Below are 57671 nucleotides of genomic sequence, written 5' to 3' on the forward strand. Positions count from 1 at the left end.
CGGCAACAAACGCATGAGTAATACAGGAGCCAGGCTTCGTCGGAATGGCATCATTATCCCTGCCGCTGATTCTCGCCATCAACAACTGCATCTGGCTGACATCACTCGTGACATAGTTTCTGGCTGGACGCCCCCTTCGTTGCTCATTATAAATAGAACTCGAATCATTAATGGTCTGCTTCTGAAATTTAATAACCACGCCATTAGTATATAAATACCCTTCCAGGATACGCATTGCGTCCGCAACACTTTCGTTTTCATTCCTTTCAAAAATCACACCATCCATACCCGCGGGTAACGGCCAGACTTTTTTCAAAAAGGGCATATCCTGTGCGTCAATAGTTTCGCTTTCTCGTAAAGCCTTTTCACGTAATGCGATTAACTGCACAAAACCAGGATGATACATCTTCTTTGTTGCAAGATAGGTTTTATAGGTATCCTCAGGCCGGGAAATCACCGCTGCCCAGATATTATTATCCAGCGGCGCAGAGTCATTATAAGCCGTAAAGGATGATGGCAGGTCGAGCATATAGCGACCAACACAGTAAGGTTTCATTTCGGCGTTTATTTTGTTCATGGCTACCTGCTGTGATGATGTCAGTGTTTGTGGCGATGGGTCATAAGGGCGAAAATATTCATACAATTCATATCCCGCTACGATGAAGGCGACCAGTATAATTGCTTTTTGTTTTATATTATTCATGGTAAGCAAGCCCTGTATTTTTCACCCGCTGTGCAATTTTTATAATTGAGCGAAGAGTAAACCAGCGCGCATCCATGGTGTTGTCAGATTTGTACGCCCCCTCGTGGTCTACGCCTACACCGAGTTGGGCTTTTAACTTTGGAGAAGTGATCAGTGCCGCTCTCACCGGCACAGTGCCGTCGCCGTCTTCCGCAGGAGGTGATAATTCATATTTGCGGGTAACATACCGCTGGTCGGGTGTTTCCAGCGTAGCATAGCGGACGGTCTGGTTAAATTTGTCCGCCGGGTAGAAGATTTCCCCCTGTTCGCTGACCTGCGAGCGGTAGGCTTCCGGGGTATGTATTCCACTTATGTCCTTCCAGTGCAGTTCTGCATAAGAGGGGTATTTCTTCCCGTCATTTCCAAAAAAGGCATAAGTATGTTCATGATAATGCCCATTAAGATCCTCTACAAACATCTGAACATCTGTAAAAAGAATGTTTTTGAAAGATAACCAATCCTTATCTAGTTGTCGTTTATCCATATTTTTATTATCCGGGTTAATAAAGCGTTCTTCGCATAACCCCCACCACGCAGACCTTTGTGTGTAGATTTCGGTGTAGGGATCTGTCTTAGGCAAAGGCTGCTTAAGGCCCTCAATATGAAACCATCCCATACCGTATGCCTTGCCAGGCAAGAGCTGTAAAGGACCCGGTGATTGTGCCAGTACAGGGGTCATTTCCCCCCCGCTACTGCCAATCACTAAACCAACTGCCCCTGCCTCTCCCGCTTTCATACGCTTATAGGCCATCGGCGCACCGCGGTCCGGCATCACTCCATGCACGATACCCAGAATATTTTTCTGTCCATAATCACCTTCCAACAGTTCCGAATAGTAGCGGGCAACCAGTCCTCCCATTGAGTGGGTCACCAGGATCACCTTTTCGCATTTGCGTCCGCTTGCTTTGTAATCGCCAATAATCTTTTCAATACGTTTGGCCAGCATTTTCGCTGAATCCACATTCGACTGAAGCCAGTTATAGCCCACAGCATGGACAGGAAACAGGTACTGATAGCTCAATGCCACTTCCTCAGAGGTCAGGTTAGTCTCACCGATCTCTGCCCCCAATGCTTTATCCAGTAACCTCTCACGCAAGGTCAGGCTACCATTACTGCTGGTCTTATTTTTTAACATTGCCTGGTTATCGTTTAGCGCCTCCTGGAGCCAGGGGAGGAAAGTGCCATAGCTCATCGCCCCCACTTCCCCCCAGCCTCTTTCCCGGCGAGATTTAAATAACAGGCGCTCTTCCGGGCTTTCAGTCTCGATTTTCCCGCTGGGATCAACCACGGTTTTGGTGGGATCCAGTAATTTTTTTCTTTTCGCTGGTCCCCTTCCAATCCAAGGTAACATGCTTGCAGTACCGTTGACGGTCCATACCGGTTTACCATCATCGGGGTTCATCAAATTACTCCCCATTACCCCCGGTAAAAACACAATGGGGATGACTCTGTCCGGCAATTTATAAAGTTTGGCCCATTGCTCCTTGTCTTTGGGCGTGGCAATGACCTTATAGAGGGGATGACCAAACTTGTCGTACCCCAGCAGGACGCTATTGCTTTCACTGGCTTCAATCATCTGTTAGTCCTCATCCTTAAGGTTTATCTGCATTGATGCCAGGTCCACCATGTTTTGCTTTTCCCCTCGTCCGGATGCAGAGGTCATTAACTCCTGCACGGTGCCATCGCTGTGCGTCAGGCTGATTTTTTGACCCGCAACAGGTTTATCAGAATAGGGCCACCGTACTTCAGGCCCCATTTCAAATTCGCTGCTCTCCCAGCCCTGCGCCGCCTGGCTCAGATTCTGCCCGCCGAACTTCTGCCACACCGCCGCCCGCTGGATGATTTTGTCCGGCGCCGCACACTCCACGACGCCATCAGCAATACGGATATAACCGCCTCCGCTGGTGAGTATAATTTCCTGCTTCGCGCGGATGACAAGCCTGCCTTCGCTGCTGCTGATGCGGATATCTTTCAGCGCATCCAGCGTCATCTCATCCCCCTGTGCCTGTATCTCCACCTTTCCTTTACTGGCAAAAATTTTGATACCCAGCTTCCGGGCAAACAAACTCACTCTTTCCCCGGCCGCCACGGTAAATCTTTTCAGTGCGCTGAAGTCAGTATGTTTACCGCTGGTGCTGATAACATTTTCACCCGCCGACAGCTGCACACTCTCCGGTGTACTCTGTGCAATGCCCGCCGGGGCAGAAAGCAATAACGCAGACTGTTTCAGCCCGGTAAGCGTCTGCTCCAGCAGCGCCTTCTGGGCCCGGATATCAGCCAGTTCAGCTCTGGCTGTTTCAGCTGCACTGCTCAGGGCTTCGGCCTGCTTCAGGGCCATTTGCAGCTGGCTCAGCGCAACCCCCATCTCCAGCACCTCGCCCTGCGCCTTCGCCTGGCCATCAGCGCTGATAAATATCCCTTTCTGCGCCCTTATCGCCCCCCAGCTGTCGGTCCGGAGTTCAAACCCCTCCCCGCGCTGTTGTTTTTCGCTGTCAACCAGGTGCCCCAGGTTCAGCTGGCTCTTGCCGCCGCACTCCGTGCTGACCTTGATGTGCTCCTTTCCGCGCTCATCGTCGAGGCGGATTTTGTTGTTCGCCGGAGTGCGCAGGACGTTACGCTTGTAGTTGCGGATAGTGACATGGTCGCCGTGGGCCGAGTCGTGCAGCACCCCGGCAATGTATGGCCGGTCCGGGTTGCCGTCCTCAAAGCCAATCGCCACTTCGGTGCCCGCCAGCAGCGGCAGATGCAGACCGTAAGTATCTCCCGCATACGGGCGGGACTGGCGCACCCACAGGCTCTCGAACCCGTTTTCCCAGTTGTCCCGGTCGAACAGCATGCTGACGCGGTAGCGGCCGTCTTTATCAATATGCCCGTAGGTGTCGTTCTCGGTGGTGCTCGTAACACGTGCCGGCAATGTGCCGGCCATCACCGGACGGCGGCCTGGCGCCGGGCGGAAATCAAAATCCGTGCTGTCCGGAATGCCGTCGAAGTTGACGCCAAAATCCTCATCCCGCCGGGCATGGCTGTGCATTGCCGTGATGACCACGCCCTGCGCAAATACCTCTGCCACTTCATGACCGCCGGTGACCTTCAGTACCTGACCCGGAGAGAGGGTCGGGCAGCTGGTGATGCCATGCGTCTGCGTCTGGCCATTCAGGTAGCGCTCATGCCGGATGCGGGCGTAGAACGCCCCGGACTCCGGGGCCGGATGGCGGTCATACGTATTACCCGCCGTCAGGTAGTTATCCGCCCAGTGATACGCATCCCCGTACGTGGTCGCATCCCCGCGGGTCGCGTCGACCTGCGTGTTCATGTCTTCCGTGGCCTGGCGGTAGTTGTAGTCCCGGGTGCTGACCTGCTTCTGCACCACCCGGTGACGGCTCTCCATCCCCCACACCGAGTCCACACCCTGCGCGTGCTGCCCTGACGGCGGCACCGACGGCAGCGTCAGGCCTTCCCCGTAACCCTGCCGGTCATCACAGAACTCCACCACGTCGATGTTCAGGCGAGTGTCGGTGGTGAAGCGGAACCAGATACCGACCTCGCCCAGCAGGCGGGTGATAAAGTGCAGGTCGTCCTCGCCGTACTGCATCACCTGCTCCCGGCGCGGGTATTCTTTTGAGAGCGAGAACAGGAAATCCTGGCCGCGCATGCCGTGGCGCTCGCGGAGGATTTTTTCCACAATCTGCGGGACCGACATGTCCTGGTAGATGGCGTTCTGGTGCGACCGGTCAAGCAGGGCCAGGCGCGGCTGCAGGATCAGCGCGTAACGGGTTTCATCCTCTGAGGTGCCGAGGCGTGCAAACCCCGTGACCATGCCCTGAATCACCCGCACCGGCTGCTGGATTCTGATGCCGTAACCCTGGTCCACCGGGGCCTGCAGCGTCAGGGAGGCGGCCTTCATCAGCATCATCTCCTGGCTGATGGCATGGTCAGCGCTGGTGAATTCTATCCGGTAGCGGAACGGTTTGCTCAGGGCCTCACTGCCCTCAAAGGCCAGCACGTCGGGCGCTGACTCGCAGTCTTTCACTGCCAGCAGGTGGTGGCTGTGGCTGAATCTGATGGGGGGATGGTTGCTCATGCGGGCACTCCTTGCGCCATGTCAAACTCAAGTCCGATCCCCTCTTCTTCGCTCCAGCTAAGACGTAACGATTGAGGTTTCTGTCTGGCGGCCATATGGGTCAGCAACTGCTGACTCAGCACCGGCAGAATTTGTTGATTGAGCAAGCTGTCAATATTACGCGCCCCGGTATCCGGCAGCAGGCAGGCGGCGGTCAGCGCATCATACAGGCCCTCGTCGATATAAGTGACCAGACCGTAGTGGCGGTTGAGACGCTGGTTCACCTGGCCGAGTTTCATCTCCACAATCGTGCGCATGGCAGGCTGTGAGAGCGGGCGATAAATCACCGTCTGGAAGCGTGCCAGAAGCGCAGGCTGGAAATGATCTCGCAGCAGCGGACGCAGCAGTTCCTGCAGGTCCGATTCTGTCGCCTCCGGCTGCTCATCCAGCATCTGCATGATGTAGTCACTGCCGAGATTCGAGGTCATCAGGATCACGGTATTGCGGAAGTCAATCTCACGCCCTTCGCCGTCGCGCATAAAGCCGCGGTCAAACACCTGGTAGAACAGGTTCATCACGTCCCGGTGCGCCTTTTCCACTTCATCCAGCAACACCACACTGTACGGGCGTTTGCGTACCGCTTCGGTAAGGATGCCGCCCTGGCCGTAGCCGACGTACCCCGGCGGAGAGCCTTTGAGCTGAGAGACAGTATGCGGCTCCTGGTATTCCGAGAGGTTGATAGTGATAAGCGCTTTTTCACCGCCAAAGAGTTCATCCGCCAGCGCCAGCGCGGTTTCGGTTTTGCCGGTCCCGCTGGGGCCGGTCAGAAGGAATACCCCCTGCGGCCCATTTTCTGGCGCAAGTCCGGTTTTTGAGGCGCGCAGACGTTGAGCGATGGCGTTCAGGGCTACGTCCTGTCCGACTACCCTTTTCCCAAGGTTATCCTCCAGGCTCAGCAGTTCCGTCTGCTCATCCTTCATCAATGAGGAGAGCGGCACGCCGGTCCAGTCGGCAATTACGGTGGCGACGGTGCGCGCGTCCACGTCCAGGCCCAGTAACGGGTTACTGTGCTGAACAGTACTTAACTGGTTCTGCAGGTCAGCGATCTCTGCCTGGCGGGAGATGTCAGCGCGGCAGGTAAGAAGTTCTTCTGTCAGCTTCAATTCCTGGCCATACTGCGTTTCCAGGGCGTCAAGCTCCAGAATAATGCGTATTTCTTCCTGTTCGATGGTTGCCAGACGTTCGCCATGAGTGGTTTTACCCATTGCAAGATCTTCCAGCAGCGCCTGCTTCTCCATATCCAGCGCCGTAAGCTGAGCTTTCATACGGGTCAGCTGTTCTGGCACGGTATCCAGGCTCATGCGGATCCGCGCCGAGGCGGTGTCCAGCAAATCTACCGCCTTATCCGGCAACTGACGTCCTGTGAGATAGCGTCTCGAAAGCATGACTGCGGCTTTTACGGCCTCGTCGGTGATATGCACGCCGTGATGCTGAGCGTAGCGGGATTTCAGGCCGCGCAGCATCAGACAGGCGGTATCGTCATCCGGTTCGTCCACTTTCACCATCTGGAAGCGGCGCTCCAGTGCGGCATCGCGCTCAAAATACTGCTTATACTCACTCCAGGTGGTGGCAGCGATGGTTCTGAGTTCGCCGCGGGCAAGAGCCGGTTTCAGCAGGTTAGCGGCGTCAGCCCCGCCAGCCTGGTTGCCCGCGCCGATAATGGTGTGGGCTTCGTCGATAAAAAGCAGCACCGGGGACGGGGACTGCTGAACTGCTTCAATAATATTTTTCAGCCGCTGTTCGAACTCCCCTTTAACGCCGGCACCTGCCTGCAAAAGCCCCAGATCGAGGGTTCGAATGCTGACGAGTTTCAGGCTGTCCGGGACGTTGCCTTTAGCGATACGCAGCGCCAGCCCTTCCACCAGTGCCGTTTTACCCACACCGGGTTCGCCGACCAGAATGGGGTTGTTTTTGCGGCGACGGGACAAGATATCGACCATCTGGCGGATTTCATTGTCGCGGCCAAAAACCGGATCGATTTTGCCCTCACGCGCACGGAAGGTGACGTCGAGGGTGAACTTATCCAGCGCGTTCTGCAGTGCCGGGTTCAGTTCGCCCTCTTTTATATCTGCACCTACCGCACGGCCTACAAACTCTACCTCGCCGCCCTTCGCTAGCGCCGCTTCATTTTGCACTTCCGGACGCTCATCCGATTGCGCATCCAGCAACGGGCGCAGACTTTCAAGCTGGCTTTGCGCCAGCGTCAGCAGCGGCCAAAGACCATCACAGCGTACCTGTTTCGGTTTTTCCACCAGGGCCATCAACAAATGAATACTACGCATATGTTCCTCACCCGCCAACGACGCGTGCAGCCAGGCATCCTGCATCAGCACCTGAATGCTCTCAGATAGCTGCGGACGGCTGCGTACCGAGCGGGGTAACGCGTCCATAAAAGCCAGTAAATCCTGCCAAATCGCGTCCATATCCCACTCATAACGGCGAGCCAGGACCGTAAGATCGCCCTCGCCTTGTTCCAGCAGTTTCAACAGCCAGTGTTCAGGCAGGATTTCAGCATGGGCACGGGTCTGGCACAGGGAGGCTGCGCTTTCCATCGCGCGGGCGCAGTAGGGATTAAGACGGCGTAACAGGATGGCTGGATTTTCCATGAGAGTCTCTCTTTATCAGTTCCGGACACGCTACCGCCCATCGCTTTTCCTGATAGAAGGAAACCAAAGCGCATAAGGTCAGGCAGGCACATTGTGTTTTTCTTTGCTGAAGACCCGCTTATCAGGTCTTCAGCAAAGAAACTGCGGACAGAAGAATCTGTCCGCATCGGGATTAGGCGGTAGCGCGTTCGTTCCAGGAATCGGAGTGAATGATGTTGCCGTCTTTGTAAGTCCAGGTGATTTTTTCGTAGCGCAGCTCAATCTGTTCCAGATGGTTGTGCTTCTCTTTGGAAGGGTCTTTGATGTCATGCATCAGCGGGTTAACCTTCACCACTTTCACGTTTTCAAGTTTGGTGTTGAAGTACTCCACTTCCTGACCTGCATCGCTGATTCTGTACCACTTGAATTCCGCAGACTTGAGGGTCTGACCGGTGGTTACAGCCTTGTACAGGTACGGACTGGAGGAGTCGATTTCCTTGGTGAACAGGAACGGGGTGTGGATGCGGGTACCAGTCAGTTTGCCGGTGTTGTTATCGGTCGGGATATAGAGGTTATGTTCCTGAGCGACAACCTCGATGCTGCCTTCGCGATCCTGAACGTCCACAGAACCTTTAATGTCCGCGCCGCCGTCGTCCTTCAGCCAAAGATAAACAGGAATTGCCATGTTAATTACTCCATTTGATTTATTGAAACGCCATCGTCCTCCAATGGCGCGGGTGTGTTGTCTGGGAACTGGCAGGCGTTCGCCTGGGGTACCAGACTGATTTCGACACGGCGGTTTAGCGCACGGCCTTCTGTCGTGTCGTTGTTGGCGACAGGTCGGCTTTCACCGTAGCCCTGCACCGCAAAACAGCTCTCCGGTACGTCGCCAGTATCCCGCATCCAGTCGCGAACAGACTCCGCACGTTTCAGGGAAAGCATCTGATTGGATTTGTTATTCCCGGTGCTGTCTGTGTGGCCCGCCACCACAATCAGCCAGCCTGGCTTCGCCTTAATCCCGACCAGTGAGTTCACCAGCAGCTTCGTCGAGCCGGGTTTCAGGGCCCATTTGCCGGTGTCAAACAGCGACATGCTGTCGAGCCTCACAATTTTCGGTACCGGTTTAGGGATCGGCTGCTGTTTGGGCGGTGGAGGTGGTGGCACATACGAGCGGATCGCTTCCAGCACCGGTATGCGCATACGTCCCCCCTGATAAAGACCCAGGCCCAGCCGGGCCGGTACGCCATTACGCGCCTGGTCATCCAGCAGCGCCGCATCCTCGCGAAGGACCGCAACGGCGTTGGCTTTCGGACCGTAATCATTCATGGAGATGCTGTTGTAGCGGGAGATATCGAAGCTCACGCGATGCAGCAGCTGGCGATTGTTCCAGCCACTGCTGAGCAGCGCAGCAATGGCTGCCAGGGTGAAAAGACCAAGGACACAGCGCCAGGTACGGACCCGAGGTGTGAGTCCGCCCCCTTCCGGCAGCAGCGGCAGGATAAAATCCGGGAATGGGGAAATAACCGTACTGTCCGTCCCCACCGGCTGCCAGCCAGCCACCTGCTGCATCGCGGTGTGACGGGAAAGCCACACCGTCCAGGCCGATGTGGCCAGGCTTCCGGCAAGGATCGGCCCCATTCCCCACAATACCGCGGCAGGGACGATGGCCGGCACATCGGGGTTCTCATCCATAAAGACGGTCTGGACATGTTGATAGAACCAATTCATCAGGCTGTTCATCAGCACCTGCTGCTGCATCGCTGACGTTCCGCCGGTAGTGACCCACGTGGCGATGGAGCCTGGGGCTGCATACTCACGCCAGACCCTCATCCCCTCACCCGAAATAGCCGCCTGCCAGAGCATGTCATTCGTCATCGCGCTGCCAATCTGACCATTCAGAATGAGCGGCACAGAATGTCCGGTTTCTTTACGCAACTGGTTGATTTTCCAACGCAGTGCAAGTAATCGACTGGTGAGCCACTCGCTTTCAGCATGTTTCTGTGGGCAGACACTGACCATCACCGACAGCTGACGTCCCCAGTCAGGACGTAACCACAGTATCTGACGGGCGGCGTGCGCCAGATCCTGATTCTCCTCCACGCGGATCCAGCATCCCTGTGTGACAGTGAGTACCGGTGACGAATGTGGCCAGGCCAGCGCCAGATCACCACATACCAGCACAACAGGCTGGCGATAAGTCGCTTCCGGGAGGTCATCCAAATGGCACAAAGTGATACTGTGTTCCAGACGACGGTCGGCAACGTACCAGAACGCCATGATAAGCCCCAGGATCGCCAGCAGAATGAGTACAGAAACCAGCCTGGAAACCGGCAGAAAACTCAGGCAGACCACAGCACTCAGCAGGGCGGCCCACAACGCAAGCGCGCGCTGTTGTGCAGGACTCATTTCACTGCCCCCGGCAACAGGGTCAGCAGCATCTGATCCAGCCAGCGATCCAGCCCCCACCAGAGTGCAGCGACTACCATTACACTCAGACCAATACGTACGGGCCATGACGCCAGCCAACCGCCCATTATCCCCCGCCCGGTATGGCTTTCTGCCAGTACGGGGTGGGTTTGTGGGTAGCTGAGCGGCGTAACGTGTTCACTGAGTGCGTTGACGAGTTTCTGGCGATCCGGGTCATTCAGTGAACGGTAACTGCCGAGGAATCCGAGCATCATGACCCGCTGGAAACAGGTCACGACAGCGTGGTCAGGAGCCGGTTCGCGCAGCAAATCGCGCATTCGATCGCACAGCGTGTCGCCGGCGTCCATGGTGCCAAGGAAATGCCCCTGCAGGGGAATGTCATACCACTGCACACAGGCATCATCCTCCACACCACGACCTTTCACTGCCTCATCGAGCAGGGCACACTGTGCGGTGAGAATATGCTGACAACTGGTCTCATCGAGACCGCTAGCTTTGAGTTCACATTGCACACGCCCGACATCAGCAATGCAGCGCTCCCACAATGTACGACCTTCTCCATCATGGAATGTCGGATCGTGACGCAGGCTGATCACCTGCAGCCAGGTGTCCTGCAGCAGGGCATCAATATCAATGGGCGCATCAGCGCCGCGTTTATGCTCACTCATGTTCTTAGTACCGCAAAGAGTTCAAGTTCAGGTTCGCCGAGCATTCCCGGAACGTAAAACATACAGATGCCGCCCTGGAGCATTTCGGTGGCCAGAGGATGAGAGACATCAAGGCTGAAATATTGGTTTTCCAGACGCAACGGGATAGCTGCCGGTACATGACGCAGTGGCGTGAGAGGTACGCCCACCCGCGATGAATTGACGATACTTCTGACATGATCGGGGCTGCCAACTTTGCACTGACGCGGTAACTGCTCCTGCAGTTGTGCTACTGACATCTGTGAACGCACGGAGAGATAGTAATCAGCCCCCTCGCGCAGACGCGGGTCATGCAAACGAGCCTGCCAGAAGTGAAGCCGGGCATCATGCTCAAGCTCAATCGCTACTACCCGTGACGGCAAGCTGGCTTCCAGCAGATCGCTCAGTAAATCAAACAGCGGTGGAAATACGTTATTCAGTTGCTCATGCTGCCAGACCGGAATCGCATTCACCTGATGCTCCAGCGAGAAGGTCAGCAGGCTGCCCGCCAGACGTGCCAGTTCCGGATACAGACGCTCAGGCGGAATTTGCGGGTGACGCTGAAATTGTCCCAGCACGGGCTCCGCACTGTTCAGGGCGTTGAGCAGCCAGAACAAAGACACGTCGGCCACTGCAAAATCCGCCATACGCTCGTTACTTTCCCGGCGCATTGCCATCAAGCGACTCAGACGGACACGCAGTTGCGTCATCAATTGCTCCAGTTGAGTCACCATCCAGCGGCTGCCCTGCAGGGCCAGCAGTGGCGGAAGATACGTCTCATCGGATACCCAGCACCCCTGCGAATCCTGTAGCAGGCGGGCAACCGGACAGGTCAAGTAATCGCTGTTGTTCTGATGGGCGAAACGCAACGTTAGTTCTGGCCGCATTACCGCAATCTGACGGGTATCGTCCCCAAAAGCGTTACGGACATCCCGCCAGCGCTGGCGATAGCGAACAGGCCGCTCAGCCACCTCATCGGGTTTTAGGCAATTGCCGCCATTAGCCCTCATTAGCGGAAGCGCCAGTACCACCACTACGCCCTGTAATTCACTTTCAAGCGCCAGCACCGGTGGGAGGTCATCAGCATTATCCGTGTCAATCAGTGTCCCGTCGGGGAAGCGGATGTGCAGATGACGGGCCTGCAGTCGGCCCAGTTTCAGTGCATCCTTTTCGAAGGCTGCATTAATTACTCCCCACGGACAGGAAAGACCCAGCCGGGCGATGCATTCCGCGGACCAGGCCGCATACGCAGCCTGTTGCTGGAAATGCTGGGGAGAGACCATCTGGCCCCTGCCCCATAACGGTTGTTCCGTTTTCATTGGCTTCCTGCCTTAGCTTATGATTTAGCCTTCGGCATCTGGCTAACCAGAGACAGGTTCACGTCCATCCCTTCAACCTGGAAGTGCGGCACCGCATACAGCTTCACGCGGAAGAAACCTGGGTTATCTTCGATATCTTCCACAACCACTTTCGCGTCGCGCAGCGGATGCGAGGCCTGGAGTTCGTCGCCCGGATCGGTCATTTCGGTGACCAGGCCGCGTACCCAGGTGTTAAGTTCCAGCTCCAGCAGACGACGGTCTTTAGTGGTACCGATGTTTTCGCGTTGAATCAGCTTCAGGTAATGCGCGATATGGGAGAGCAGGAAGATATACGGCAGGCGCGCGTTGATGCGGCTGTTGGCCGTTGCATCGGCGGTATCGTACAGCGCCGGTTTCTGGGCGGAGTTCGCCGAGAAGAAGCAGGCATAATCGCGGTTTTTGTAGTACGACAGGGGGATAAAGCCGAGATTCGCGAACTCAAATTCGCGGGTTTCCGGGATCATTACCTCAGACGGGATTTTCACCTGGTTGCCGGTACCGAGATCGTACAGGTGGATTGGCAGGTCTTTCACCGCACCGCCGGCCTGCGGGCCACGGATCTGCACACACCAGCCGTTATTAATGAAGCTCTTCACCATATTGGAAGCAAAAGAGAACGACGCGCTGGTCCAGAGATATTTCTCGTGATCCGGGCCTTTGACCTGCTCAACGTAGTTGAAGCTGCGCACCGGAATGGTATCCGGGCCATAGGGCAGACGCCCAAGCACGCGCGGCATCACCAGACCGATATAGCGGGAGTCGTCTGTGTCGCGGAAAGATTTCCATTTGATGTATTCGGCGCGATCAAAATAGTTGCCGATATCTTTTATCGCAGCCACCTCTTCCATGGATTCTTTCAGGAAGAATTTTGGTCCAACAGAACCAATAAACGGCATATGCGCCGCGGCAGACACTTTAGAGATATTGCGCAGCAGCGCCACGTCCTGCGGGCTTGCGTCAAACTCATAAGAAGAGATCACGGAGCCAATTGGCTCACCGCCTGGGGTGTCGTACTCGGCAGTGTAGGTGTGCCAGTATAGTCCGCTTTGAATCAGCTCCGGCGCGTCTTCAAAGTCCTGGCGCAGCGCATCTTTGGAAACATCCAGAATTTCAGTTTTCACGTTCTGGCGGTAATCGGTGTTATCGACCAGCTGCTTCAGGCCGCGCCACAATGACTCTACTTTCTGGAACTCTTCATGGTGCATCACCGCGTCCAGCTGGCGGCTGATTTGATAATCGAGCTCCGCGATATGGTGATCGATAAGCGTTTTGTCGAGCTTATCTACCTGCTGGCCGGATTTACGGATACAGTCCATAAATACCTGCATCGCGGCCGTGAGGCGCTCACCCGCTGAGGCCTCGGCCAGCGCAGCATCATCCAGAAACGCATTAATATCTCCCAGGCTGGACGCCGGGGTCAGATTAATTTTTTCAAACAGAGAGGCATAAACTCCCTCTTTTTCCAGTACGGTAGTTTGCCCTTGAACAGAGCCATTTTCAGTATTTAAAGACATCAGCATATTCCCGGTTAATCCATTAAAAGACGTGTCCACACTTTATTTCGGGGCAAGTGCACTCATTTCGTCGCGCAATTCCTGAGACAACGCTGGATCTTTAAGAATTTTCTCGAGCTCTTTTCTGAAAGTGGCGTTATCAAGGAGATTGGATTTGAGATCGCGTAATAAATTGCGCATCGCCAGCATCGCGCGCAGTTGTGGAATTTGGCGGGCAACCTGTTCAGGTTCGAAATCTTTCATGCTGGAGAACTGAAGTTGGATATTCTCTTCCGCACCCTCTCCCGTCAGCGTGTTCTGTACGGCCAGATTAATTTCCGGGTTAAACTCTGAAAGTACGCTATCAAAGTTATTTTTATTGACGTTGATTTTCTCACGTTCAGATAGAACGCGTGATTCTTTACCATTACTGAAATCGCCAACCGTAAGAATTTTAAGTGGCAATTCAACTTTCTTCTGCGCGCCTCCGGTATGAAGAGCCAGTTTTAAATTTATTCGTGCCTTAGGCACTTCATTCTGGAACGAATCAGCCATAGCGGTCCCTTTTCCTTAAGGAATAGTTGTCGAGTAAAATTACATTTGTTCACGCACAGATATTAGAACACACAATTACAGAGGATCAACTAACTATTGTTCCAAAGTTGGACATTGACCCTACAACAGCCTGTAATTAAAATTGCAAGTATTACTACCTGACCTTTTCATATTAATAACACAAGACGCACCTTCACAAATAAATAAAAAACAATCCACAAAGAGATATGTATATTATATTTATTTTGAATTGCTAATTTTATTGCAATTGATGATGATTATAATTAACCAAATATAAAGAAATAAGGGCAAAAAAAAGGCGCTGAAGCAGCGCCATTTTAAGATTTATACGCATTTTCTGATATCGATTAATGCTTCTCGATATACATCGTGCGGCTGTACGCCACATCTTCAGGGTTGTTAATCGGATACCCTTTCACCCAGGGTTTGATCAAACGCCCGTTGGTGTACTGATAGATCGGCGCAATGGGTGCTTTTTCGGCGATGATTTTTTCTGCCGTATTGTAATCAGCATTACGGGCCTTCTCCGTGGTTTCCATCGATGCCTGATTAATCACCTTGTCATACGCCGGATCGTTGAAGCGGGAGATATTGCCGGTGTGCGTTGAGGTCAGGAGTGAAAGGAACGTTGACGGCTCGTTGTAGTCCCCGACCCATGAGGCGCGGATCACATCGAAATTACCGGTATTTCGGCTGTCGATATAGGTTTTCCACTCCTGATTTTGCAGCTTCACATCGACGCCGAGGTTCTTTTTCCACATCGACGCCACCGCAATAGCGATTTTCTGATGATTCTCGGAAGTGTTGTACAGCAGCGTCAGCTTCAGTGGTTTTTGCGCATTGTAGCCCGCCGCCTGCAGCAGCGTTTTTGCCTGAGCGTTCATCTCTTCCTGGCTCATCTGCTCAAACGGCGATGGCTCCGGGGTAAAGCCTGCGGTCACGTCCGGGGTGAAGTGCCACGCCGGTTTCTCGCCAGTGCCCAGCACTTTCTCGGCCATGATGCGCCGGTCGATGGTCATGCTGAGCGCCAGACGCACCCGGGCATCCGCCGTTGGGCCTTTCTGGGTGTTAAACGCGTAGTAGTAGGTGCCCAGCTGCGGCGGCGTGTAAACCTGGCCCGGGATCTCTTTCATCAGTTTCTGGTAAAGGTTTTTCGGGAACGACTCGGTGATATCGATATCGTCCGCCAGGTAACGCTTTGTGGCTGAGGACTCCTGGTTAATCGGAACAAAGGTCACTTTTTGCAGTACGGTTTTGCCGTTATCCCAGTAATGGGTGTTGCGCTCGACCACCAGCTTCTCGTTAACCACCCGATCTTTCAGGATGTAGGCACCGTTGCCTACCAGCGCGCCTGGACGGGTCCATTCCGCGCCGCTCTCCACGTTGGCTTTCTTTACCGGGTAGAAGGCGAAGCTCGCCGTCAGGTTGGCAAACCACGGCAGCGGCTTGTCGAGCTGCACGCGCAGGGTTCGGTTATCCACCGCCGTCACGCCGAGCTTATCCGGCGGTGCTTTACCGTCAATGATGGCCTGGGCGTTAACTATCCCGGCCAGCGCTGCAAACCAGGCGAAAGGCGACGTGGTTTTTGGATCGACCAGACGCTGCCAGCTGTAGACAAAATCCTGAGCGGTAACCGGCGTTCCATCAGACCACTGCGCATTCTCGCGCAGGGTGAAGGTCCAGACGCGGTTATCATTACTCTGCCAGCGGGTCGCGACACCCGGCACCAGTTCGCCCTTTTCGTTCTGATTCACGAGGCCTTCGAAGAGGTCGCGGATCACCTGAATTTCAGGCAACCCCACCGCTTTCGCGGGATCAAGGGAAGCAGGTTCATCTTTGATATGGCGCACCAGTTCCTGTTTTGAAGCCAGCGACGTTCCGGAGGGAACGTCCGCCGCAAAGGAGTAAGAAGAGAGGCCACACAACAGTAAGGTAGAATAAATCAACGAAACCGGATGCTTCATGAGATCCCCTTTGAAATGATGGGTAACGAGCAGATGCGTAATTATTTGTTTCAGAACAGGGAAATGCAAACAACTTCCATCGGAAAGTTGAGATGTGCCGGTTTTATACCCAGGCTGAAACTATTTGAAAAACCGTGTGTTTTGCACAACACTGCCAGTAATACAACTCTGATCCAGGAACGACTATGTCACATACCCGCCCAAGAACGGAACGTGGCGCTTTCCCGCCGGGAACCGAACATTATGGCCGCTCTTTCCTCGGCGCACCTTTAATCTGGTTCCCTGCCCCGCAGGCCGATCGCAACAGCGGCCTGATCATTGCCGGTACCCACGGGGATGAAAATTCATCGATTGTGACTCTCTCCTGCGCTCTGCGCACCCTTGCCCCGGAACTTCGCCGCCACCATGTGGTGTTAACCGTTAACCCGGACGGCTGCCAGCTGGGGTTACGCGCCAATGCCCGTGGCGTGGATTTGAACCGTAACTTCCCGGCGGCCAACTGGCGGGAAGGCGAGACGGTCTATCGCTGGAACAGCTCAGCCGCAGATCGGGACGTGGTGCTGCTGACGGGTGAAAAACCCGGTTCAGAGCCGGAAACCCAGGCGCTGTGTAATCTGATCCATAAATTGCATCCGGCCTGGGTTGTTTCATTTCACGATCCGCTGGCCTGCATTGAAGATCCGGCCCACACGGCCCTTGGTCGCTGGCTGGCGGATGCCTTCTCGCTACCGCTGGTGACCAGCGTCGGCTATGAAACGCCAGGCTCGTTTGGCAGCTGGTGCGCCGATTTAAGCCTGCACTGCATCACCGCCGAATTCCCGCCAATCTCTTCTGATGAGGCCAGCGAAAAGTATCTGAAGGCGATGACCGAACTGTTGCGCTGGGAGCCTCAGAGATGAACAACGCCGGTGCTGTAATGCAGCGCTGGAGAGACATCCACCGCCAGCCAGGTCGGGCCATCGAGATCGGCAAACCTCACTTCATTGGCGAGCGGCAGCGCGGCGCCAATCGCCCGCGAGGTGCAGAGCATACAGCCGAGCATCAGTGAAAAGCCCTGCTGGCGCGCCTCGGCGGCCAGCGCCAGCGCTTCGGTGATACCGCCGGTTTTATCCAGTTTGATGTTCACCATATCGTAACGCCCTTTCAGCGTCGGCAGGCTCTGCCGCGTGTGGCAGCTCTCATCAGCACAGATAGGCAGCGGGTGGATGAAATTCGCCAGTGAGGCATCCTCTCCCGATGGCAAAGGCTGCTCAAGCATGGCGACATCCAGATCCGCCAGCAGCTGGCAGCGAGCGGCCAGCCCTTCGCTGTGCCAGGATTCGTTGGCGTCGACGATCAGCGTGGCCTGCGGTACGGCAGCGCGAATGGCCACCATCCGCTCGCTGATCAGACGATCGTCCAGCTTCACCTTCAGCAGGCGCGCCCCGGCGTCATACAGCGCTTTGGCACTGGACGCCATCTGTGCAGGTTCGCCGATCACCACCGTTTGTGCGGTGACCAGCAATTGCGGTAGCGTCACCCCCGCCAGCGCCGTCAGAGAGATCCCCTGCTGACGCGCGGCTAAATCCCACAGGGCGCAGTCAACGGCGTTACGTGCCGCACCGGGTGGCAGCAAACTTTGCAGCGCTTCCCGGGTCAGACCACGCTCAAGTTCGGGAGCCACGGCCATGATTTGCGCCATCACCGAGTCGATGCTTTCGCCGTAACGGGGATAAGGCGTGCACTCTCCCACCCCTTTGACACCCTCTTCTTCTATTTCGACCACCACCACACGGGCCTCGCTCCGGGTTCCCCGGGATATAACAAACGGCGTATGTAATGGCCAGGCTTCTTCATAAACCTTGAGGGTTCTCATCACTCACTCCTGTATAGCGGCTTCGCGTAAATAGGGTTTGCTGTGCTATCGGCTGATGACATACACTAACGGCGACGTTAACTATATGTAAACAGGAAGATAACTATGTCACAACTCGTTCATTTCCAGGGCAACCCGGTTTCTGTTGCAGGATCCATTCCTCAGAAAGGCAGCAAAGCGCAGGCGTTTACGCTCGTGGCAAAAGATCTGTCTGACGTCGTGCTGAGCCAGTTTGCCGGCAAGCGTAAAGTGCTGAATATTTTCCCAAGCATCGATACCGGCGTATGCGCCGCGTCCGTGCGTAAATTCAACCAGCTGGCGACCGAAATGGACAACACCGTTGTGCTGTGCATTTCTGCCGACCTGCCGTTCGCTCAGTCCCGTTTCTGTGGTGCTGAAGGCCTGAGCAACGTTATCACTCTGTCGACCCTGCGTAACCCGGAATTCCTGGAGCAGTACGGTGTGGGCATCGCCGAAGGCGCGCTGAAAGGCCTGGCTGCTCGCGCGGTTGTGGTCATCGACGAAAACGACACCGTCGTGTTCAGCCACCTGGTGAACGAAATCACCACCGAGCCGGACTATGCTGCCGCGCTCGAAGCGTTGAAAGCGTAACGACAAAAAGAAAGCCTCCCTGCGGAGGCTTTTTTATCTTTACTCATCACCCTTCTTCTGGCTCAGACCGTACTCGCGCAGCTTGTTGGCGATGGCGGTGTGAGACACGCCCAGCCTTTTCGCCAGCTTACGGGTGCTGGGATAGTTACGATACAGCTGAGTCAGCACCGAGCGTTCAAAGCGGCTGGTAATGTCATCCAGCGATCCTTCCATCGCCTCTTCCCCTACTGCCACCGTTCCGGCGTCATAATCCGGCAGTAAAATATCCTGCGGTCGCAGTTCATAGCCTTCAAGCTGGGTCAGGGCACGGTAGATCGCGTTTTTGAGCTGACGGATATTTCCCGGCCAGCCGTAGCGAGTCAGCACCGTGTTGAGATCCGCCGAGAACTTCGGACGAGGAATGCCCTGCTCGTCGGCAAAGCGGGCCACAAACAGCTCGGTCAACGGCATGATGTCCTGCGGGCAATCGCGCAGCGGTGGGATGTTCAGGGTCAGAACATTCAGACGGTAATAGAGGTCTTCCCGGAACACGCCCTTCTGCACCAGCTCCACCAGGTTCTTCTGGGTGGCGCAGATGACGCGCACATCCACATGCACCTCATGATCTTCCCCCACCCGACGGAAGGTGCCGTCATTAAGGAAGCGTAGCAGTTTCGCCTGCATGCGCGGCGACATTTCGCCAATCTCATCCAGCAGCACCGAGCCGCCGTTGGCCTGCTCGAAGAAGCCTTTTTTACCTTCCGGCGCGTGGCCAAACAGTTCGCTTTCAACGGCATCTTCCGGAATGGAAGCGCAGTTCAGCGCCAGGTAAGGTTTGGCCGCGCGCGGACCTGCCTGATGCACCGCATGGGCCAGCAGATCTTTGCCGGTGCCGGTATCGCCGGTAATAAGAAGCGGCGCGGTGAGGTTCGCCAGCTTACGTGCCTGATCCACCACGTGACGCATTTTCGGGCTGACGGCGATTATCTGGCTGAAGGCACCCATATCCTGGCTGGACAGATTCTGCAGCTGGCGCCCCATACGTACCGTGGAGCGCAGCATGATCACCGAGCCGGTCAGGGTTCTGTCGTCGTTTTCGCCCTGCAGATAAACCGGGGTGATCTCCATCAGGAAGTTCTGTCCGTTGATGATCACATGCTCGCTGTGGGTCGAGCGCGGGCTGCTCTCGAGCCAGCGCTGGAAATTGAAGCCAGGGATCAGCTGGGCGGCGTTGTGGTTGCTTAGTTTCTCTGGCTCCTGGGCAAACAGCTGGCAGCTCGCCAGGTTTGCCCGGTCAATTTTGCCCTTCAGATCCAGGGATAAAAACGGCTCAGGCATCGCTTCCAGCAGCGCGCTCAGCGCCAGATGTTCACGTTCGGAGGGCATCCATGGCACGGTGCGCACATCCGTAACGCCAGCGATACGGCGGATTTCAGCCATTAAGCTGCTGAATGTATCGAAGGCAATTTCAGCAAAATTCAGGTAAATCTTCCCGATTGGGTCAATCTCAATTCCGCGCAGGTCAATACTCCGCAAAACAAGGAGATCGAGTAACTCGCGAGTCAGGCCGAGACGGTCCTTACAAAACACTTCGAGACGCATGGGAAAATCACTCTATAAGCCGGTAACCCTGAAATGATAAGCCAGATATGCGTAATCGGGAAGATGGCTGTCAACAAATATTGACAGCCTGTGAGCGTGGTGACGGAATTTTGTTCGAGGAAGGGACGTTATTGCGGTTTTTTATTGAGCGTTTCTTTCAGCTGGCCGATTAATTCCCGACGGAAATCGCCAAGCCGGGGTTTATCGTTCTCTGTCCACGGCAGAGGACGGCACAGTTCCATCGCTTTGATCCCCAGCCGCGCGGTCAGCAATCCTGCGCCAATCCCCTGCGCCGCACGGGCAGATAGACGGGCAGCCAGGTCCTGCGACATCCAGTCCATCCCCACCTCGCGCACCAGTTCGCTGGCCCCGGCGAAGGCCATATTGAGCAGCACCAGGCGGAACAGGCGCAAGCGGCTGTAATAACCCAGCTCAATACCATACAGCGTGGCAATGCGGTTGATCAGACGCAGGTTGCGCCAGGCGATAAAGGCCATATCCACCAGCGCCAGCGGGCTGACGGCAATCATCAGCGTCGATTCTGCCGCCGAGCGGCTGATCTCCCGCCGCGCCTGGCTGTCCAGCACCGGCTGCACCAGATGGGCATACAGCGAGACCACTTCCCGGTCGTTTTGCGTTTCGTGAATGGCTGCGTACCAGCGCTGCAGCGCCGGGTGAGACTGATCGAGCCCGGCCTGTTTTGCCAGCTTTTCACAAAATGCCCGCCCGTTACCGGTGCCGTGGCTGTGCAGCAGATCCCGCGCTTCATCCCGCTCGTGGGCACGCTGGCGCAGCCGCCACAGACGTCGCCATTCGGTCGCGATCGAGCCCACGCCCGCCCCGACAATCAGGGCACCGGCCGCGCATCCGCCCAGCGCCACCCAGTCCTGGTTTTGCCAGGCGTTAACCGCCCACTGCACGCCTTGACCCACCACCGTTACGCCCGCCAGCATCAATCCGGCGCTGACCATTCTGCGCCACAGGCTGCGTTTAGGCCGCAGTGCAGCCTCAACGACGGCTTCGGCCTGCCCCTCTTCGGCCGGAAGCATATCGGTCACCACCGGAGCAAAGTTCCCGGCCTGGGCGTCATCAAAGGTTTGTGCCGCCTTGAAGGCTTCGCGATTTTCCTCTTCCAGAGTGCCGGTAAAATCCATCCGCGGTTTTAAGGGTTCGGTCATCGCAATTTATCTCCAATTAAAAACTCCAGCGCAGCATCCAGGCGAATATGGGGTAGCGGCTGGTCAACATTCATGGTCTGCGGGCGGAAGGCTTCAAACTGGAAGCCCTGCTTCTCCCAGAACGCCTGACCGGGCAGCCGGGCGGGGACTTCGCCAGGATAGACCGTCAGCGGGGCCCCGTCGCTCAGACGATGGCCGCGCAGCGCCGGGATCTTATCGCCGTTAACGTCAATCAGGCCGCTCTGGGTGGCCTGCACCGAAGCCAGCCCCAGACAGTCCATGCTGATGCCCTCAAACGCGGCGTTCTGCCAGGCATCCTGAACAAGCTGTTGCAGGAGCGACACCATATTGGCGTGCTGATCTACCGTGACGTGATCCGCCTTGGTGGCGGCAAACAGCAGCTTGTCGATCACCGGGGAGAACAGACGCCGGAACAGCGTGCGCTGCCCGTAGTGGAAGCTCTGCATCAGCTGGGTGAGCGCGAGGCGCATGTCGTTGAAGGCCTGCGGTCCGCTGTTGAGCGGCTGAAGGCAGTCCACCAGCACAATCTGGCGGTCGAAGCGTAAAAAGTGGTTGGTATAAAAGCCCTTGACCACTTTTTCACAGTAATAGTTGAAGCGCTCGCGCAGCATACCGGCGTTGGTGTGTTTGTCGGCCTGGGCAAGTTTTGACTCGCCAAAGGCGTCCACGTCCGGCCACGGGAAAAACTGCAGCGCCGGCGCGCCCGCCATATCCCCCGGCAGCACAAAGCGGCCAGGCTGAATGAAGTGCAGGCCCTCTTTCTTGCACTGGTGCAGATAATCGGTCCAGGCTTCAGAGATCGCCGCCAGCCGGTTTTCGTCGGCAGGGGCCAGCGGATCGAGCCCCTCACACAGCGAACGCCAGCGGGCGGACCACTCCGCACGTTGCCCCTGTAACAGGCCGGTCATCTGCCGCGACCAGCTGAGATAATCCTGGGTCAGCATCGGCAGATCGAGCAGCCATTCGCCAGGATAGTCGACGATCTCCAGATAGAGAGTCGAGGTCTCTTTGAAGTGACGCAGCAGCGAATCGTTGGAGCGAAAGCGCAGCGCCAGACGGATTTCGCTCACCCCGCGGGTGGGCGTCGGCCAGGTCGGCGGCGAGCCGTACAGCTGGGCCAGCCCTTCGTCGTAGGTAAAACGGGGAATGCCGAAGTCGCGCTGGGGCACGCGCTTCACGCCGAGCAGACGCTCTTCGCGCACCGCACTCAGCAGGGGCAAACGCGCTCCGGCATGCAGGTTAAGGAGTTGATTGACCATCGCCGTGATAAAGGCGGTTTTGCCGCTGCGGCTCAGTCCGGTGACCGCCAGGCGCAAATGACGGTCAATCCCACGATTAACCAGAGAATTGAGTTCGTTTTTAAGTCGCTTCATCGCCGTCCTTCATTGCGTGGAACTCTGAAATCACTTGCTTCAGAATACAATAAATGGGGGCAGATCGTTGATTATCAATTCATAATTATTGCTATTGCCGTTTTCTCTCCAGTAAGATGAGCCAAATTGCTGTCTTTCAGGAGCGAGTAAGGTGTATGTCACCCACCATTTATGATATTGCGCGAGTTGCTGGCGTTTCAAAATCAACCGTGTCCAGAGTTCTGAATAAGCAAACCAATATTTCACCCGAAGCCCGCGAGAAGGTGCTCAAGGCGATTGCAGAATTAAATTATGAACCCAATAAACTCGCCCGCGCCCTGACCTCTTCCGGCTTCGATGCCATTATGGTTATTTCAACCCGTTCCACCAAAACTACCGCTGGCAATCCTTTTTTCTCTGATGTGCTTCATGTCATTACCGCAAAAGCGGAGCAGGAAGGTTTTGACGTTATTTTGCAGACATCAAAAAGCAGTGAAGACGATCTGCTGAAATGTGAAAACAAAATAAAACAGAAAATGATTAAAGGGATCATCATGCTGAGTTCACCGGCAAATGAGTCCTTTTTTTCCAGACTGGATGCTTATGGTATTCCGGTGGTGGTTATCGGTAAAGTGGAAGGCGACTATCAGAATATCTACTCCGTAGATACCGATAATTATCATGACAGCGCCACGCTGACGGAGACATTTATTAAACAAGGTTATCGTGATATTGCCTGCCTGCATGCCCCTCTCGATTATCACGTCTCTATTGACCGTCTTGCAGGATATAAAGCCACTCTCGAAAAACATCAGGTCGCTATTAAGCCTGAATGGGTGATCGACGGCGGTTATACCCACGAAAGCGCGCTCGCGGCGGCTATTCTGCTGTTGTCTTCGGCCCCCCCGCCGAATGCGGTATTTGCCACCGACAGCATGAAGCTACTCAGCCTCTATCGCGCAGCGGATGCGTTAAATATTAAGATCCCCGAGCAGCTTGCGGTGGCGGGTTACAGCGACCCCATGCTGTCGCTCATTTTGACCCCTGCACCTGGCGGCTTTGATATCCCGACGCGCAAACTGGGTGAAGAGAGTTGTGACCTTCTGTTCAGGCGTATCGCAGGCCAGCCCGCGCCGCATAAGGTGCTCGTGGACACCCATTTTTCCTGGGCTGAGTCACTGCGCTAACACCAGGGGCGATCGCCCCTGGTGTATAACCTGTCAGAATGCGTAGTTCACGCCAATCCCGGCGTAGTGGAAGCGATCGCTCTCACCTTCATCATGGTGTTCCCATTCATACGCGTATTCCAGCGTCATGGATAAACCATTGCTGAAATCATAGGCATAGAGCAGCCCCAGTCGATTAAAGTCGTGCCCCTCACGATCGGGATCGTCCTGCCAGTCCCAGTTTGACCAGCGATCCAGCCCCAGACGGGTATAAGGCGTCAGGGTAGTGCTGCCTAACGAAATCGGCAAATAGGCGCGAATTTCCTGAGTGGAAAATTCGCCATTATTACGCGAACCATCCATATTAAAACCACGCTCTAAATAGTAGTTAACTCTGGCAGAAATCGTTTCATTGAGAGTCCAGGTAAAGCCAGTTTCTGTTTCGACACGGCTGTCAGAATAACCGGTTTTCTCCAGATCGTTGGCAAATTGATACATGGCAAACCAGCCGCTAAAACGCCAGCCGTCGGTTAATTTTAGATCCCAGTCAGGCTGAATTTTGTAGCGCTGCATATTGGCAGTGCCATCTTTCGCGCCATGCTCATCTTTGAAATGATAACTGTAATTACGGAAGCCGCCGGTCAGGCCGAGAACAAAATCATCGGTCCCCATAACGCGATAGCGTAATTCAACCTCAGGTCGATCGAAATAGCTGCCGCGGGTCATGCTGCTATAATCGACCGGCCCTTCCTGATACATCGCCAGTGAAATTGTCCAGGCATCCCATGTGGCATTAAACCACACGGAGGGCTCATATAATCCATCTTTATCGTCGCCCTGACCTTCGACGTTTTCAATTTCATACATTGCGCCGATATTAAAATCCCAGTGTTTTGTTTCTGTTGCCTGTGCGCAGCTAACCCCTGCGCACAGTACAAGCGCAGCACTTCTCAATAGAGTACTCATTAATATATTCCCTATATAATTAACAAACAAAAAACCGGGAATGGATATTCCCGGCAAACGCTTTTATTATCGGATTGCCACTTCCGTTTCTGCGTCGAAGAAATGGCACTTATTCATATCGAACCGGATGCCGATATTATCCCCTGCGGCATAGTCATTTGCGGCACCCGCCCGGACCACCAGTTCATGCCCGCCTACGCTGGCGTAGAGCATAAATTCTGCACCTGTCAGCTCCGCGACGCTGACCCTGGCGGCAATGCTTTCGCCCTCACCCTGTGGCGTGAAAATATCTTCCGGACGGATGCCGAACACCACGGCTTTACGCTGGTAGCCCTGGCTATTCAGCGCCGCGAGTTTCTCTTCCGGGATCGCCAGACGCAGGGTTTCGGTGACAAAGTAACGATCGTCTATCGCACCGCGGATAAAGTTCATTGCCGGAGAGCCGATGAAGCCCGCCACAAACATATTTGCTGGCTCGTTATAAACCTGTTTCGGCGCCCCCACCTGCTGAATGATGCCGTCTTTGAGGATCACAATCCGGGTCGCCATAGTCATGGCTTCCGTCTGATCGTGGGTGACGTAGATCATGGTGGTGTTGAGCTTCTGGTGCAGCTTGCTGATTTCAGCGCGCATCTGCACGCGGAGCTTGGCGTCAAGATTCGAGAGCGGTTCATCCATCAGGAAGACACCGGCTTCGCGCACAATCGCCCGGCCCAACGCCACGCGCTGGCGCTGGCCGCCGGAGAGGGCGCCCGGTTTGCGCTTGAGGTAATCGCGCAGGCCCAGGATTTGCGCCGCCCAGTTAACCCGCTCTTCGATGACCGCTGGCGCAATTTTTTGCATCTTCAGGCCAAAGGCCATGTTGTCGTAGACCGTCATGTGCGGATAGAGCGCATAGTTCTGGAATACCATGGCGATATCCCGGGATTTGGCCGGGACATCATTCATGCAGACACCGTCAATCACCAGCTCACCGGCACTGATCTCCTCCAGCCCGGCAATCATACGCAGGGTCGTTGATTTTCCACACCCGGAGGGACCGACGAAGACAATAAACTCTTTGTCCTCTATCTCGAGGTTGAAATCTTTCACCACGTGGACATGGTTATCATAGATTTTCTGAATATGTTTCAGGGACAGTTGAGCCATTGTTAGTTCCTTATCAATACCGTCCGGGAGGCCCAGAAATCGGTCAGACATTTCCAGGTCAATTCCCGCGTTGAACGAAGTTGTAGCCCCGCATGCTCCAGCCCGGGCCCAATCCCCACCGATAACATGCCCGCCGCGTTGATTGCCGCTACGCCAGCTGCGGCATCTTCAACGCCGATAGCCTCCTGAGGACGCACCTTCAGCCCCGCGCAGGCCACGAGGAAGATCTCCGGGTCCGGTTTGGAACGGGCAATGCGGGAAGCATCGGCGCAAAAATCAAACGCCTGTCGTATCCCCAGCGCCTGCAGGATCCCCGGGGCATTAAGGGATACGGAGGCCAGCCCAATCAGAACGTTCGCCGCGCGGATCTCGGCCAGCACCTCGCGGATGCCCGGCAACAGTGACTCACGGGTCAGCGAAGCCAGCGACCGGACGTAGAGATCGTTTTTCTTACTCGCCAGCGCCAGGCGCTGCGGGTGGTCAAACGCCTGCTCTTTCCCACCGTGTCGCAGGATCCGCACCAGGGAGTCCATGCGGCTTATCCCCTTAAGCTCCCCGTTGAAGGTCTCGTCGATGGTGATGCCAGCCTCCTGCGCCACTTCACGCCAGGCCAGAAAATGAAGATGGGCGGTATCGGTGATCACCCCATCCAGATCGAAAACAACAGCCTTAAGCATCATGTCCACCCTCCGTGGTAGCGGTCCCAGTAACGGGCGTCATAAAGTCCTTGTAAGACCATACCTGCCGCCCCGAGGCGTTAAGGTTTTTTCCCCACAGGGTTAACGTGACGGGTGCCGTGGTGTCGATCGTTAAGAGATCGTCCTCAAAGGTGACGCACAGCCTTGCGTTGCGCCAGCGCAGCGGGAAAGTGAGCCTGCGCCAGTGGGCAGGCAATTTCGGCGCAAGGTGTAACTCCCCTTCCACCACCTGCAGGCCGGCAAAACCCTGAATGACCCCGGACCAGATAGCGCCTGTTGCGGCAGCATGGATCCCCTCATCGCTGCTGTGCGGATCGTCGCCCAGATCGATGGCAACGCCGTCACGCCAGAAGGCGTACGCCCGCTCGGTATCGCCACAACGTGCAAAAACAATCCCGTGAATGGCCTTGCTCAATGAAGAGTCGTGGATAGTGCGTGGCTCGTAGAACGCCAGATTGGCGACACATTGCTGGGGCGTAAAGCGTTCCGGCAGCAGGTAGTTGAGCATCACCACATCCGCCTGCTTGAGGATCTGCATCTCGTTCACTTCTGCACGCGAGTAATCCAGCAGGATGGTCTGTTTACCGGCTTTCGCTTTATAGCGACTAAGGTCGATAGCCGGTTTCGCCATGAAAGTATCATCCTGAGGCAGCACACCCTCAGCATTTGCCTCCGGCAACCATAAACGCGTCAGAAAGCGATTAGCGTTTACCGTAAAGCGCGCGTCCTCACGGCCGAACATCGTCATGAACCGGCGGGCGCTGGCGACATTATGCCAGGCGAGATAGTTGGTATAGGCGTTGTTATTGACGTGCTCCGTGTATTCATCCGGGCCAATCACATCATGAATTTCCAGACGCCCGTTGGCTTCTGTGGCGCGCCCCATCCAGAACGATGCGGTCTCCATCAGCAGCGTCAGCCCTTCACTGAGCATGAAGTCGTCATCGTGCGTTGCCTGCCAGTAAGCGACAACGGCCCAGGCGATATCCGCCACGATGTGGTGCTCAGCCAGCGCGGAGGCCACCTTCTGGCGTATCCCGGTGCGGATGTTGATTGCCGCGAACTCCGGCGTCTCTTCCTGGCCGCTTGCGGCACTCTCCCACGGGAACAGCGCACCCGGCCAGCCGTTACGACGGGCTTTTTCCCGCGCTCCCGGCAGGTTTAACCAGCGATAGCGCAGCAGGCTGCGGGCAACCTGCGGACGGGTAAAGAGATGGAACGGCAGCAGGAATATTTCGGTATCCCAGAAGACGTGCCCTTTATACCCTTCGCCGGTGAGCCCTTTGGCGGCGATACTGCTTCGCTCGTCATGGGCAGGCGTCATGGCGGTGAGATGCCAGACGGCATAGTCCAGCGCCCTCTGATCCCACTCCTGCGTCGAAGCCACCTCCACCCGGCTGTCGCGCCACACTTTCTCCCAGGCGCTGGCTGAACGCGCCAGCAGTGTAGCGTATCCCTGTGACGCGCAGGCCTGGAGATCGGCCAGAGCATTACGGGCGAAAGTCTCCGTAGACAGCGCCCTGTCGCGTCGGTGAGTCACCCACACCAGTTTCTCCAGAGTGACAGTTTCCCCCGGCGAGGCGGTCAACGCATGATGCGCGGTGATGCGGCGATTTTTGGCGGTAAAGCAGCTGTCGCTGTCGTTTGAGAGACGACAACAGGCTGAGATCGCCACCTCAGCGGTGCGATCCTGGGTTTCATACACCCCCTGCAGGTAGTGCTGATCAAATACCCTGACCGAGATCTCATCCAGATGCTGCCTGCCGCTGTTGGTCTGGGTCGCATCGATGCCGGTTTTTAAAACAATCTGCGAGGACGCGTCCAGCGGGGTGATCGACAGTTGCATCGCCACCAGCGGTAGTGCATCCAGTGACACAAAGCGACGGCTTTCCAGACGATAGCGCCTGCCTTCAGGTGAGCGCCAGATCAGGCTGCGATGCAGTTCGCCGTTAGCGAAGGCCAGCTCGCGCTGCCAGCTCAGGATTTCCCCGGACAGCAGGGTAAAATTCTCGCAATCCAGCTCAACATCAATGCCGGTAATATCCGGAAGATTAACCAGCTCGCAGGTCTCGTTACGCCCCGCGCGATGATACAGACCCGCAAGATACATCCCCCGGGTTTGCTGAGTGTATTCTTCTTCATGAGTGGCGCGAATGCCCATATAGCCGTTACCGCAGGCCATGATGGACGCGTATTTATTCAGGCTGTGTGGACAAAACGCCGGATCGGTTAAGAGAGACAGGTTCAGCATAACGTCACGCTTTCCCCTTTTTCCGCCGCTTCATACAGCGCAGCGACTAACTGCTGGATAACCAGCCCCTGCTCGGCATCGGCGATCATCACCGGCTCTCCCATCACGTGACGGACAAAGGCTTCCATGCTGCGTAAATGGCGCCGATCGTCAGCCTCTTCACGCTGGCTCAGGATATGTAAAACCCCCGCCTCGTCGTTATAAATGTGTGCCGGGAACAGCGTTGCTCCGGCTTTCTCACCGCAGAATGAGACATTCATGATCGACTGCTCGCGGATATTGAGCGCAAACGACGTGTCCAGACGCAGCACGCCGCCATTGCAGAACTCAATGGTGCCAAACAGGGCATCCTCCACGGTGAACTGCGAGGGATCCCACTCACCGAACTGGCCGCTGTTTTTACGGTTCCCCAGCTTCTGGAAACTGTGCGCCGTCACCCGTTTGACTGCCGGGAAACCCAGCACATACATGGCGGCATCAAGCATATGGATGCCGATATCGATCAGCGGCCCACCGCCCTGTAGCGATTTGTTGGTAAAAACGCCCCACCCCGGCACACCGCAGCGGCGCAGCGCCTGCGCCGTGGTGAAGTAAATTTCACCGAATGTCCCGTTCAGCACTGCCTCACGCAGCAGCTGCGTGTCGAGCGCAAAACGGTGGTGGAAATCATATGCCAGCACTTTTCCCGCTTTGCGCGATGCGATGCGCATCCGATCGGCCTGTTGCGGCGTCATGGCGGGCGGTTTTTCACACATCACATGGCATCCGGCCTCCAGCGCCGCCATAGCGTGTTCAAAGTGGAAGCGGTTAGGTGAACAGACGCTCACCACATCGGGTTTGACCTCCCGCAGCATCTCGTGCACGTCCTGCCATGCCGAAGGGATAGCATGTCGCTGTGCAAACGCCTGAGCCTGTTCGAGGCGGCTGTCCATGACAGCCACCATCTGAACATCACTGCGGGTGGCGTAATACGAGGCATGCACTTTGTCTGCAACCTGCCCGGCGCCAATAATGGCGACGCGCAGAGGCAAAGGTGTTGAAGCACTCATCACGCTGCTCATCCTTAGCATTCACGCAAATAATTGAGTGAGTCCTGATAAGCCCGGGCAGGATCGTCGGCACGCACACGGCATTCATAGACCACGTAACCCTGATAGTTGTCAGCGCGTAACTGATCGAACAGGGTGGCAAAGTCCAGGCTGCCGCTGCCCGGCTGATAACGATGGTTATCGGCAATGTGCACGTGGCCCAGCAGATCCCGGTTCTGGTGCAGGGCATCCGTTATCGCGTCTTCTTCAATGTTCATATGATAAAAATCGCCGATGATCTCAACGTGTTTGAGGGCGTTCTCTTCGATATAGCGACGCGCGTCGGCCAGGGTGTTGATCATGTGATCCTGGTAGCGGTTCAGCGGCTCCAGATAGACGGTGGTCCCGGTGCGTGCCGCCACCTCATCCAGCCGTCGTAGCCGCCGCAGGCGGTGGTCACAGGTAAGCCGGTGGCCTTGATGGCCGCTTTAACTTCATCGAGATTGTCCACTAGCAGCTTGCCGTCGATCTCATAGCCATCAAACCCCATGCCTTTGATGTACTGGAATTTTTCAAGAATGGTGGCCGGGAAAAAGGCCTGGTTTTGCGTTGCGATTTTCATTAACTGCTCTCCTTAGCTTAGAAAGTGACGCCCATTTTGATGCTCAGTTCCGGGTGACGATCGACATACTGCATGTAGCTCTCCGCGCTGGTCGTGAACGTCACCACCGGGTCGATCAGATCCTCGCAGTTGAGATAACCGTTCATCAGCAGTTCCCAGCAGGTCTCTTCGATACGCTTGCGGTCCCAGCGCGGATAATCCGGATTTGGCTCGCTGCATGCGCGGGAGAAAACGATCTTCGCATTATTGAAATGGGCTTCACGTCCTAAGTTGAACCCTTCTGCAAAGGGCTTCGCGAAGGCGACATAGGAGATCGTTCCACCGTAGGCCAGGCCACGCAGCGCAGATTGCAGCGCATCGGCAAAGCCGCTGGTTTCAATAATCACGTCGGCCCCCTGCTTGCCGGTCAGTCTTTTGATCTCCAGACCGACATCGGCACCCAGCGGATTCAGGCAGTAATCCGCCCCGTGACGGCGGGCGATATCGCAGCGGTGGGCGATAGGATCGACCCCGATGACCACGGAAGCCCCGGCTTTTTTTGCCAGCTGGACGGCAATCTGGCCGATCGCGCCCAGACCGACCACCACCACGTAATCCCCTACCCGCACGTTGGCATCGCGAACGCCACTCATGGCGAACTGCGCCGGGTCATAGCAGACGGCATTTTTCCACGAGGCGCCCTGCGGCATTTTGCGCAGCTTGTAGTTGTTGACGGCATTGACGATCACCGTCTCCTGCAATGGCCCGTAGCAGCAGACGCTGTCGCCGATATGGTACGCCGTCACATCAGCACCGCATTCGACGATCTCGCCCACAATCATATTGCCCAACTGGAACTTGCCGAATTCGATCCCGCGGGCCGCGCCCTCTTCACGCGGGGTAAACATCTGCCACTCCGCGTTGAACTCTTCATCAATAAAGGGGCTTGCCGCGCGAAAATCCACCACTTCGGTGCCGTGTTTCGGGGCACCAAAGCGGGCGCGAATTTTTACTTCGTGTGCCGCAACCGGACGATCTTCATACTCCACCAGCGCTGCCACACGAGGCGCTGTCGCTACTAACTTTTTCATGACCTACTCCTTGATTAACCTGGCCGCCTCAGCCCTTAACGCCACCGGCGGTCAAACCACTTTTAATAAAACGTTCAGACAGCGCATACATGATCACCACCGGCAGTGCCGTCACCAGCGAGGCCGCCATCATCCGCCCCCAGATGTAATCCGGGGTGCTGAAGAGCGTGTTCAGCCCAACCGGCAGGGTGAAGTTGCTGGCGCTGGAGAGGAAAATGGAGGCAAACAGATAGTCGTTCCACGCCACCATGAAGCAGTAGACAAAGACCGAGACCAGCCCCGAAATGGCCAGCGGCACGGTGATGCGAAAGATGATTTGCAGCCGGTTGAGGCCATCCATCATCGCGGCTTCTTCTATCTCGTCCGGAATGGTGTCGAAATAGCTGCGCAGCATGAATACCGCCGTCGGCAACGTCTGGGTCACCATGGTAATGATCAGTGCCAGTTCGGTGTCATAGATGCCTAACGCGGTGATAATTTTGAACAGCGGCACCACCAGCAAAATGCCGGAGAACATATAGACGGTGTAAAAGCTCGCATTGATGGTCGCCCGGCCTTTGAAACGCAGTTTGGACAGGGCGTACGCGCCAAGCGTGCCGAGGAAAACGGCAATAACCGACGAGGTGAGCGACACCACCATGCTGTTGCGGAAGTAATCCACAAACGGGAAGATCAGCGGATTAAAGATGTCGACATAATGCTGCAGCGTCCACGCCTGCGGCAGAATGGTCGGGTGCAGCGATATCGCCTCCTTCGCGCTTTTGAATGAGGTCATCAGCATCACGAAGAACGGGAACAGCGTGATAATCAAAAACACCGCCAGCCCCAGATAAAAACCAATACGGCCCAGTACGCGTTTATTTGTTGCCATTGAGGTTTACCCTTTTTCTGGTCAGCAGAATGACGGCGAAGATGATCACAAACAGCACCACAGAAATAGCGGCGGCTTTCCCGAGGTCGTTGAAGGCAAAGGCGGTTTTGTAGAGATAAACGCCCAGAATATCGACCTTGGTGGTCAGCAGATACACATCCGCAAACATGTAGAACATCCAGATGGTTCGCAGGGTGATGACCGTGGCCAGCACCGGCATAATCGCCGGCAGCGTGACGATGCGAAACCTCTGCCAGGCGTTGGCTCCGTCCATCTCTGCCGCTTCGTACAACGACTTATCGATGGTCTGCAAAATCGCCAGGAACGAGATAAAGGCGTACGGGAAATAGCGCCAGATGGCGAACAGCACCACCAGCACAAAACTGCTGCCCGGGTTGTCGAACCACAGCGGGGCCTGGTCATAGAGATGCAGCAGATCCACCCCCAGGTAGTTCACAATGCCGTAGCCGTTGTTGAACATGTATTTCCAGGCAAACACCAGTGAAATCGACGGCGTCACGTAGGAGAGGATCACCAGTGAACGCGCCGTTTTGCGCAGGCGAAACTCCCGGTTAAAGAAGATGGCGACGGCCAGCCCTAACCCGGTACTGCCCATCACCACCAGCGCCGTATACCAGAAGGTCATCCATAACGAGTGCCAGAAGGCCGGGTCACTCAGGATGCGGATGTAGTTATCCAGCCCGACAAACACGGCGCTCACCCGCGGATTTAACGGCAAGCGTAAAAAACTGATTTCAATGTTGGAAATCATTGGCCAGGCCACCAGGCCCCCCAGCAAAATCAGGCTGGGGGCCAACAGCAGCATGGCGAAAGGCATATCTGAACGACCAGAAAACAACGTCTTCATAATTCCCTTCCGCAGCGCGCCTATCGTTGTGAAATCAGGTCAGTCAGTCGCTTCTGACTGTTGCTTAACGTTGCGTTGAGGTCCTGTTGCCCCACCGTCACGTTATGCACCATAGAGCTGATGATGCCGGACCCCGTTACGTCGCCCATGCGGGTGAAGTTCTTGTCGCCCACCGCGCCAAACACCTGCACATTCGGGAACTGCGAGATCAGTTCGTAAGGCAACTGGCCAAAAGCTTTAATCACCTCGTTGTTTTTCCAGGTATCGGTACCGACCACCAGCTTATTCACCGGCAGCGCGGCGCCCGGAGACATCATCACCCAGTCCGTGGCGTTTTGAGCCTGCTCCATCCAGATGACAAACTTCTCTGCCGCTTTGGTCTCTTCTTCGGCCTGTCCGGTGGTGATGGTCAGCGACGTGACCATGCCGTAGACGGCGGAAGACTTTTCTGTCGGCACGACAAACCCAAGGTTGGCGGGATCTCCATCTTTGTAGACCGCCGGAAGGATATAGGTGGAGTAAACGGCCATCGGCGCAGAGCCGTTCATAAAGGCGTCCTTGATCTCCATAACGTCGTTCGAGCCCGGCATGGTTGTGGCTGCCAGACGTTTATAAAACGCCAGCGCGTTGGCCATTTCCGGTGTATCGATTTCGACATCGCCTTTAGCATTAAACACGTTTGCACCACCCGAAAGGGCAAACTGCGAGAACGCTTGCTCCGTCATGACGCTTTCCGCGGTGGGCAGGGCGATGCCGTAATGTTTTTTGGCCGGATCGTTAAGCTTCTGGCTGGCTTTCAGCAACTCTTCCCAGTTATGTGGCTCCTCAATGCCCGCAGCCGCGAGGACATCTTTGTGATACCAGACGCCGGACAGCCAGGCGCTGATGGGCACCCCTGTCCAGGCTTCGCCGTCTTCCGTGCGCACCACCCGCAGGATGCCGTCGTAGAAAGTGTTTTCGCCTACGGCTTTAATGGCTTCGCCGATCGCCACGCGATCCAGCAACTGCTCCTTGTCCATGACCTTGGCGTAATCATGGCTGACTTCGATCACTTCAGGCAGCGCGCCGGTACGAGCCAGGGTAATCACCTTGGTGTTGTAGGCATCCTCTTCCACCGGGACCTGTTTCACCCTGATGGATGGATTCTCTTTTTCGAATTTCTCAATCAGTTTGGTGATAACTGCCTGACGCTCCTGTTCCACCGACGAGTGCATAAACTCGATGGTGACCGACGTTTTTTTATCTTCCTTGCAGCCTGTTAACAGGGCGCACGAAACCAGTGCTGATATCAGCACAATCCTGGGCATTTTCATTTTTAAGGTCCTTTTTAGTTTTCTTTAATCCACATGACCTGCCATGGATTAAGGGTCAAAGTAGTACCGTTAATAGCGTTTCCGGCGATCAATTCCCTGCCGGTATTAATATCTGTATAAAGGTTTTGATATTGATTGCTGAAGTTAAACAAGGCCGTAATGCGCTCGCCGTTCGTTGCGGTGCGAATAATCTTAAAAATATGCTCACCGACGGTTTCAAACATTGCTTCACTGTCCGGATGGAATGCTTTTTCCGCCCGGCGCAGCGCGATTAACTCGCTTAATTTATGATATATACCATGTCGGATATTATTATGATCAACGAGCTCGCCGTCGATTTCCCCGGCAACGTATTTTCTGCGGTTAATCGCCCTGTTATATCCCAGACGCTCAACTCCGCCATAATCATTACGTGAACCAAGAATACTCTGAATATAGATTGCCGGAACGCCAGGGAAACTTAATAGCACAGCGTGCGCCAGTATAAATCGGGCTATGCGTTGATGATTGTCACTCTCCTTATGGCTTAGCGCATCGAGATAAGTGACATTTATTTCATACGGGCTTCGCGTGCCATCAGGATTATTTTTCCAGTTAACCAATGCACCTTCATTCTGGAGTAGTTCTACCAGAGAGAGAATTTCGGTCTCAGGTAAGATACCGCGTAGCGGATTGAGACCTATGCCGTCGTGCGACGCCAAAAAGTTGAACCAGGTAGTTTGCTGCGAAGGCAGCTTCAGCGATGCAGCCCACTCGCAAAGAGCCCGGACATCCTGACGATGAACGGCATGCAGGACAAGCGGAGGTAATGAGAACTGATACACCATCTGCGCTTCATTTTCGCCATCACCAAAGTAAGAGATGTTGTCTTTGTGCGGTACGTTGGTCTCGGTGATCAGCACCGTGCCCGGCGCCACCCTGTCAGAAATGGCGCGGAAAAGCTGGATAAGACGGTGGGTATTCTCAAGATGAATGCAGCTTGTGCCTGGTATCTTCCACATAAACCCGACAGCATCCAGACGGATATAGCTCGCCCCTTCAACAAGGTAATGAAGCAGCACATCCACCATTGCGATCAGCACCTGAGGCGAGGCGAAATTGAGATCGACCTGGTCCTCGCTGAAGGTGGTCCACAGGTGTCGGACGGTTCCGTCATGGAGGGTGAAAGGCGTCAACAGCGGCAATGCCCGGGGGCGCGTGACAGCCGACAGGTCGGTTTCAGGATCGACTGAAATAAAGAAATCTTCATAGCCAGGCGTTTGATTAAGATAATTTGCAAACCACTGACTTTTTGCCGACATATGGTTGCACACGAAATCAAACATTAAATTAGTTGACTGCTTTAATTCAGCAATATCATTCCATGTTCCAGTTTCAAGGGCGACGGCGTGATAATCAATCACGGAAAAACCATCGTCAGAAGACCAGGGATAAAAAGGCAGAAGATGGACATGAGAAAAGGAACGAGCCAGCCACTCATTATAAAATTGGGTAAATACCGGCAGTGCTCCCTTCCCTTTCGCAGTGAACTGATCGGCATAGGTAATCAGGACAACATCTTTTTCATCCCAACCCGTTTTACGCTTTTCAGTAATTACAGAGCAAGCTTTTTCGATTTTCTCAAACAGCACAGCCAGGTGCGCTTCAGAAAAAGAACCCCCGTAAACCAAACTGATTAAATCGTTAATTTTAGTGTTCACATTGTTTTCCATGGTAGCGGTCCCACGGAATGGCAATCTACTCCCATGAAAAATGTCTGTCAACGGACCAGCAGGCAGAAAAAGAGGTTCGCAAACCAGCTCAGCGCATTAATGTGAACTGCCGCAAATAAAGAGGGAAAAACGGTGAAAAGCGTTACAAGTCCTTTCCGGATTAAGGAAAGGACTCATTCAATGGGAGATCAGGAGAAATAACGGCGGGAAACGCGGGTCGCGAGCTTCTTCAGTAACGGCTCCAGCGCGACGGCCAGCAACATTCTTACCGGCTTACGGGCGACCGATTTAATCGCCCAGCCCGCTACGCCCGCGGGACCGTAACGCAGTGCGGTCAGTAATACCAGCTTCCCTGCGATTTTCATGCCCGGCTTAACGCGCTGCCCGGCCTGTTGCCAGCGTTGGTTCATATCAGGTCTCTCAGTTAAAGCTGACGAAAACGGCTTCGCAGCGTAAAGGTGTCCGAGGTGACGTACCGCTCCATTTCCCGCAGGCGCTTTTCGCCTGCCGACAGTTCGGCATCCACCGCATCCAGTAATTCACTGCTGGTGGGGGCATTTTCATCGCTCATCGCGCCGTCCGGCATCGGGTCCAGCACGAAGGATAAAATGATATAGGCCACCAGGGTAATAAAGGCCAGGCCAAAGAAAATGGAGAGCACCGTCACCACGCGTACCAGTTTCACCGGCACGTCGAGGTAATGCGCCAGCCCGGCACAGACGCCGCGTACCATCCCCTGCTGGGGTATACGCCATAATTTTTTATTCAGGTTCAGAGCCATTAGCGATCCCTCCAGTTCGGATGTTCCGCATCCAGGATCGCTTCCAGCGCCTGAATACGTTCGCGCATTTTATTTGCGTCCTGAGTTAATTGCGCCAGGCGCTGGTGTTCGCTTTGCGACAGCTCTCCCCGGGAAGAACGGTTACTGTAGTGCAGCCACAACCAGATCGGCAGGACAAACAGCACGAAAATGGTCAGCGGAATGGCAAGAAAAAGCGCGCTCATGTCTACTCCTTGTTTTATGAGTGGCGGCGCCAGCAGGCGCCGCAGTCGTTATTATTGATTGTCTTGTTTCATTCTGGCCTTCAGTGCGGCCAGTTGCTCGCTGATTTCATCATCCGCTTTCAGATCGGCAAACTGCTGATCCAGCGTTTTCTGTTTGCCAAAGCTGTGGCTTTCCGCCTCGGCTTCCATCTGATCGATACGGCGTTCAAAGGACTCGAAGCGGGCCATCGCCTCGTCAATCTTGCCGCTGTCGAGCTGACGGCGCACGTCGCGCGAAGAGTTGGCGGCCTGGTGACGCAGCGTCAGGGCCTGCTGACGGGCGCGGGTTTCGCTCAGCTTGTTCTCCAGCTCCGCAATCTCTTTCTTCATGCGGGTGAGCGTTTCATCCACCAGGGTCACTTCCTGCTCCAGGGTAGCGACGATATCGGTCAGCTTCTGTTTTTCGATCAGCGCAGAACGGGCCAGATCCTCTTTATCTTTGCGCAGCGCCAGCTCCGCTTTTTCCTGCCATTCGGCCTGCTGGGCGGTGGCCTGTTCAATACGGCGCGTCAGCTGTTTCTTTTCGGCCAGCGCCCGGGCAGAGGTTGAGCGCACTTCGACCAGCGTATCTTCCATCTCCTGAATCATCAGACGGACCAGCTTCTGCGGATCTTCCGCCTTTTCCAGCAGCGAGTTGATGTTGGCGTTCACGATGTCGGCAAAACGAGAAAAAATACCCATAATTGAATCCTCACATTTTCTGTTATCGGGCTGAGCCCTGCTGTTTAGCTAATACAATTCCCGTGCCAGTTTTTTATCTTGTTGATTTTACGCGAGGTGATTGCTTTTTCGCCCATTCCGCCCTACTCTCGCTTAGTGAATCACACCAATAAGTGGTTAATTTCATCATGGCTGAATTCAAAGACACACTACTGGGGGAAGCCAACAGCTTTCTCGAAGTGCTGGAGCAGGTCTCCAGGCTGGCGCCGCTGAATAAGCCAGTGCTGATTATTGGCGAGCGTGGCACGGGTAAAGAGCTGATTGCCAACCGCCTTCATTACCTCTCCGGGCGCTGGGATGGACCCTTTATCTCCCTGAACTGCGCCGCGCTGAATGAAAATTTGCTCGATACCGAACTCTTTGGCCACGAGGCGGGGGCCTTTACCGGCGCGCAGCGTCGCCATCCCGGCCGCTTTGAACGCGCCGATGGCGGCACGCTGTTCCTGGATGAGCTTGCGACCGCCCCGATGCTGGTGCAGGAAAAATTGCTGCGGGTCATTGAGTATGGCGAACTGGAGCGCGTGGGCGGCAGCCAGCCGCTGCAGGTAAACGTGCGCCTGGTGTGCGCCACGAACGCCAATCTGCCGGAGATGGTCGAGCAGGACAGGTTCCGTGCCGACCTGCTGGACCGGCTGGCGTTTGACGTCGTCAACCTGCCGCCGCTGCGCGAACGGCGCAGCGATATCATGCTGCTGGCCGAGCAGTTTGCCATTCAGATGTGCCGCGAGCTGGGTCTGCCGCTGTTTCCCGGCTTCAGCCAGCACGCCCGGGAAACGCTGCTGGACTACCGCTGGCCGGGCAATATTCGTGAGCTGAAAAACGTGGTTGAGCGCTCCGTCTACCGCCACGGCAGCAGCGAAACCGAGCTGGATGAGATTGTGATCGATCCTTTTCATCGTCCCGCGCGGTCGCCTGTCAGTAAACCTCAATCTGCAAGCCCCACTCTGCCGCTGGATTTGCGACTGTTCCAGCAGGAACAGGAGAAGCAGTTGCTGGAACAGAGCCTGCGCGAGGCGAAATTTAATCAGAAACGCGCGGCTGAACTGCTGGGCCTGACCTACCATCAGTTAAGGGCATTGCTCAAAAAGCATCAGATGCGCTGAGATATTCAGCACCTATTCGCAGACATTTTTACGAAGCAGGTGTAAGTGCGATACACTTTGCAGATCGTCACTAAAAACCTTAAAAATTATGCGTCTGGTTTTCTCATCCCTGATTGCGCTCGGTCTGCTCAGTAGCCAGGCCTTTGCCGCGCCTGAGCAGGCGGATAGCGCGGATATTCGCGACAGCGGCTTTGTCTACTGCGTAAGTGGGCAGGTCAATACCTTCAATCCGCAAAAAGCGAGCAGCGGCCTGATCGTCGACACCCTCGCCGCCCAGCTCTATGACCGCCTGCTGGATGTGGATCCTTATACCTATCGTTTGGTGCCGGAGCTGGCTGAAAGCTGGGAAGTGCTGGACAGCGGTGCCACGTACCGTTTTCGTCTGCGCGATGATGTCAGCTTCCAGACCACACCGTGGTTTAAGCCCACCCGCAAACTCAATGCGGATGATGTGGTCTTCACCTTCCAGCGCATTTTTAACCGCAACCATCCGTGGCACTACGTTAATGGCGGCAACTTCCCCTACTTCGACAGCCTGCAGTTTGCCGACACGGTGAAGAACGTGCGCAAACTGGATAATCGCACGGTGGAGTTCACCCTGGCGCGCCCGGATGCCTCCTTCCTGTGGCATCTGGCGACGCACTACGCCTCGGTGATGTCTTCTGAGTACGCCACCCAGTTGACCCTGCAGGATAAAATGGAGCTGATGGACCGCCAGCCGGTGGGGACCGGGCCGTTCCAGGTTGAGGAGTACCGGGCCGGGCAGTACGTGCGTCTGGCGCGCCATGAGAAATTCTGGCGCGGCACGCCGCTGATGCCGCAGGTGGTGGTGGATTTAGGCTCCGGCGGAACCGGACGTCTGTCGAAACTGCTCACCGGCGAGTGTGATGTTCTGGCATGGCCCGCCGCCAGCCAGCTGACCATCCTGCGCGACGATCCGCGCCTGCGTCTGACCCTGCGCCCGGGCATGAATATCGCCTATCTGGCCTTTAACACCAACAAGCCGCCGCTGAACAACCCGGCCGTTCGTCACGCTCTGGCGCTGGCGATCAATAACCAGCGCCTGATGCAGTCCATTTATTACGGTACCGCCGAAACTGCCGCCTCAATCTTGCCCCGCGCCTCGTGGGCTTACGATAGCGAGGCTAAAATTACTGAATACAATCCGGATAAATCACGCGAACAGCTGAAGGCGCTGGGGGCTGAAAACCTCACCCTGCAGTTGTGGGTGCCCACCAGCTCCCAGGCCTGGAACCCCAGCCCGCTGAAAACCGCCGAGCTGCTGCAGGCAGACCTCGCGCAGGTGGGGGTCAAAGTCGTGATTATCCCGGTAGAAGGCCGTTTTCAGGAGGCGCGCCTGATGGACATGAACCATGATTTGACCCTGACAGGCTGGGCGACAGACAGTAACGACCCGGACAGTTTCTTCCGTCCGCTGCTGAGCTGTGCGGCGATTGATTCCCAGACCAACTACGCCCACTGGTGCAACCGCGAGTTTGACGACATCCTGCGTAAAGCGCTGTCGACCCAGCAGCTGGCGGCGCGCATCGATGCCTATGATGAAGCGCAAATTATTCTCGCCAAAGAGCTGCCGGTGCTGCCCCTGGCCTCGTCCCTGCGTCTGCAGGCGTACCGTTACGATATTAAAGGTCTGGTGCTCAGCCCGTTTGGTAATGCGTCCTTTGCCGGCGTCTCCCGCGTGAACCAGGAAGAGGTGAAAAAACCGTGATTATTTTTACCTTACGTCGGCTGCTGTTGCTGCTGATCACCCTCCTCTTCCTGACCTTTGTCGGCTTCAGTCTGAGCTACTTTACCCCTCACGCGCCGCTCCAGGGTGCTTCCCTGTGGAACGCGTGGTGGTTCTGGTTTGAAGGGGTGCTGCACTGGGACTTCGGTGTCTCCAGCATTAACGGCCAGCCCATCGCCGAGCAGCTGAAAGAAGTGTTCCCCGCCACCATGGAGCTGTGCATCCTGGCCTTCGGCTTTGCGCTGGTTGTGGGGATCCCGGTCGGAATGCTCGCCGGGATCACCCGCAACAAGTGGCAGGACAAGCTGATCAGCGCGTTCGCCCTGCTCGGGTTTTCGGTTCCCGTCTTCTGGCTGGCGCTGCTGCTGACCCTCTTTTTCTCCCTGACGCTGGGCTGGCTGCCGGTGTCCGGGCGTTTTGACCTGCTGTACGCGGTGAAAACCGTGACCGGATTCGCCATTATTGACGCCTGGCTCTCAGATTCGGTCTGGCGGCATGAGATGATCATCAGCGCCGTGCGCCACATGGTGTTGCCGGTGCTGGCGCTGGCCGTGGCACCGACCACGGAGGTGATCCGCCTGATGCGCATCAGCACCAGCGAAGTCTTTGATCAAAACTATGTCAAAGCTGCCGCCACGCGCGGGTTGTCGCGGTTTACCATTTTACGTCGCCACGTGTTGCATAATGCTCTGCCGCCGGTGATCCCGCGTCTTGGCCTGCAGTTCTCCACCATGCTGACGCTGGCGATGATCACCGAGATGGTCTTCAGCTGGCCCGGCCTCGGTCGCTGGCTGATCAACGCCATTCGCCAGCAGGACTATGCCGCGATCTCCGCGGGCGTAATGGTGATTGGCGCGCTGGTGATCATCGTTAATGTGATATCCGATATTCTGGGCGCTATGGCTAACCCGCTGAAACATAAGGAATGGTATGCCTTACGATAGCGTATACAGTGAAAAGCGCACGCCCGGTGCGTTGCGCACCGTGTGGCGTAACTTCTATGGCGACACCACGGCGATGATCGGCCTGTACGGCTGCGGCGGCCTGGCGCTGCTGTGCATCCTCGGCTCCTGGTTTGCGCCTTACGGCATCGACCAGCAGTACCTCGGCTATCAGCTGCTGCCACCGTCCTGGTCGCGCTACGGCGAAGTCTCCTTCTTCCTCGGTACCGACGACCTCGGGCGCGATGTGTTAAGTCGTCTGCTGAGCGGTGCTGCGCCAACGGTGGGCGGTGCCTTTGTGGTCACGCTGGCTGCCACGCTGTGTGGTCTGCTGTTAGGCATTGTTGCCGGCGCGACCCACGGTTTGCGCTCGGCGGTGACGAACCATATTCTTGATACGCTGCTGTCGATCCCGTCGCTGCTGCTGGCGATTATCGTGGTGGCTTTTGCTGGACCGCATCTGACCCACGCCATGTTTGCGGTGTGGCTGGCGCTGCTGCCGCGCATGGTGCGCTCGGTCTACAGCCTGGTGCATGATGAGCTGGAAAAAGAGTATGTGGTGGCCGCCCGTCTTGATGGCGCTACCACCCTGAATATTCTGTGGTTTGCGGTGCTGCCCAATATCGCCTCCGGGATGGTCACGGAAATTACCCGCGCCCTGTCGATGGCGATCCTCGATATCGCTGCCCTCGGTTTTCTCGATCTTGGCGCACAGCTGCCCTCTCCGGAATGGGGCGCAATGCTGGGCGACGCGCTGGAACTGATCTACGTAGCGCCCTGGACGGTGATGCTGCCGGGTGCGGCAATTATGATTAGCGTATTACTGGTGAACCTGCTTGGCGACGGGATCCGTCGCGCCATTGTGGCGGGGGTGGAATAATGCCGTTACTGGATATTCGCAATCTGACGATTGAATTTAAAACCGGCGAAGGCTGGGTCAAAGCGGTCGATCGCGTCAGCATTACCCTGAGCGAGGGCGAGATCCGCGGTCTGGTGGGTGAATCAGGTTCAGGCAAGAGCCTGATTGCGAAAGCGATCTGCGGCGTGGCGAAAGATAACTGGCGCGTCACCGCCGACCGTATGCGTTTCGATGATATCGACCTGCTGCGCCTTTCCGCTCGCGAGCGGCGTAAGCTGGTAGGTCACAACGTGTCGATGATTTTCCAGGAGCCGCAATCCTGTCTCGATCCGTCGGAGCGTGTGGGCAAACAGCTTATGCAGAACATCCCCGGCTGGACCTATAAGGGCCGCTGGTGGCAGCGTTTTGGCTGGCGCAAACGCCGGGCCATCGAGCTGTTACACCGGGTGGGGATCAAGGATCACAAAGACGCCATGCGCAGCTTCCCGTATGAGCTGACCGACGGTGAGTGTCAGAAAGTGATGATCGCCATTGCGCTGGCCAACCAGCCGCGCCTGCTCATCGCCGACGAACCGACCAACGCCATGGAACCCACCACCCAGGCGCAAATTTTCCGCCTGCTCACCCGGCTTAACCAGAACAATAACACCACCATTTTGCTAATCAGCCATGACCTGCAGATGCTGAGCAAATGGGCGGACAAGATTGACGTGATGTACTGCGGGCAGACAGTAGAGACCGCCGGCAGCGAAGACCTGATCACCACACCGCATCACCCTTATACCCAGGCGCTGATCCGTGCGATCCCCGATTTTGGCAGCTCCATGCCGCATAAAAGCCGCCTGAATACTCTGCCGGGCGCTATTCCGCTGCTGGAGCACCTGCCGATTGGCTGTCGACTGGGACCGCGCTGTCCGTATGCCCAGCGGAAATGCATTGAAACCCCGCGCCTGGCCGGGGCGAGAAACCATCTATATGCCTGCCATTTCCCGCTGAACATGGAGAGAGAGTGACATGGTCGAAACCCTGCTGGAAGTGCGCAATCTGAGTAAGACCTTTCGCTATCGCACCGGCTTATTCCACCGCCAGACCGTCGAAGCGGTAAAGCCGCTGAGCTTTACCCTGCGCGAAAAGCAGACTCTGGCGATCATCGGTGAAAACGGCTCCGGGAAATCAACGCTGGCGAAAATGCTGGCCGGGATGATCGAGCCTTCCGATGGTGAAGTGCTGATTGACGACCATCTGCTGAAATTTGGCGATTACTCGTTCCGCAGCCAGCGGATCAGGATGATTTTTCAGGATCCGTCCACGTCGCTGAACCCGCGCCAGCGTATCTCGCAGATCCTCGATTTTCCGCTGCGTCTGAATACCGACCTTGAGCCGGAGGCGCGGCGTAAACAGATTATCGAGACCCTGCGAATGGTTGGGCTGCTGCCCGATCACGTCAGCTATTATCCGCACATGTTGGCACCGGGCCAGAAACAGCGTCTGGGTTTGGCCCGCGCGCTGATCCTGCGTCCAAAAGTGATCATCGCCGACGAAGCGCTGGCCTCGCTGGATATGTCGATGCGTTCACAGTTAATCAACCTGATGCTGGAATTGCAGGAAAAACAGGGTATCTCGTATATCTACGTGACCCAGCATCTGGGAATGATGAAGCACATCAGCGATCAGGTGCTGGTGATGCATGAAGGCTCGGTAGTGGAGCGCGGCAGTACCGCCTCGGTGCTGGCCGCACCGCTTCACGATTTGACCAAACGTTTAATTGCCGGCCATTTTGGCGAAGCCTTAACCGCCGATGCCTGGCGAAAAGATCGCTGACCAGCCCCGTGTGGAGTGGTCGGATTAACACTGTACGCGACACATGCTATTATCGCCGCGTTTTAACGACGGTTGTCCAAACAGATGACGGCCGCCACAACAATGAATATAAGGATTAAGAGCTATGGGTTTTCTTTCCGGTAAGCGTATTCTGGTGACTGGCGTTGCCAGCAAACTGTCCATCGCATACGGCATCGCACAGGCTATGCATCGCGAAGGCGCTGAGCTGGCATTCACCTACCAGAACGACAAGCTGAAAGGCCGCGTAGAAGAGTTTGCCGCGCAGCTGGGTTCCAGCATTGTTCTGGAATGCGACGTTGCACAAGATGAAAGCATCGATGGCATGTTCGCTGAGCTGGCAAAAACCTGGCCGAAATTTGACGGTTTCGTTCACTCCATCGGCTTTGCACCGGGCGACCAGCTGGACGGCGACTACGTGAACGCAGTCACCCGTGAAGGCTTTAAAATCGCACACGACATCAGCTCCTACAGCTTTGTAGCGATGGCAAAATCCTGCCGCTCCATGCTGAACCCAGGCGCTGCCCTGCTGACCCTGTCCTACCTGGGTGCTGAGCGCGCAATCCCTAACTACAACGTGATGGGTCTGGCGAAAGCCTCTCTGGAAGCCAACGTACGCTACATGGCGAACGCGATGGGTCCAGAAGGCGTGCGCGTAAACGGTATCTCTGCAGGTCCAATCCGTACTCTGGCTGCTTCCGGCATCAAAGACTTCCGTAAAATGCTGGCACACTGCGAAGCGGTTACCCCAATCCGTCGCACCGTGACCATCGAAGATGTGGGTAACTCCGCGGCATTCCTGTGCTCTGACCTCTCTGCTGGCATCTCCGGCGAAGTGGTTCACGTTGACGGCGGTTTCAACATCGCTGCAATGAACGAGCTGGAAATCAAATAAGTTCGTAACCTTCCCGCTCCGGCGGGAAGGTTTGCCTCCCATCCCGCCACCGCTTTCCCCTCGTTATTCCGTTCCGCTATTTGTTATCACCTAACAATATTTTTCCGCTTATCCACCTTACGCCAGGATATTGATCGCCATTTTGAGATCAAGGAACGCACATGGAACAACGCCGTATTTCTGGCAAAGGCCACTGGTATCATGAGACCCAGTCCAGTAGCAGCCCGACGGAAGTCCTGCCTTTGGTTCCCGAAGCCGCTCAGGTCGCGGATCGCTTTTTGCTGAACCTCGTTTTACCAGCGACGCTGCTTGCCGCCTGTGAACGCTGGTTAACCCCGGCCCGGACGCTGTGCGACCTCTTTTTCCCGCGTACCCTGACGGTTACCCGACTGCGTACGTTGAGCGCATATGACCGTTTCAGCACCGCCCTGACCGTGGCGCAGGTCTGCGGCGTGCAGCGTCTGTGTAACCACTACGCCGCCCTCCTCGCCCCGCTCCCCGGCCCCGACTCCTCCCGTGAAAGCAATCGCCGCCTCGCCCAAATCACTCAGTATGCCCGCCAGCTTGCCAGCTCGCCGGACGTGATCGACAGCAAAGCGCAGCAGGGGCTCGATGAAGTGGGCCTGACGGTGTATGACATTGTCACCATCAACCAGATTATCGGCTTTGTCGGCTTTCAGGCGCGCGTGGTGGCAGTCTTTCAGGCTCTGCTCGGCCACCCTGTTCGCTGGCTGCCGGGACACCACATTCAGCCTCACGCCCTGCCCGACGATAACACTTTGAATACATGGCAGCCCGCCGTACCGGGGGTCGAGCGATGTCAGGCCAGCCCAGAGCAGCTGGCGTCCCTTGAACGCTGGCAGGAGGAGCCGCTACTGCAGCAGCTTACGCCGGTGTTGTGTCATGAACCGGCAATCCTCGATCAAACAGGTGAAATTCTGGTCAGTGGCATTCACGCAGAATATGAAAACGACGAGTCGGTAAAGCGTGCCGTAGAGCAACTGGCGCGATCGCCGGACCAGTTTAGCGCCGCGCAGTTTACCCCGCTGACGAATGACGGGCAGCCGCCGGTACAGGCCATCAACCTGCTTACCTGGAGCGCTTTTTGCGGCTGGCTGAACCGTCTGAAAATCGCCATCGGCAGGGGCGAATAACCACACTAATGACCTAAAGAGCGCTTGCTGTAACAGTGAGATTCGCGTAAAACTGTCAGCCGCTCATATGGCTACGAAAATAGATCACTATGCTCCAGGACAACCCGCTGCTAGCGCAGCTTAAACAGCAACTGCATTCCCAGACGCCACGCGCTGAAGGGGTCGTAAAAGCCACGGAAAAAGGCTTTGGCTTCCTTGAAGTCGATGCGCAGAAAAGTTACTTCATTCCGCCTCCGCAGATGAAGAAGGTGATGCACGGCGATCGTATTACGGCCGTGATCCATAGCGAAAAGGATCGTGAATCCGCCGAGCCTGAAGAATTAATTGAACCCTTCCTGACCCGTTTTGTGGGTAAGGTACTGAGAAAAGATGACCGTCTGTCCATCGTTCCGGACCATCCCCTGCTGAAAGACGCCATCCCCTGCCGCGCTGAGCGTGGCGTGACCCATGATTTCAAAGAAGGTGACTGGGCCGTGGCAGAAATGCGCCGTCATCCTCTGAAGGGCGATCGCGGTTTTTATGCTGAACTGACCCAGTTTATTACCTTCGGCGACGACCATTTCGTGCCGTGGTGGGTCACTCTCGCACGCCATAACCTCGAAAAAGAGGCCCCGGAGGGCGCAGCGACAGAGATGCTGGACGAAGGTCTGGAGCGTCGCGATCTGACCGCCCTCAATTTTGTTACCATCGACAGCGCCAGCACCGAAGATATGGACGATGCGCTGTATGTTGAAGAGCAGGCTGACGGCAAACTGCTGTTAACCGTAGCGATTGCCGATCCTACGGCCTGGATCGCTGAAGGTACACCGCTTGATAACGCGGCCAAAATCCGTGCCTTTACCAACTATCTGCCGGGCTTCAACATCCCAATGCTGCCGCGTGAGCTGTCTGATAATTTATGCTCGCTGCGCGCCAACGAAGTGCGCCCGGTCCTGGCCTGCCGCATGACCATCGCTGCCGACGGCACGATTGAAGAGAACATCGAGTTCTTTGCCGCGCTTATCGAATCGAAAGCCAAGCTGGTATATGACGAGGTCTCTGACTGGCTGGAAAATAGCGGCACCTGGCAGCCAGAATCTGATGCTATTGCCGAACAGATCCGCCTGCTGCAGCGCGTCTGCCTGAGCCGTAGCGAATGGCGTAAAACCCATGCGCTGGTGTTCAAGGATCGTCCTGACTACCGCTTCATTCTCGGTGAAAAAGGCGAAGTGCTGGATATCGTTGCTGAACCACGTCGCATCGCTAACCGTATTGTTGAAGAGTCGATGATTGCGGCCAACATCTGTGCGGCCCGCGTCCTGCGCGACAAGCTCGGTTTCGGCATCTATAACGTGCATACCGGCTTCGACCCGGCCAACAGCGAAGCGCTGGCGGCCCTGCTGAAAACGCACGACGTGCATGTTGATCCGCAGGAAGTCCTGACCCTGAACGGTTTCTGTAAACTGCGCCGTGAACTGGATGCTCAGCCGTCTGGTTTCCTCGACAGCCGCATCCGTCGTTTCCAGTCTTTCGCGGAGATCAGCACCGAGCCAGGCCCGCACTTTGGCCTGGGTCTGGAAGCCTACGCCACCTGGACGTCGCCGATTCGTAAGTATGGCGATATGGTTAACCACCGCCTGCTTAAAGCGATCGTCAAAGGCGAAACCATTGCCCGTCCGCAGGACGACGCTACCGTGCAGATGGCCGAGCGTCGTCGCCTTAACCGCATGGCGGAACGTGATGTCGGTGACTGGCTGTATGCCCGCTTCCTGAAAGACAAAGCCGGAACCGACACCCGTTTTGCCGCTGAGATCATCGATATCAGCCGCGGCGGCATGCGCGTACGTCTGGTGGATAACGGCGCCGTGGCCTTCATTCCAGCGCCGTTCCTGCACGCCGTGCGTGACGAACTGGTCTGCAGCCAGGAAAACGGCACCGTGCAGATCAAAGGTGAAGTGGCGTATAAAGTGACCGAAGTTATCGACGTGACTATCGCTGAAGTGCGCATGGAAACACGCAGCGTTATCGCCCGCCCTGCTGTCTGATTGTTGTATGCTTAAAGGTCGGTTCACTCATTGCGGGTGAGCCGATTTTTTTGTATTAACCTCACATCCATCATTTTTCCTTACCATTCTCCCCCACAAATTCCGAAAAGCGATCACACTTATTAACGATAATCTGTTGAACTTCATAAGGTGTGAACGGAATATTCATTCGTCTGTATCCTTTTTTGCTAATCTCGTTCTAATATAAGAATACTGGGAAAAAACAATAAGTTTAGCTCGGCATTACCGCTATTTTAACGCGATTAAACCGACTGGAAATGCACGATGTGTGCAATTAAGTGCGCCTGGGAGAGAGCATGATTGACGATCTGGAGCAAAATTTGCTGTTTCGTTACATGGGCACCCACAGTCCCTGGTGGCGACTGACGGCGGACAGCAATGCGCTCCATCTTGCGGCCAGCGAAAGCGCCGAGACCACTCAGGTGGTGGCGCTGACTGACGAGCAGGCCGACAGCATTCGCCAGATGACGGTCATCACCTCCAGCATCACCATGACGCTCTCCCTGTACGGAACTGATGTGCCGGTGCACCTCGTGGGCCGTAAAACCACTAAAAAAGAGTGGGCCGGCACCGCCTCCGCCTGGAATGACACCCCCTCCGTCGCCCGGGATCTGGCCCAGGGTTTATCCTTTGCCGAACAGGTGGTTTCTGAGGCCAACTCGGTGATTGTTATCCTCGATCGGCACGGCAATATTCAACGCTTTAACCGTCTGAGCGAAGAATACACCGGGATGAAAGAGCACGAGGTCATTGGCCAGAACGTCTTTAAACTCTTTATGAGCCGCAGCGAAGCAGCTGCCTCCCGCCGCAATATCAGCGGTTTTTTTCGTGACGGCAGTTCCTATGAAGTAGAGCGCTGGATCAAGACCCGCAAAGGGCAACGGTTATTTCTGTTTCGTAATAAATTTGTGCACAGCGGCAGCGGGAAAAACGAAATTTTTCTTATCTGTTCAGGTACGGATATCACCGAAGAGCGCCGCGCGCAGGAACGCCTTCGGGTGCTCGCCAACACCGACACCATTACCGGCCTGCCAAACCGTAACGCCATCCACGATATGATCAGCGAAGCCATCGACACCCGTGGCGATGGCCAGGTCGGCGTGGTCTACCTCGATCTCGATAATTTCAAAAAAGTGAATGACGCCTACGGGCATATGTTTGGCGATCAGCTTTTGCAGGCGGTGGCGCTGGCGATCCTCAGTTGCCTGGAGGATGGGCAGGTGCTGGCGCGTCTCGGCGGCGATGAGTTTATCGTGCTGGCAACCGGCACGTCGCAGAGTGCCCTCGAAGCCATGGCCTCGCGGATCCTCACCCGACTGCGTCAGCCCTTCCGGATTGGTTTAATCGAAGTCTATACCGGCTGTTCGCTGGGTATTTCCCTCGCCCCACAGCACGGCACCGATCGCGAAAGCGTGATCCGCAATGCCGATACCGCGATGTATACCGCAAAAGAGAACGGGCGCGGCACGTTCTGCGTCTTCTCGCCGGAGATGAATCAGCGGGTCTTTGAATATCTGTGGCTGGACACTAACCTGCGCAAAGCGCTGGATAATGACCAACTGGTGATCCACTACCAGCCTAAAATTACCTGGCGCGGCGAGGTGAGAACCCTCGAAGCGCTGGTTCGCTGGCAATCGCCGGAGCGCGGGCTGATCCCGCCGCTGGAGTTTATCTCCTACGCCGAGGAGTCCGGGCTCATCGTTCCCCTGGGGCGCTGGGTGATGCTCGATGTGGTGCGCCAGGTTGCCAAATGGCGCGACAAAGGTATTAACCTGCGCGTGGCGGTTAACGTCTCGGCCCGCCAGCTGGCGGATCAGACGATTTTCAGCGATCTGAAGCAGGCCTTAAAGGACCTGAATTTTGAGTACTGCCCGATTGATGTCGAGCTGACCGAAAGTTGTCTGATTGAAAACGAAGAGCTGGCGCTGTCGGTGATCCAGCAGTTCAGCAAGCTGGGAGCGCAGATCCACCTTGATGATTTCGGGACGGGTTATTCGTCCCTGTCGCAGCTGGCGCGTTTCCCCATCGATGCCATTAAGCTCGACCAGGCGTTTGTCCGGGATATCCATAAGCAGTCGGTATCGCAATCGCTGGTACGCGCGATTGTTGCGGTCGCTCAGGCGCTGAATTTGCAGGTGATTGCTGAAGGGGTGGAGAGCGCGAAAGAAGACGCCTTTCTGACCAAGAACGGCGTCAACGAACGACAGGGTTTTCTGTTTGCTAAGCCCATGCCCGCTGTCGCATTCGAGCGATGGTTTAAACGTTATCAGGCACGCAACGCGCGTTAACTGGCTTTACGCAGGCCCGATGCGGTGTGGCGATCCTGCAGCAGAACCAGCCGCTGCATGTAGGCCACATCCTTCGGTTGCAGGCAGAATGCCGCATCCACCCAGTCTTCGGTGATATCCATCAATTCGCTGCGCGGCAGCTGCAGGACGCGCTGACGGGCGCGCAGCATCGCTCTGACGCCATTCATTTTGGGTTGTAACGTGTCGATGAAGGTGCGCGTCGCCACGTAGCCCTGGCCTGGTTCAAACAGCACGTCCACCAGCCCGTGTTGCTCGTACCATTCCGCGGTGTGCGACTCCCCTTTGTAGATAAGCTCCTCCGCCAGCTTCATGCCTGAGCGGCGCGCGACCAGCGAGTAGCCTCCCATTCCGGGGAAGAGGTTAAAGGCGATCTCCGGGAAACCTAAGCGTGCATCCCGCTGCGCCAGTAAAAAGTGGTGCGCCAACGCGGCCTCAAAGCCTCCGCCCAGCGCACTGCCCTCCACCATCGACAGGGTGATCGCCCCGGTATCAAAGCCCCGCGACGCAGCGTGGACGCAGTCCACACAGGCGCGAGCATAGGCCCGAAGCGCTTCCCGGCGACCATTCTCGATGCAGTCGACAAAGAAGCGTAAATCGCCCCCGGTGTTGTACATATCGGGCACCAGCGAACCTGTAACCCAGAAATCAACCTCAAACCCGGACTGCCGTACCAGCCACGACAGGTTCATGATCTCCTCTATCAGCGCATGATTGAAGCAGGGCCGCGGCTGGGCCCGTAACATCATCCATACGGTACGTCTCTCTTCCTCGTAATAACCGGCGAGCTGGGTGAATCGTACAGAATCAGTGAACAGTTTACAGGTAGCCTGATTGATAATTGTCATAGTCCAATTCCTCATAGAAAAAAGCGCCTTGCGCGCAGAATTAGACTAAGCCACTACTAAAATCCTCTGTATAAAAAAGCATGAAAATATCACTACCATTAATGTGCTTTCGTTAGCACACTTTTTCCCTTCTCTTTTGCCTTCAATTTCTGCATCATTGAATTTATTCACTTTTCATTTAGGGATGAGATTATGTCTGATATCGATGCACTAAAAGTTGCGCAACGTATTGATACTGTGCTGGATATTCTGGTAGCAGGCGATGTGAACTCTGCTCTTCGTAATCTCGAGATATTAAAATCAGAATTACTGACCCTCGCAGGCGAGCAGAAAGACCCCGCTGTAGTACCGCCAAAATCACCGTGGGAAGTTTGACGATCGCATTGCCTCTCGTGTTTATGTCAGTTTTCAACTAACGGCGATGCCGTTTTAATATGGATGCTATGAATTCCCGACAACAAATAATATTACAGATGGTGATCGACACAGGGCGTGTAAGCGTCGTTGATCTGGCCAAAGCGACCGGCGTATCTGAAGTCACCATCCGCCAGGATCTCAATCTTCTGGAAAAAATGAGTTACCTCCGTCGCGCCCACGGCTACGCCGTGCCGCTGGACAGCGAAGATGTCGAGACGCGTATGATGAACAATTACGCGCTGAAACGTGAACTGGCGGAGTTCGCCGCTTCTCTGGTGAATAATGGCGAAACGGTGTTTATCGAGAACGGCAGCTGTAATGCCCTCCTCGCCCGCACGCTGGCTGAACAGAAAGAAGAAGTCACCATCGTGACGGTGAGCAGCTATATTGCTCATCTGCTCAAGGAGACGCGCAGCGAAGTCATTTTGCTGGGCGGCATCTACCAGAAAAAAAGCGAAAGTATGGTTGGCCCACTTACGCGTCAGTATGTTCAGCAGGTCCATTTCAGCAAGGCCTTTATCGGCATCGACGGCTGGCAGCCTGATACCGGCTTTACCGGCCGGGACATGATGCGCTCGGACGTGGTCAATGCGGTGCTGGAAAAAGGCGGTGAGACTATTGTGCTGACCGACAGCTCTAAATTTGGTGCGGTTCACCCTTACACGATGGGCCCGGTCTCCCGTTTCAGTCGGGTGATCACCGACGAAGGCATTAAAGAGGCGCACACCACCAAACTGCAACATGACGGCCTTGTCGTCGATATCGTCAAAAAACCTGCCTGATGCCGTTTCAACGCCCGTGAATTCGGGCGTCATTCTCCCGCCCTTCGCTCTGAGACTATTCCGAGCAATCCTTTAAGACTATTTACCTGTCGGATCAGTGATAAAGACGTAAAATTATTGTTAGCGATATAACAGGAAGTAACTATCACTTGCGTGATCTTGTAACGCCTGCGCGAACAAGTTTCATGGAAAACGGCTTGAGGGGTATTGGTTTCCACTTAAGCGAAATAATTTCCGTGGATCAATATTTCAGGAGAATGAATTATGACTTTTAACAGCAAAAAATTATCCGCTGCTATGCTGGCCGTTACGCTGGCGTTTTCCCTGAGCGCTTGCTCTAACTGGAGCAAACAAAGCCGTAATACCGCCATTGGTGCGGGTGCAGGCGCAATCGGTGGTTCAGTCCTGACCGACGGAAGCGCGCTGGGTACCCTGGGTGGTGCCGCGGTTGGTGGGATTATCGGTCACGAGGTGAGCAAGTAAATAATATACCGATTGCCACCGCAGTCGCTTGATAATGCCCTGTTATTTCTGGCTTTATCTGAATATAAGAATATTAAGCCACGGCTCAGGCCGTGGCTTATTTGTTTTTGTAGCCTGTTAACCGCCAGCTAATTTTACTTTCATGCCTTTGGCTTCCAGCAGAGACTTAATCAGATCCCGCTTGTCGCCCTGAATCTCTATTACGCCATCTTTAACCGACCCGCCGCATCCGCATTTTTTCTTTAGCTCAGCGGCAATTTGCGCCAGGGTCGCATCGTCGGCGTCAATTCCGGTGACCAGACATACGCCCTTCCCTTTACGCCCGCTGGTCTGGCGTTGAATACGTACAATGCCATCACCTTTTGGTCGTTCGGCTACTTCTTTTGGCTCATCAATGCGCCCGGTATCCGTTGAATAGACCAGGCGGCTGTTTGTATCGCGCATTACGCCCCCTTATGAAGTGATGCGTTGATAGCTTTCAGGGTTTGCGCCGGATCCGCAGACTGGGTTACCGGTCGTCCAATAACCATATAGTCCACACCCGCCGCCAGCGCCTGTTCCGGGGTCATAATGCGACGCTGATCGCCAGCGTCGCTCCCCGCAGGACGGATGCCGGGCGTAACCAGCTTGAAGTCCTGGCCGATAGCGCTCTTAAAGCGAACCGCTTCCTGGGCAGAACAGACAACACCGTCGAGCCCGCAGCTGTGCGTCAGGCGCGCCAGGCGCTCGGCATGTTCTGCCGGTGACAGCGTGATGCCAAGATCCAGTAGGTCGCTGGCTTCCATGCTGGTGAGTACCGTGACGGCAATCAGCAAGGGGGCATCTTTCCCGAATGGCACCAGTGCTTCGCGGGCCGCAGTCATCATGCGCGCGCCACCGGAAGCGTGGACGTTAACCATCCAGACGCCCAGTTCGGCTGCAGCCGCTACCGCGTGAGCCGTGGTATTTGGAATATCGTGGAATTTAAGGTCAAGAAAGACATCAAAACCGCGCTGCTGCATATCGCGAACAATTTGTGGGCCAAAGAGCGTGAACATCTCTTTACCGATTTTCAGGCGACAATCGCGCGGGTCAATGCGATCAACGAACGCTAACGCATTGTCGCGATTGTTGTAATCCAGAGCGACAACAACAGGAGATTCAGTAACTACGCGGGAAGAAGATGAAGCTGCAGACGTCATGACCGGACCTTCTCGTCGATGGGCGCCGCATCGGCGCGGGAATGATAAACGGCGTGCATTCTACCTGCGCATCACAAAAATTAACAGGTTCCATTTTTAATCCTGCCAGACTACAGCGCGCACGGACCAGATGGATAAAAACCTTGAAGTATGTTGTAACTAATATTGGGCTTTTTTAAAAATTACTGCCCATCGAGGCCGCGAATTGGCTTGATGGTGGACCAGGCACGGCAGGACGGACAGTGCCAGTACAGCGTATAGGCCGTAAATCCACACTTCTGGCAGCGATAGCGCGGCTTGCTGCGCACCTGCTCGCCAACCATGTCGCGCAGTACCATCAGGCTCTCTTTGGCGCGCCCCTCTTCCGCATCATTCAGATGGTAATCCATCAGCTTATGGAAGACGCGCATGGTCGGATGGCGCTGCAGCTGGCGGGTAATATACACCTGTGCGGTGTCGCTGCCTTCGTGCTCCTGGACCACATCCGCCAGCATCAGCTCAGCAGCGGCACCGGTGTTCTCTTCCACGCAGCGACGCAGGAAAGCCACCCACTCTTCGGCCATACCCAGTTGCTGATAGCAGGTTTGCAGCATCTCAAGCGTTTCACTGACCAGTTCTTTATCCTGATCGATAACCCGGAGAAGGCTCTCCACCGCTTTCTGGTAATCCCCTTTCGCCATGTAGACGCGCCCCATCATGATGGAGACGCGCGCGCTGCTGCGATCGGCGGTAGCGCCTTTCCGGAGCAGCGCCATCGCCTTGTCCATGTCTTCGTTGCCCATCTGCTGCAGGGCCAGTTCACAGTAGAAGTGGGCGATTTCAACGCGCTGTTTGTCTTTACCGAGTTTCACCAGACGTTCAGCAACGTCGATGGCTTTCTGCCATTCGCTGGTAGCCTGATAGATCTGCAGGAGCTGTTGCAGGGCGCTGATGCGAAAATCGGTCTCATCTACCAGCTGTTTAAACATCTCTTCGGCGCGATCGTATAACCCGGCGGCCATATAGTCGCGGCCAAGCTGCTGTACGGCCAGCAGACGCTGCTCATAGGTTAATGAGGCGCTTTCCATTAAGGTCTGGTGAATGCGGATGGCGCGGTCAACTTCGCCGCGGGAACGGAACAGATTACCGAGAGTCAGGTGGGCCTCAACGGTACCGGTATCCTCTTTCAGCATCTCGAGGAACAGGTCTACCGCTTTATCCTGTTGGTTACTCAGGAGGAAGTTAACCCCGGCGACATAATCGCGTGAAAGGCGGTTCGCTTCATCCTGTTTATTTTGTTGCGCACTTCTGCGGCCCATATACCAGCCATAGGCTGCGGCTACAGGCAAAAGCAGAAACAACAACTCCAGCATCTTAGATTATTCCTTCGCTACCGGCACACCTGAACTTACCGGAACGTCGGTCGGAGGCGTAATTTGGTTTTCAAGACGTTTAATTTTACGTTCGGCACGGGCAAGCGTTACCCGAACTTTAAGCCAGAACAGACCACAAATCAGCCAGCCGATTGCAAATCCTGCAGCGAACAGTACCGCCAGGAGGCTGGAAATTCGATACTCGCCTTGCGCCAGCAGATAATTAAACGTTACCTGTTGATCGTTTTGCGCGCCCAATGTGACGGAAATGACAAAAATCGCCAACACCAGTAAGAAAATGAGTAAATATTTCACATTACTTCCCGTTATGTGGTTTGAGCGAATAAAGAGTGTTCAACATAGCGTAACCAGCCTTATAAACTACCATTTTCATGACGTGGGCGAAACGGAAAAAGCGTCGCGCCACGTTAAGATCTGCGGCTAAATATGAGAATTTCAACCTCAGTCAGCTTTCTTGCTCTCTGTCGGCGATTTCCCGTTTCTCTTCTGCCGGAGGCGTGAGCGGACCACAGAATCGCTGGGCAAGCCAGGTTGCACAGGTGATGAGCAGCCATGAAATCAGGGTCGCCACCACCAGATCCCGCGGCCAGTGCATGCCAAGCAGCAAGCGGCTTCCCATCACGCCCGTTGCCCAGACCAGCAGTACGATGATGGTCACCGTGCGCCGCCGCGGCCACAGCAGACCTACTCCCAGCAGTGCCCAGCTTGCAGCAAACATGGTATGCCCGGACGGGAAGGCAAACCCGGTCTCTTTCTGCCAGTGTTTACGTAAAAAAGTGGGAATAGTCTGTTGTTCAGCAAGCTGTTCTTTCACGAGCTCACCGCGCGCTTTACGCTTTAAATTGTAGAAGTCGTTCACCGGGACATGGTGAGTTTTTTCCATCCAGACCACGAAAGGACGCGGCTCCTGAACCCGATCCTTGACCCAGGATTTTACGCCCTGACCGATAAGAATGACTCCTGCCAGGATGGCAAAGAGCATGATGGCGGCTCGCAGACGAAAACGCAGGCACCACAAAAACCAGGCGCAAAGAAGTGTGTGGGTGATAATCCCCCAGGGTTGGGTGACCGTCTCCGTTACCCAGAACAGCGCTTTCAACCATCCGCTATTCGCGCCTGGCTGCCACTGCCAGCCCGATATCCATAAAGCCACAGGCATAATAAGCAATATCCCTGCGCCAACCGCCGTGCGGCGGGCTATTGAAAGCATGTCGTCTCCTTTTTTCGATAAGCCTCACAATCATAACCGAAAAATTACAGCTGCGTAAAAATGTCGGATTGTGCGTTTAACGTTCGTTAAGCCGGGCGTGATTAGGTGAACCCGCGCAGCTTGTGGCAAAATAAGACAATACCGACAGCCAAACAGGCGACAGACACAAGGCGTGTCAGCATTTTCTGGAGAATCACATGCAGCTTAAACGTGTGGCAGAAGCCAATCTGCCAACCCCATGGGGCGATTTCCTGATGGTGGGCTTTGAAGAACTGGCAACCGGGCAGGATCACGTGGCGTTAGTGTTCGGCGATACGTCCGGGCAGACGCCGGTCCTGGCCCGCGTTCATTCCGAGTGTCTTACGGGTGATGCCCTGTTTAGCCTGCGCTGCGATTGTGGTTTTCAACTGGAAGCCGCCCTGTCGCACATTGCGGAAGAAGGCCGGGGCATCCTGCTGTA

The 57671-nt window shown here is 55.6% G+C and carries 51 protein-coding genes and 2 pseudogenes (1 of these 53 running past the window's edge); 17 read left to right on the forward strand and 36 right to left on the reverse strand.

The window, feature by feature from the left end:
- The 11 genes and pseudogenes from ACOYA6_RS08350 to ACOYA6_RS08400 all read right to left on the reverse strand — a co-directional run.
- Nucleotides 1-703 (reverse strand): annotated as a pseudogene (locus tag ACOYA6_RS08350) (T6SS immunity protein Tli4 family protein); the annotation flags it as partial.
- Nucleotides 696-2318, reverse strand: a complete 1623-nt coding sequence (locus tag ACOYA6_RS08355) for a lipase family alpha/beta hydrolase (RefSeq protein WP_422654516.1) — start codon at nucleotides 2316-2318, stop codon at nucleotides 696-698. The pseudogene ACOYA6_RS08350 and the gene ACOYA6_RS08355, both read right to left, overlap by 8 nt.
- A gap of 3 nt (nucleotides 2319-2321) precedes the next feature.
- Nucleotides 2322-4823 (reverse strand): type VI secretion system Vgr family protein, encoded by a 2502-nt coding sequence (locus ACOYA6_RS08360; protein ID WP_422654517.1) that lies wholly within the window; start codon nucleotides 4821-4823, stop codon nucleotides 2322-2324.
- Nucleotides 4820-7468, reverse strand: coding sequence for a type VI secretion system ATPase TssH (gene tssH / locus ACOYA6_RS08365; protein WP_422654518.1), 2649 nt, complete (start codon nucleotides 7466-7468; stop codon nucleotides 4820-4822). The genes ACOYA6_RS08360 and tssH overlap by 4 nt, the downstream gene beginning before the upstream one ends.
- 172 nt (nucleotides 7469-7640) lie before the next feature.
- Nucleotides 7641-8132: a type VI secretion system effector Hcp gene (gene hcp / locus ACOYA6_RS08370; protein ID WP_138369173.1), complete on the reverse strand. Its 492-nt coding sequence runs from the start codon at nucleotides 8130-8132 to the stop codon at nucleotides 7641-7643.
- Between the two features lie 5 nt (nucleotides 8133-8137).
- Nucleotides 8138-9853 (reverse strand): OmpA family protein, encoded by a 1716-nt coding sequence (locus tag ACOYA6_RS08375; protein WP_422654519.1) that lies wholly within the window; start codon nucleotides 9851-9853, stop codon nucleotides 8138-8140.
- Nucleotides 9850-10542: a type VI secretion system protein TssL, short form gene (gene tssL / locus ACOYA6_RS08380; RefSeq protein ID WP_422654520.1), complete on the reverse strand. Its 693-nt coding sequence runs from the start codon at nucleotides 10540-10542 to the stop codon at nucleotides 9850-9852. The genes ACOYA6_RS08375 and tssL overlap by 4 nt, the downstream gene beginning before the upstream one ends.
- Nucleotides 10539-11879, reverse strand: a complete 1341-nt coding sequence (gene tssK / locus ACOYA6_RS08385; RefSeq protein ID WP_422654521.1) for a type VI secretion system baseplate subunit TssK — start codon at nucleotides 11877-11879, stop codon at nucleotides 10539-10541. Before tssK ends, tssL begins: the two co-directional genes overlap by 4 nt.
- 17 nt (nucleotides 11880-11896) lie before the next feature.
- Nucleotides 11897-13432, reverse strand: coding sequence for a type VI secretion system contractile sheath large subunit (tssC, locus tag ACOYA6_RS08390; RefSeq protein ID WP_422654522.1), 1536 nt, complete (start codon nucleotides 13430-13432; stop codon nucleotides 11897-11899).
- 42 nt (nucleotides 13433-13474) lie between these two features.
- Nucleotides 13475-13966 (reverse strand): type VI secretion system contractile sheath small subunit, encoded by a 492-nt coding sequence (gene tssB / locus ACOYA6_RS08395; RefSeq protein WP_039031897.1) that lies wholly within the window; start codon nucleotides 13964-13966, stop codon nucleotides 13475-13477.
- Nucleotides 13967-14334: 368 nt separating this feature from the next.
- A complete protein-coding gene (locus ACOYA6_RS08400) occupies nucleotides 14335-15951 on the reverse strand; it encodes a peptide ABC transporter substrate-binding protein (protein ID WP_422654523.1) in 1617 nt (538 codons plus the stop codon).
- Nucleotides 15952-16136: 185 nt separating this feature from the next.
- On the opposite strand from ACOYA6_RS08400, the gene mpaA reads away from it, so the two are divergent.
- The gene (gene mpaA, locus ACOYA6_RS08405) at nucleotides 16137-16850 is read left to right on the forward strand and encodes a murein tripeptide amidase MpaA (protein ID WP_039031895.1); all 714 of its coding nucleotides are present in this window, start codon (nucleotides 16137-16139) and stop codon (nucleotides 16848-16850) included.
- Here mpaA and ycjG read toward each other — a convergent pair.
- Nucleotides 16841-17806: an L-Ala-D/L-Glu epimerase gene (gene ycjG / locus ACOYA6_RS08410; protein WP_422654524.1), complete on the reverse strand. Its 966-nt coding sequence runs from the start codon at nucleotides 17804-17806 to the stop codon at nucleotides 16841-16843. The two genes, mpaA and ycjG, sit on opposite strands and share 10 nt — an antisense overlap.
- Before the next feature lie 105 nt (nucleotides 17807-17911).
- Here ycjG and tpx point away from each other — a divergent pair, with 105 nt between their 5' ends.
- The gene (tpx, locus tag ACOYA6_RS08415) at nucleotides 17912-18418 is read left to right on the forward strand and encodes a thiol peroxidase (RefSeq protein WP_039031893.1); all 507 of its coding nucleotides are present in this window, start codon (nucleotides 17912-17914) and stop codon (nucleotides 18416-18418) included.
- A gap of 39 nt (nucleotides 18419-18457) precedes the next feature.
- Here the strand turns inward: tpx and tyrR are convergent, their stop codons facing one another.
- The 3 genes from tyrR to ACOYA6_RS08430 form a co-directional block, all read right to left on the reverse strand.
- Entirely contained in the window at nucleotides 18458-19999 is a 1542-nt protein-coding gene (tyrR, locus tag ACOYA6_RS08420; protein WP_139565309.1) for a transcriptional regulator TyrR, read from the reverse strand.
- Nucleotides 20000-20127: 128 nt separating this feature from the next.
- Nucleotides 20128-21177 carry a TIGR01620 family protein gene (locus ACOYA6_RS08425; RefSeq protein ID WP_422654525.1) on the reverse strand — a complete coding sequence of 350 codons (1050 nt, stop codon included), beginning with the start codon at nucleotides 21175-21177 and terminating at the stop codon, nucleotides 20128-20130.
- The gene (locus ACOYA6_RS08430) at nucleotides 21174-22571 is read right to left on the reverse strand and encodes a YcjX family GTP-binding protein (protein ID WP_422654526.1); all 1398 of its coding nucleotides are present in this window, start codon (nucleotides 22569-22571) and stop codon (nucleotides 21174-21176) included. The genes ACOYA6_RS08425 and ACOYA6_RS08430 overlap by 4 nt, the downstream gene beginning before the upstream one ends.
- A 155-nt stretch (nucleotides 22572-22726) precedes the next feature.
- Here ACOYA6_RS08430 and ACOYA6_RS08435 point away from each other — a divergent pair, with 155 nt between their 5' ends.
- On the forward strand, nucleotides 22727-23737 hold the full coding sequence (locus ACOYA6_RS08435; protein WP_422654527.1) for a LacI family DNA-binding transcriptional regulator: 1011 nt from the start codon (nucleotides 22727-22729) through the stop codon (nucleotides 23735-23737).
- A 33-nt stretch (nucleotides 23738-23770) separates the two neighbouring features.
- Here ACOYA6_RS08435 and ACOYA6_RS08440 read toward each other — a convergent pair whose 3' ends face one another.
- From ACOYA6_RS08440 to pspA, 15 genes and pseudogenes are all read right to left on the reverse strand, one after another.
- Nucleotides 23771-24682, reverse strand: coding sequence for an OmpG family monomeric porin (locus ACOYA6_RS08440; RefSeq protein ID WP_422654528.1), 912 nt, complete (start codon nucleotides 24680-24682; stop codon nucleotides 23771-23773).
- A gap of 66 nt (nucleotides 24683-24748) precedes the next feature.
- Nucleotides 24749-25831, reverse strand: a complete 1083-nt coding sequence (locus ACOYA6_RS08445; protein ID WP_422654529.1) for an ABC transporter ATP-binding protein — start codon at nucleotides 25829-25831, stop codon at nucleotides 24749-24751.
- A 2-nt stretch (nucleotides 25832-25833) separates the two neighbouring features.
- On the reverse strand, nucleotides 25834-26511 hold the full coding sequence (gene pgmB, locus ACOYA6_RS08450) for a beta-phosphoglucomutase (protein WP_422654530.1): 678 nt from the start codon (nucleotides 26509-26511) through the stop codon (nucleotides 25834-25836).
- Entirely contained in the window at nucleotides 26501-28780 is a 2280-nt protein-coding gene (locus ACOYA6_RS08455) for a glycoside hydrolase family 65 protein (protein WP_422654531.1), read from the reverse strand. The genes pgmB and ACOYA6_RS08455 overlap by 11 nt, the downstream gene beginning before the upstream one ends.
- On the reverse strand, nucleotides 28774-29832 hold the full coding sequence (locus ACOYA6_RS08460; protein WP_422654532.1) for a D-glucoside 3-dehydrogenase: 1059 nt from the start codon (nucleotides 29830-29832) through the stop codon (nucleotides 28774-28776). The genes ACOYA6_RS08455 and ACOYA6_RS08460 overlap by 7 nt, the downstream gene beginning before the upstream one ends.
- Before the next feature lie 11 nt (nucleotides 29833-29843).
- A pseudogene (locus tag ACOYA6_RS08465) lies at nucleotides 29844-30430 on the reverse strand (sugar phosphate isomerase/epimerase family protein).
- A gap of 17 nt (nucleotides 30431-30447) precedes the next feature.
- Nucleotides 30448-31500: a D-guloside 3-dehydrogenase gene (locus tag ACOYA6_RS08470; protein ID WP_422654533.1), complete on the reverse strand. Its 1053-nt coding sequence runs from the start codon at nucleotides 31498-31500 to the stop codon at nucleotides 30448-30450.
- A gap of 28 nt (nucleotides 31501-31528) precedes the next feature.
- On the reverse strand, nucleotides 31529-32371 hold the full coding sequence (locus ACOYA6_RS08475; protein ID WP_032611132.1) for a carbohydrate ABC transporter permease: 843 nt from the start codon (nucleotides 32369-32371) through the stop codon (nucleotides 31529-31531).
- Complete coding sequence (locus ACOYA6_RS08480) at nucleotides 32358-33239, reverse strand: carbohydrate ABC transporter permease (RefSeq protein WP_250584003.1); 882 nt, start codon at nucleotides 33237-33239, stop codon at nucleotides 32358-32360. The genes ACOYA6_RS08475 and ACOYA6_RS08480 overlap by 14 nt, the downstream gene beginning before the upstream one ends.
- 20 nt (nucleotides 33240-33259) lie before the next feature.
- Nucleotides 33260-34552: an ABC transporter substrate-binding protein gene (locus ACOYA6_RS08485; protein WP_422654534.1), complete on the reverse strand. Its 1293-nt coding sequence runs from the start codon at nucleotides 34550-34552 to the stop codon at nucleotides 33260-33262.
- 14 nt (nucleotides 34553-34566) lie between these two features.
- Nucleotides 34567-36264: a sugar phosphorylase gene (locus tag ACOYA6_RS08490; protein ID WP_422654535.1), complete on the reverse strand. Its 1698-nt coding sequence runs from the start codon at nucleotides 36262-36264 to the stop codon at nucleotides 34567-34569.
- A 188-nt stretch (nucleotides 36265-36452) separates the two neighbouring features.
- Complete coding sequence (gene pspD / locus ACOYA6_RS08495; RefSeq protein WP_039031878.1) at nucleotides 36453-36674, reverse strand: phage shock protein PspD; 222 nt, start codon at nucleotides 36672-36674, stop codon at nucleotides 36453-36455.
- Between the two features lie 14 nt (nucleotides 36675-36688).
- Complete coding sequence (pspC, locus tag ACOYA6_RS08500) at nucleotides 36689-37045, reverse strand: envelope stress response membrane protein PspC (protein ID WP_039031877.1); 357 nt, start codon at nucleotides 37043-37045, stop codon at nucleotides 36689-36691.
- Nucleotides 37045-37269, reverse strand: coding sequence for an envelope stress response membrane protein PspB (gene pspB / locus ACOYA6_RS08505; RefSeq protein ID WP_039031876.1), 225 nt, complete (start codon nucleotides 37267-37269; stop codon nucleotides 37045-37047). Before pspB ends, pspC begins: the two co-directional genes overlap by 1 nt.
- Nucleotides 37270-37320: 51 nt before the next feature.
- Entirely contained in the window at nucleotides 37321-37989 is a 669-nt protein-coding gene (gene pspA, locus ACOYA6_RS08510; RefSeq protein WP_422654536.1) for a phage shock protein PspA, read from the reverse strand.
- 167 nt (nucleotides 37990-38156) lie between these two features.
- Here pspA and pspF point away from each other — a divergent pair, with 167 nt between their 5' ends.
- The 10 genes from pspF (at nucleotide 38157) to pdeR (ending at nucleotide 50899) form a co-directional block, all read left to right on the forward strand.
- Nucleotides 38157-39131 carry a phage shock protein operon transcriptional activator gene (gene pspF, locus ACOYA6_RS08515; RefSeq protein WP_138369195.1) on the forward strand — a complete coding sequence of 325 codons (975 nt, stop codon included), beginning with the start codon at nucleotides 38157-38159 and terminating at the stop codon, nucleotides 39129-39131.
- Nucleotides 39132-39219: 88 nt separating this feature from the next.
- Complete coding sequence (gene sapA, locus ACOYA6_RS08520) at nucleotides 39220-40860, forward strand: ABC transporter substrate-binding protein SapA (RefSeq protein WP_039031873.1); 1641 nt, start codon at nucleotides 39220-39222, stop codon at nucleotides 40858-40860.
- Nucleotides 40857-41822: a putrescine export ABC transporter permease SapB gene (gene sapB / locus ACOYA6_RS08525; protein WP_039031872.1), complete on the forward strand. Its 966-nt coding sequence runs from the start codon at nucleotides 40857-40859 to the stop codon at nucleotides 41820-41822. Before sapA ends, sapB begins: the two co-directional genes overlap by 4 nt.
- The gene (sapC, locus tag ACOYA6_RS08530) at nucleotides 41809-42699 is read left to right on the forward strand and encodes a putrescine export ABC transporter permease SapC (RefSeq protein WP_422654537.1); all 891 of its coding nucleotides are present in this window, start codon (nucleotides 41809-41811) and stop codon (nucleotides 42697-42699) included. The genes sapB and sapC overlap by 14 nt, the downstream gene beginning before the upstream one ends.
- Nucleotides 42699-43691 (forward strand): putrescine export ABC transporter ATP-binding protein SapD, encoded by a 993-nt coding sequence (gene sapD, locus ACOYA6_RS08535; protein WP_039031870.1) that lies wholly within the window; start codon nucleotides 42699-42701, stop codon nucleotides 43689-43691. Before sapC ends, sapD begins: the two co-directional genes overlap by 1 nt.
- Before the next feature lies 1 nt (nucleotide 43692).
- A complete protein-coding gene (gene sapF, locus ACOYA6_RS08540; RefSeq protein WP_138369197.1) occupies nucleotides 43693-44499 on the forward strand; it encodes a putrescine export ABC transporter ATP-binding protein SapF in 807 nt (268 codons plus the stop codon).
- Nucleotides 44500-44623: 124 nt separating this feature from the next.
- The gene (gene fabI, locus ACOYA6_RS08545; RefSeq protein WP_039031868.1) at nucleotides 44624-45412 is read left to right on the forward strand and encodes an enoyl-ACP reductase FabI; all 789 of its coding nucleotides are present in this window, start codon (nucleotides 44624-44626) and stop codon (nucleotides 45410-45412) included.
- A 161-nt stretch (nucleotides 45413-45573) separates the two neighbouring features.
- Complete coding sequence (locus tag ACOYA6_RS08550) at nucleotides 45574-46566, forward strand: CMD domain-containing protein (protein WP_139565323.1); 993 nt, start codon at nucleotides 45574-45576, stop codon at nucleotides 46564-46566.
- 89 nt (nucleotides 46567-46655) lie between these two features.
- Complete coding sequence (locus tag ACOYA6_RS08555) at nucleotides 46656-48590, forward strand: exoribonuclease II (RefSeq protein ID WP_223073944.1); 1935 nt, start codon at nucleotides 46656-46658, stop codon at nucleotides 48588-48590.
- Between the two features lie 317 nt (nucleotides 48591-48907).
- Nucleotides 48908-50899, forward strand: a complete 1992-nt coding sequence (pdeR, locus tag ACOYA6_RS08560) for a cyclic di-GMP phosphodiesterase (RefSeq protein WP_039031865.1) — start codon at nucleotides 48908-48910, stop codon at nucleotides 50897-50899.
- Here pdeR and ACOYA6_RS08565 read toward each other — a convergent pair.
- Nucleotides 50896-51765, reverse strand: coding sequence for a crotonase/enoyl-CoA hydratase family protein (locus ACOYA6_RS08565; protein WP_422654538.1), 870 nt, complete (start codon nucleotides 51763-51765; stop codon nucleotides 50896-50898). The two genes, pdeR and ACOYA6_RS08565, sit on opposite strands and share 4 nt — an antisense overlap.
- 192 nt (nucleotides 51766-51957) lie before the next feature.
- Between ACOYA6_RS08565 and yciZ the strand changes: the two genes are divergently transcribed.
- The 3 genes from yciZ to osmB all read left to right on the forward strand — a co-directional run bounded on the left by yciZ (nucleotide 51958) and on the right by osmB (nucleotide 53447).
- Nucleotides 51958-52140, forward strand: a complete 183-nt coding sequence (gene yciZ, locus ACOYA6_RS08570; RefSeq protein WP_422654539.1) for a protein YciZ/DeoL — start codon at nucleotides 51958-51960, stop codon at nucleotides 52138-52140.
- A 68-nt stretch (nucleotides 52141-52208) separates the two neighbouring features.
- Nucleotides 52209-52964 (forward strand): DNA-binding transcriptional regulator YciT, encoded by a 756-nt coding sequence (yciT, locus tag ACOYA6_RS08575; protein ID WP_039031863.1) that lies wholly within the window; start codon nucleotides 52209-52211, stop codon nucleotides 52962-52964.
- 264 nt (nucleotides 52965-53228) lie between these two features.
- Nucleotides 53229-53447, forward strand: a complete 219-nt coding sequence (gene osmB, locus ACOYA6_RS08580) for an osmotically-inducible lipoprotein OsmB (RefSeq protein ID WP_039031862.1) — start codon at nucleotides 53229-53231, stop codon at nucleotides 53445-53447.
- A gap of 117 nt (nucleotides 53448-53564) precedes the next feature.
- Here osmB and yciH read toward each other — a convergent pair whose 3' ends face one another.
- The 5 genes from yciH to pgpB form a co-directional block, all read right to left on the reverse strand.
- Entirely contained in the window at nucleotides 53565-53891 is a 327-nt protein-coding gene (gene yciH, locus ACOYA6_RS08585) for a stress response translation initiation inhibitor YciH (protein ID WP_039031861.1), read from the reverse strand.
- Nucleotides 53891-54628, reverse strand: coding sequence for an orotidine-5'-phosphate decarboxylase (pyrF, locus tag ACOYA6_RS08590; RefSeq protein WP_039031860.1), 738 nt, complete (start codon nucleotides 54626-54628; stop codon nucleotides 53891-53893). The genes yciH and pyrF overlap by 1 nt, the downstream gene beginning before the upstream one ends.
- A 182-nt stretch (nucleotides 54629-54810) precedes the next feature.
- Nucleotides 54811-55980, reverse strand: a complete 1170-nt coding sequence (gene lapB / locus ACOYA6_RS08595; RefSeq protein WP_039031859.1) for a lipopolysaccharide assembly protein LapB — start codon at nucleotides 55978-55980, stop codon at nucleotides 54811-54813.
- A gap of 6 nt (nucleotides 55981-55986) precedes the next feature.
- The gene (locus tag ACOYA6_RS08600) at nucleotides 55987-56295 is read right to left on the reverse strand and encodes a LapA family protein (protein ID WP_422654540.1); all 309 of its coding nucleotides are present in this window, start codon (nucleotides 56293-56295) and stop codon (nucleotides 55987-55989) included.
- A 151-nt stretch (nucleotides 56296-56446) separates the two neighbouring features.
- Nucleotides 56447-57211, reverse strand: coding sequence for a phosphatidylglycerophosphatase B (pgpB, locus tag ACOYA6_RS08605; protein ID WP_138369201.1), 765 nt, complete (start codon nucleotides 57209-57211; stop codon nucleotides 56447-56449).
- Nucleotides 57212-57408: 197 nt separating this feature from the next.
- On the opposite strand from pgpB, the gene ribA reads away from it, so the two are divergent.
- On the forward strand, nucleotides 57409-57671 hold the 5' end (the start) of the coding sequence (ribA, locus tag ACOYA6_RS08610) for a GTP cyclohydrolase II (RefSeq protein WP_039031856.1). 328 nt of this gene lie beyond the right edge of the window; the window shows 263 of its 591 coding nt (coding positions 1-263); its start codon is at nucleotides 57409-57411; the stop codon falls past the right edge of the window.

The organism is Leclercia barmai (assembly GCF_049312895.1).
Taxonomy (GTDB): Bacteria; Pseudomonadota; Gammaproteobacteria; order Enterobacterales; family Enterobacteriaceae; genus Enterobacter; species Enterobacter barmai.

Bases quoted from the DNA above. Each gene is read 5' to 3' on its own strand.
- ACOYA6_RS08355 (WP_422654516.1), bottom strand. From the start codon at position 2,318: ATGATTGAAGCCAGTGAAAGCAATAGCGTCCTGCTGGGGTACGACAAG.
- ACOYA6_RS08360 (WP_422654517.1), bottom strand. From the start codon at position 4,823: ATGAGCAACCATCCCCCCATCAGATTCAGCCACAGCCACCACCTGCTG.
- tssH (WP_422654518.1), bottom strand. From the start codon at position 7,468: ATGGAAAATCCAGCCATCCTGTTACGCCGTCTTAATCCCTACTGCGCC.
- hcp (WP_138369173.1), bottom strand. From the start codon at position 8,132: ATGGCAATTCCTGTTTATCTTTGGCTGAAGGACGACGGCGGCGCGGAC.
- ACOYA6_RS08375 (WP_422654519.1), bottom strand. From the start codon at position 9,853: ATGAGTCCTGCACAACAGCGCGCGCTTGCGTTGTGGGCCGCCCTGCTG.
- tssL (WP_422654520.1), bottom strand. From the start codon at position 10,542: ATGAGTGAGCATAAACGCGGCGCTGATGCGCCCATTGATATTGATGCC.
- tssK (WP_422654521.1), bottom strand. From the start codon at position 11,879: ATGAAAACGGAACAACCGTTATGGGGCAGGGGCCAGATGGTCTCTCCC.
- tssC (WP_422654522.1), bottom strand. From the start codon at position 13,432: ATGTCTTTAAATACTGAAAATGGCTCTGTTCAAGGGCAAACTACCGTA.
- tssB (WP_039031897.1), bottom strand. From the start codon at position 13,966: ATGGCTGATTCGTTCCAGAATGAAGTGCCTAAGGCACGAATAAATTTA.
- ACOYA6_RS08400 (WP_422654523.1), bottom strand. From the start codon at position 15,951: ATGAAGCATCCGGTTTCGTTGATTTATTCTACCTTACTGTTGTGTGGC.
- mpaA (WP_039031895.1), top strand. From the start codon at position 16,137: ATGTCACATACCCGCCCAAGAACGGAACGTGGCGCTTTCCCGCCGGGA.
- ycjG (WP_422654524.1), bottom strand. From the start codon at position 17,806: ATGAGAACCCTCAAGGTTTATGAAGAAGCCTGGCCATTACATACGCCG.
- tpx (WP_039031893.1), top strand. From the start codon at position 17,912: ATGTCACAACTCGTTCATTTCCAGGGCAACCCGGTTTCTGTTGCAGGA.
- tyrR (WP_139565309.1), bottom strand. From the start codon at position 19,999: ATGCGTCTCGAAGTGTTTTGTAAGGACCGTCTCGGCCTGACTCGCGAG.
- ACOYA6_RS08425 (WP_422654525.1), bottom strand. From the start codon at position 21,177: ATGACCGAACCCTTAAAACCGCGGATGGATTTTACCGGCACTCTGGAA.
- ACOYA6_RS08430 (WP_422654526.1), bottom strand. From the start codon at position 22,571: ATGAAGCGACTTAAAAACGAACTCAATTCTCTGGTTAATCGTGGGATT.
- ACOYA6_RS08435 (WP_422654527.1), top strand. From the start codon at position 22,727: ATGTCACCCACCATTTATGATATTGCGCGAGTTGCTGGCGTTTCAAAA.
- ACOYA6_RS08440 (WP_422654528.1), bottom strand. From the start codon at position 24,682: ATGAGTACTCTATTGAGAAGTGCTGCGCTTGTACTGTGCGCAGGGGTT.
- ACOYA6_RS08445 (WP_422654529.1), bottom strand. From the start codon at position 25,831: ATGGCTCAACTGTCCCTGAAACATATTCAGAAAATCTATGATAACCAT.
- pgmB (WP_422654530.1), bottom strand. From the start codon at position 26,511: ATGATGCTTAAGGCTGTTGTTTTCGATCTGGATGGGGTGATCACCGAT.
- ACOYA6_RS08455 (WP_422654531.1), bottom strand. From the start codon at position 28,780: ATGCTGAACCTGTCTCTCTTAACCGATCCGGCGTTTTGTCCACACAGC.
- ACOYA6_RS08470 (WP_422654533.1), bottom strand. From the start codon at position 31,500: ATGAAAAAGTTAGTAGCGACAGCGCCTCGTGTGGCAGCGCTGGTGGAG.
- ACOYA6_RS08475 (WP_032611132.1), bottom strand. From the start codon at position 32,371: ATGGCAACAAATAAACGCGTACTGGGCCGTATTGGTTTTTATCTGGGG.
- ACOYA6_RS08480 (WP_250584003.1), bottom strand. From the start codon at position 33,239: ATGAAGACGTTGTTTTCTGGTCGTTCAGATATGCCTTTCGCCATGCTG.
- ACOYA6_RS08485 (WP_422654534.1), bottom strand. From the start codon at position 34,552: ATGAAAATGCCCAGGATTGTGCTGATATCAGCACTGGTTTCGTGCGCC.
- ACOYA6_RS08490 (WP_422654535.1), bottom strand. From the start codon at position 36,264: ATGGAAAACAATGTGAACACTAAAATTAACGATTTAATCAGTTTGGTT.
- pspD (WP_039031878.1), bottom strand. From the start codon at position 36,674: ATGAACCAACGCTGGCAACAGGCCGGGCAGCGCGTTAAGCCGGGCATG.
- pspC (WP_039031877.1), bottom strand. From the start codon at position 37,045: ATGGCTCTGAACCTGAATAAAAAATTATGGCGTATACCCCAGCAGGGG.
- pspB (WP_039031876.1), bottom strand. From the start codon at position 37,269: ATGAGCGCGCTTTTTCTTGCCATTCCGCTGACCATTTTCGTGCTGTTT.
- pspA (WP_422654536.1), bottom strand. From the start codon at position 37,989: ATGGGTATTTTTTCTCGTTTTGCCGACATCGTGAACGCCAACATCAAC.
- pspF (WP_138369195.1), top strand. From the start codon at position 38,157: ATGGCTGAATTCAAAGACACACTACTGGGGGAAGCCAACAGCTTTCTC.
- sapA (WP_039031873.1), top strand. From the start codon at position 39,220: ATGCGTCTGGTTTTCTCATCCCTGATTGCGCTCGGTCTGCTCAGTAGC.
- sapC (WP_422654537.1), top strand. From the start codon at position 41,809: ATGCCTTACGATAGCGTATACAGTGAAAAGCGCACGCCCGGTGCGTTG.
- sapD (WP_039031870.1), top strand. From the start codon at position 42,699: ATGCCGTTACTGGATATTCGCAATCTGACGATTGAATTTAAAACCGGC.
- sapF (WP_138369197.1), top strand. From the start codon at position 43,693: ATGGTCGAAACCCTGCTGGAAGTGCGCAATCTGAGTAAGACCTTTCGC.
- fabI (WP_039031868.1), top strand. From the start codon at position 44,624: ATGGGTTTTCTTTCCGGTAAGCGTATTCTGGTGACTGGCGTTGCCAGC.
- ACOYA6_RS08550 (WP_139565323.1), top strand. From the start codon at position 45,574: ATGGAACAACGCCGTATTTCTGGCAAAGGCCACTGGTATCATGAGACC.
- ACOYA6_RS08555 (WP_223073944.1), top strand. From the start codon at position 46,656: ATGCTCCAGGACAACCCGCTGCTAGCGCAGCTTAAACAGCAACTGCAT.
- pdeR (WP_039031865.1), top strand. From the start codon at position 48,908: ATGATTGACGATCTGGAGCAAAATTTGCTGTTTCGTTACATGGGCACC.
- ACOYA6_RS08565 (WP_422654538.1), bottom strand. From the start codon at position 51,765: ATGACAATTATCAATCAGGCTACCTGTAAACTGTTCACTGATTCTGTA.
- yciZ (WP_422654539.1), top strand. From the start codon at position 51,958: ATGTCTGATATCGATGCACTAAAAGTTGCGCAACGTATTGATACTGTG.
- yciT (WP_039031863.1), top strand. From the start codon at position 52,209: ATGAATTCCCGACAACAAATAATATTACAGATGGTGATCGACACAGGG.
- osmB (WP_039031862.1), top strand. From the start codon at position 53,229: ATGACTTTTAACAGCAAAAAATTATCCGCTGCTATGCTGGCCGTTACG.
- yciH (WP_039031861.1), bottom strand. From the start codon at position 53,891: ATGCGCGATACAAACAGCCGCCTGGTCTATTCAACGGATACCGGGCGC.
- pyrF (WP_039031860.1), bottom strand. From the start codon at position 54,628: ATGACGTCTGCAGCTTCATCTTCTTCCCGCGTAGTTACTGAATCTCCT.
- lapB (WP_039031859.1), bottom strand. From the start codon at position 55,980: ATGCTGGAGTTGTTGTTTCTGCTTTTGCCTGTAGCCGCAGCCTATGGC.
- pgpB (WP_138369201.1), bottom strand. From the start codon at position 57,211: ATGCTTTCAATAGCCCGCCGCACGGCGGTTGGCGCAGGGATATTGCTT.